General features: G+C 34.6%; 51 protein-coding genes and 3 pseudogenes (2 of these 54 cut by a window edge). 25 read left to right on the top strand and 29 right to left on the bottom strand.

Annotated elements, in window-relative coordinates:
• The 5 genes and pseudogenes from A9G47_RS05740 to A9G47_RS13585 all read left to right on the top strand — a co-directional run.
• A protein-coding gene (locus tag A9G47_RS05740) for a DNA adenine methylase (protein ID WP_065642402.1) crosses the window boundary here: on the top strand, positions 1 to 366 show its 3' portion. The gene continues 468 nt to the left of window position 1, outside the view; the window shows 366 of its 834 coding nt (coding positions 469-834); its start codon lies off the left edge, out of view; the stop codon is at positions 364 to 366.
• A gap of 166 nt (positions 367 to 532) precedes the next feature.
• Positions 533 to 700 carry a transposase gene (locus A9G47_RS13960; protein WP_141674820.1) on the top strand — a complete coding sequence of 56 codons (168 nt, stop codon included), beginning with the start codon at positions 533 to 535 and terminating at the stop codon, positions 698 to 700.
• A gap of 66 nt (positions 701 to 766) precedes the next feature.
• Positions 767 to 1,144, top strand: a complete 378-nt coding sequence (locus tag A9G47_RS13575) for an IS3 family transposase (RefSeq protein WP_081303547.1) — start codon at positions 767 to 769, stop codon at positions 1,142 to 1,144.
• A gap of 185 nt (positions 1,145 to 1,329) precedes the next feature.
• Positions 1,330 to 1,524 (top strand): annotated as a pseudogene (locus A9G47_RS13580) (integrase core domain-containing protein); the annotation flags it as partial.
• A 208-nt stretch (positions 1,525 to 1,732) separates the two neighbouring features.
• Positions 1,733 to 1,969, top strand: a pseudogene (locus A9G47_RS13585) (hemagglutinin repeat-containing protein); the annotation flags it as partial.
• Positions 1,970 to 2,141: 172 nt separating this feature from the next.
• Here the strand turns inward: A9G47_RS13585 and A9G47_RS05755 are convergent.
• The 6 genes from A9G47_RS05755 to A9G47_RS05780 all read right to left on the bottom strand — a co-directional run bounded on the left by A9G47_RS05755 (position 2,142) and on the right by A9G47_RS05780 (position 7,796).
• Entirely contained in the window at positions 2,142 to 3,377 is a 1,236-nt protein-coding gene (locus tag A9G47_RS05755; RefSeq protein WP_065568148.1) for an MFS transporter, read from the bottom strand.
• Between the two features lie 185 nt (positions 3,378 to 3,562).
• A complete protein-coding gene (locus tag A9G47_RS05760; RefSeq protein ID WP_065579979.1) occupies positions 3,563 to 4,675 on the bottom strand; it encodes a ribosomal protein uL16 3-hydroxylase in 1,113 nt (370 codons plus the stop codon).
• A complete protein-coding gene (locus A9G47_RS05765) occupies positions 4,665 to 5,450 on the bottom strand; it encodes a YchF/TatD family DNA exonuclease (protein ID WP_065642403.1) in 786 nt (261 codons plus the stop codon). The genes A9G47_RS05760 and A9G47_RS05765 overlap by 11 nt, the downstream gene beginning before the upstream one ends.
• A 12-nt stretch (positions 5,451 to 5,462) precedes the next feature.
• Positions 5,463 to 6,641 carry a lipopolysaccharide assembly protein LapB gene (gene lapB, locus A9G47_RS05770; protein ID WP_065642404.1) on the bottom strand — a complete coding sequence of 393 codons (1,179 nt, stop codon included), beginning with the start codon at positions 6,639 to 6,641 and terminating at the stop codon, positions 5,463 to 5,465.
• A 12-nt stretch (positions 6,642 to 6,653) separates the two neighbouring features.
• Positions 6,654 to 6,959, bottom strand: a complete 306-nt coding sequence (locus A9G47_RS05775) for a LapA family protein (protein ID WP_065568144.1) — start codon at positions 6,957 to 6,959, stop codon at positions 6,654 to 6,656.
• 117 nt (positions 6,960 to 7,076) lie between these two features.
• Positions 7,077 to 7,796: a phosphatase PAP2 family protein gene (locus A9G47_RS05780; protein WP_065568143.1), complete on the bottom strand. Its 720-nt coding sequence runs from the start codon at positions 7,794 to 7,796 to the stop codon at positions 7,077 to 7,079.
• Between the two features lie 102 nt (positions 7,797 to 7,898).
• On the opposite strand from A9G47_RS05780, the gene ribA reads away from it, so the two are divergent.
• Complete coding sequence (ribA, locus tag A9G47_RS05785; RefSeq protein WP_065568142.1) at positions 7,899 to 8,510, top strand: GTP cyclohydrolase II; 612 nt, start codon at positions 7,899 to 7,901, stop codon at positions 8,508 to 8,510.
• A 179-nt stretch (positions 8,511 to 8,689) separates the two neighbouring features.
• Here ribA and A9G47_RS05790 read toward each other — a convergent pair whose 3' ends face one another.
• The 4 genes from A9G47_RS05790 to zipA all read right to left on the bottom strand — a co-directional run bounded on the left by A9G47_RS05790 (position 8,690) and on the right by zipA (position 12,657).
• Complete coding sequence (locus tag A9G47_RS05790) at positions 8,690 to 8,878, bottom strand: 2-hydroxymuconate tautomerase (RefSeq protein WP_065568141.1); 189 nt, start codon at positions 8,876 to 8,878, stop codon at positions 8,690 to 8,692.
• A gap of 9 nt (positions 8,879 to 8,887) precedes the next feature.
• Positions 8,888 to 9,403, bottom strand: a complete 516-nt coding sequence (gene luxS / locus A9G47_RS05795) for an S-ribosylhomocysteine lyase (protein WP_065642405.1) — start codon at positions 9,401 to 9,403, stop codon at positions 8,888 to 8,890.
• A 71-nt stretch (positions 9,404 to 9,474) separates the two neighbouring features.
• Positions 9,475 to 11,505, bottom strand: coding sequence for an NAD-dependent DNA ligase LigA (gene ligA, locus A9G47_RS05800; RefSeq protein WP_065642427.1), 2,031 nt, complete (start codon positions 11,503 to 11,505; stop codon positions 9,475 to 9,477).
• A 225-nt stretch (positions 11,506 to 11,730) separates the two neighbouring features.
• Entirely contained in the window at positions 11,731 to 12,657 is a 927-nt protein-coding gene (gene zipA / locus A9G47_RS05805) for a cell division protein ZipA (RefSeq protein ID WP_176700662.1), read from the bottom strand.
• Between the two features lie 402 nt (positions 12,658 to 13,059).
• On the opposite strand from zipA, the gene A9G47_RS05810 reads away from it, so the two are divergent.
• Together A9G47_RS05810 and A9G47_RS05815 are read left to right on the top strand one after the other, a co-directional pair.
• Positions 13,060 to 14,259, top strand: coding sequence for an efflux RND transporter periplasmic adaptor subunit (locus A9G47_RS05810; protein WP_065568138.1), 1,200 nt, complete (start codon positions 13,060 to 13,062; stop codon positions 14,257 to 14,259).
• A gap of 14 nt (positions 14,260 to 14,273) precedes the next feature.
• Positions 14,274 to 17,483: an efflux RND transporter permease subunit gene (locus tag A9G47_RS05815; protein WP_065568137.1), complete on the top strand. Its 3,210-nt coding sequence runs from the start codon at positions 14,274 to 14,276 to the stop codon at positions 17,481 to 17,483.
• A 147-nt stretch (positions 17,484 to 17,630) separates the two neighbouring features.
• Here the strand turns inward: A9G47_RS05815 and ruvC are convergent, their stop codons facing one another.
• The 7 genes from ruvC to A9G47_RS14955 all read right to left on the bottom strand — a co-directional run bounded on the left by ruvC (position 17,631) and on the right by A9G47_RS14955 (position 22,940).
• Positions 17,631 to 18,119 (bottom strand): crossover junction endodeoxyribonuclease RuvC, encoded by a 489-nt coding sequence (gene ruvC / locus A9G47_RS05820; protein WP_065580330.1) that lies wholly within the window; start codon positions 18,117 to 18,119, stop codon positions 17,631 to 17,633.
• A complete protein-coding gene (locus tag A9G47_RS05825) occupies positions 18,119 to 18,862 on the bottom strand; it encodes a YebC/PmpR family DNA-binding transcriptional regulator (protein WP_065568135.1) in 744 nt (247 codons plus the stop codon). The genes ruvC and A9G47_RS05825 overlap by 1 nt, the downstream gene beginning before the upstream one ends.
• A 183-nt stretch (positions 18,863 to 19,045) precedes the next feature.
• Complete coding sequence (gene fis, locus A9G47_RS05830) at positions 19,046 to 19,342, bottom strand: DNA-binding transcriptional regulator Fis (RefSeq protein WP_034883623.1); 297 nt, start codon at positions 19,340 to 19,342, stop codon at positions 19,046 to 19,048.
• Positions 19,343 to 19,349: 7 nt separating this feature from the next.
• Entirely contained in the window at positions 19,350 to 20,357 is a 1,008-nt protein-coding gene (gene dusB / locus A9G47_RS05835) for a tRNA dihydrouridine synthase DusB (protein WP_065568134.1), read from the bottom strand.
• 37 nt (positions 20,358 to 20,394) lie between these two features.
• Positions 20,395 to 21,261: a 50S ribosomal protein L11 methyltransferase gene (gene prmA / locus A9G47_RS05840; protein ID WP_065568133.1), complete on the bottom strand. Its 867-nt coding sequence runs from the start codon at positions 21,259 to 21,261 to the stop codon at positions 20,395 to 20,397.
• Entirely contained in the window at positions 21,236 to 22,696 is a 1,461-nt protein-coding gene (gene panF / locus A9G47_RS05845; protein WP_065580332.1) for a sodium/pantothenate symporter, read from the bottom strand. The genes prmA and panF overlap by 26 nt, the downstream gene beginning before the upstream one ends.
• A 7-nt stretch (positions 22,697 to 22,703) precedes the next feature.
• Positions 22,704 to 22,940 carry a YhdT family protein gene (locus A9G47_RS14955; RefSeq protein ID WP_065580333.1) on the bottom strand — a complete coding sequence of 79 codons (237 nt, stop codon included), beginning with the start codon at positions 22,938 to 22,940 and terminating at the stop codon, positions 22,704 to 22,706.
• Between the two features lie 174 nt (positions 22,941 to 23,114).
• On the opposite strand from A9G47_RS14955, the gene ilvC reads away from it, so the two are divergent.
• Entirely contained in the window at positions 23,115 to 24,593 is a 1,479-nt protein-coding gene (gene ilvC, locus A9G47_RS05855) for a ketol-acid reductoisomerase (RefSeq protein ID WP_065642406.1), read from the top strand.
• 292 nt (positions 24,594 to 24,885) lie between these two features.
• A complete protein-coding gene (locus A9G47_RS05860) occupies positions 24,886 to 25,446 on the top strand; it encodes a cell division protein ZapC (RefSeq protein WP_065642407.1) in 561 nt (186 codons plus the stop codon).
• A gap of 960 nt (positions 25,447 to 26,406) precedes the next feature.
• On the opposite strand, the gene A9G47_RS05865 is transcribed toward A9G47_RS05860, so the two are convergent.
• Positions 26,407 to 27,498, bottom strand: coding sequence for a YcbX family protein (locus A9G47_RS05865; RefSeq protein WP_065642408.1), 1,092 nt, complete (start codon positions 27,496 to 27,498; stop codon positions 26,407 to 26,409).
• 125 nt (positions 27,499 to 27,623) lie between these two features.
• Positions 27,624 to 28,109: a transcription elongation factor GreB gene (gene greB, locus A9G47_RS05870; protein WP_065580337.1), complete on the bottom strand. Its 486-nt coding sequence runs from the start codon at positions 28,107 to 28,109 to the stop codon at positions 27,624 to 27,626.
• Between the two features lie 292 nt (positions 28,110 to 28,401).
• On the opposite strand from greB, the gene A9G47_RS05875 reads away from it, so the two are divergent.
• From A9G47_RS05875 to A9G47_RS05885, 3 genes and pseudogenes are all read left to right on the top strand, one after another.
• Positions 28,402 to 29,838: a hypothetical protein gene (locus A9G47_RS05875; protein ID WP_065642409.1), complete on the top strand. Its 1,437-nt coding sequence runs from the start codon at positions 28,402 to 28,404 to the stop codon at positions 29,836 to 29,838.
• A gap of 161 nt (positions 29,839 to 29,999) precedes the next feature.
• A pseudogene (locus tag A9G47_RS05880) lies at positions 30,000 to 32,169 on the top strand (Tex family protein); the annotation flags it as partial.
• Between the two features lie 346 nt (positions 32,170 to 32,515).
• Positions 32,516 to 34,060, top strand: a complete 1,545-nt coding sequence (locus A9G47_RS05885) for a hypothetical protein (protein ID WP_141674821.1) — start codon at positions 32,516 to 32,518, stop codon at positions 34,058 to 34,060.
• A gap of 199 nt (positions 34,061 to 34,259) precedes the next feature.
• Here A9G47_RS05885 and ushA read toward each other — a convergent pair whose 3' ends face one another.
• The 8 genes from ushA to A9G47_RS05925 form a co-directional block, all read right to left on the bottom strand.
• Entirely contained in the window at positions 34,260 to 35,942 is a 1,683-nt protein-coding gene (ushA, locus tag A9G47_RS05890) for a bifunctional UDP-sugar hydrolase/5'-nucleotidase UshA (RefSeq protein ID WP_065642412.1), read from the bottom strand.
• 28 nt (positions 35,943 to 35,970) lie between these two features.
• A complete protein-coding gene (locus tag A9G47_RS05895) occupies positions 35,971 to 37,272 on the bottom strand; it encodes a pyrimidine-nucleoside phosphorylase (RefSeq protein WP_065568120.1) in 1,302 nt (433 codons plus the stop codon).
• Between the two features lie 173 nt (positions 37,273 to 37,445).
• Positions 37,446 to 37,850, bottom strand: a complete 405-nt coding sequence (locus A9G47_RS05900; protein ID WP_442902724.1) for a cytidine deaminase — start codon at positions 37,848 to 37,850, stop codon at positions 37,446 to 37,448.
• Between the two features lie 23 nt (positions 37,851 to 37,873).
• Positions 37,874 to 39,847 carry a bifunctional 2',3'-cyclic-nucleotide 2'-phosphodiesterase/3'-nucleotidase gene (locus A9G47_RS05905; RefSeq protein WP_065642413.1) on the bottom strand — a complete coding sequence of 658 codons (1,974 nt, stop codon included), beginning with the start codon at positions 39,845 to 39,847 and terminating at the stop codon, positions 37,874 to 37,876.
• A gap of 25 nt (positions 39,848 to 39,872) precedes the next feature.
• Positions 39,873 to 41,042, bottom strand: a complete 1,170-nt coding sequence (gene add / locus A9G47_RS05910) for an adenosine deaminase (protein WP_065642414.1) — start codon at positions 41,040 to 41,042, stop codon at positions 39,873 to 39,875.
• 374 nt (positions 41,043 to 41,416) lie between these two features.
• Positions 41,417 to 42,658, bottom strand: coding sequence for a nucleoside permease (locus A9G47_RS05915; RefSeq protein ID WP_065642415.1), 1,242 nt, complete (start codon positions 42,656 to 42,658; stop codon positions 41,417 to 41,419).
• 197 nt (positions 42,659 to 42,855) lie between these two features.
• Positions 42,856 to 43,572, bottom strand: a complete 717-nt coding sequence (deoD, locus tag A9G47_RS05920) for a purine-nucleoside phosphorylase (RefSeq protein ID WP_065568115.1) — start codon at positions 43,570 to 43,572, stop codon at positions 42,856 to 42,858.
• Between the two features lie 52 nt (positions 43,573 to 43,624).
• Complete coding sequence (locus A9G47_RS05925; RefSeq protein WP_065568114.1) at positions 43,625 to 44,854, bottom strand: phosphopentomutase; 1,230 nt, start codon at positions 44,852 to 44,854, stop codon at positions 43,625 to 43,627.
• Between the two features lie 429 nt (positions 44,855 to 45,283).
• On the opposite strand from A9G47_RS05925, the gene murB reads away from it, so the two are divergent.
• Genes murB through birA form a run of 3 tightly spaced genes read left to right on the top strand, consistent with a single transcriptional unit; the run spans position 45,284 to position 48,422 of the window.
• Entirely contained in the window at positions 45,284 to 46,294 is a 1,011-nt protein-coding gene (murB, locus tag A9G47_RS05930; RefSeq protein ID WP_065568113.1) for a UDP-N-acetylmuramate dehydrogenase, read from the top strand.
• Between the two features lie 57 nt (positions 46,295 to 46,351).
• Positions 46,352 to 47,494 carry an MFS transporter gene (locus tag A9G47_RS05935; RefSeq protein WP_065642416.1) on the top strand — a complete coding sequence of 381 codons (1,143 nt, stop codon included), beginning with the start codon at positions 46,352 to 46,354 and terminating at the stop codon, positions 47,492 to 47,494.
• Entirely contained in the window at positions 47,469 to 48,422 is a 954-nt protein-coding gene (birA, locus tag A9G47_RS05940; RefSeq protein WP_065568111.1) for a bifunctional biotin--[acetyl-CoA-carboxylase] ligase/biotin operon repressor BirA, read from the top strand. The genes A9G47_RS05935 and birA overlap by 26 nt, the downstream gene beginning before the upstream one ends.
• A 68-nt stretch (positions 48,423 to 48,490) precedes the next feature.
• Here birA and A9G47_RS05945 read toward each other — a convergent pair whose 3' ends face one another.
• Complete coding sequence (locus A9G47_RS05945) at positions 48,491 to 50,797, bottom strand: zinc/cadmium/mercury/lead-transporting ATPase (protein ID WP_065642417.1); 2,307 nt, start codon at positions 50,795 to 50,797, stop codon at positions 48,491 to 48,493.
• A gap of 333 nt (positions 50,798 to 51,130) precedes the next feature.
• Between A9G47_RS05945 and A9G47_RS05950 the strand changes: the two genes are divergently transcribed.
• From A9G47_RS05950 to A9G47_RS05990, 9 genes are all read left to right on the top strand, one after another.
• A complete protein-coding gene (locus A9G47_RS05950; protein WP_065642418.1) occupies positions 51,131 to 51,481 on the top strand; it encodes a hypothetical protein in 351 nt (116 codons plus the stop codon).
• 199 nt (positions 51,482 to 51,680) lie between these two features.
• On the top strand, positions 51,681 to 52,178 hold the full coding sequence (locus A9G47_RS05955; protein ID WP_065580349.1) for a CPCC family cysteine-rich protein: 498 nt from the start codon (positions 51,681 to 51,683) through the stop codon (positions 52,176 to 52,178).
• 85 nt (positions 52,179 to 52,263) lie between these two features.
• Positions 52,264 to 52,701: a hypothetical protein gene (locus A9G47_RS05960; RefSeq protein WP_065642419.1), complete on the top strand. Its 438-nt coding sequence runs from the start codon at positions 52,264 to 52,266 to the stop codon at positions 52,699 to 52,701.
• Positions 52,702 to 52,824: 123 nt separating this feature from the next.
• Positions 52,825 to 53,307, top strand: coding sequence for a competence protein ComJ (gene comJ, locus A9G47_RS05965; protein ID WP_065568106.1), 483 nt, complete (start codon positions 52,825 to 52,827; stop codon positions 53,305 to 53,307).
• Positions 53,308 to 53,371: 64 nt separating this feature from the next.
• Complete coding sequence (locus A9G47_RS05970; protein ID WP_065642420.1) at positions 53,372 to 53,785, top strand: DUF6985 domain-containing protein; 414 nt, start codon at positions 53,372 to 53,374, stop codon at positions 53,783 to 53,785.
• A 273-nt stretch (positions 53,786 to 54,058) separates the two neighbouring features.
• Positions 54,059 to 54,445 (top strand): hypothetical protein, encoded by a 387-nt coding sequence (locus A9G47_RS05975; protein WP_065580353.1) that lies wholly within the window; start codon positions 54,059 to 54,061, stop codon positions 54,443 to 54,445.
• Between the two features lie 35 nt (positions 54,446 to 54,480).
• Positions 54,481 to 54,762 carry a hypothetical protein gene (locus A9G47_RS05980; protein WP_065588104.1) on the top strand — a complete coding sequence of 94 codons (282 nt, stop codon included), beginning with the start codon at positions 54,481 to 54,483 and terminating at the stop codon, positions 54,760 to 54,762.
• Positions 54,763 to 55,114: 352 nt separating this feature from the next.
• On the top strand, positions 55,115 to 55,498 hold the full coding sequence (locus tag A9G47_RS05985) for a hypothetical protein (RefSeq protein ID WP_065642421.1): 384 nt from the start codon (positions 55,115 to 55,117) through the stop codon (positions 55,496 to 55,498).
• Between the two features lie 301 nt (positions 55,499 to 55,799).
• Positions 55,800 to 57,011: an MFS transporter gene (locus A9G47_RS05990; RefSeq protein ID WP_065568101.1), complete on the top strand. Its 1,212-nt coding sequence runs from the start codon at positions 55,800 to 55,802 to the stop codon at positions 57,009 to 57,011.
• A 64-nt stretch (positions 57,012 to 57,075) separates the two neighbouring features.
• On the opposite strand, the gene ypfJ is transcribed toward A9G47_RS05990, so the two are convergent.
• Positions 57,076 to 57,671 carry the 3' portion of a KPN_02809 family neutral zinc metallopeptidase gene (ypfJ, locus tag A9G47_RS05995; protein WP_065568100.1) on the bottom strand. 259 nt of this gene lie beyond the right edge of the window, so the window shows 596 of its 855 coding nt (coding positions 260-855); the start codon falls outside the window, past its right edge; it ends in the stop codon at positions 57,076 to 57,078.

A 57,671-nucleotide genomic window follows, 5' to 3' on the forward strand; every position in this document is an offset into this window, starting at 1 on the left:
AAAATAAAAAAAATTGGTGATGTTTCCAATAGAATTCATATACATAATAAAGATGCAGCAGAATGGTTATTAGAAATAAACAATAATATCACATTTAAAGATATTGTTTATTTGGATCCCCCCTACTATGTTAAAGGACAAGGATTGTATCGAAATTTTTACCAACATGATGATCATATAAAAGTTAGAAATATTTTAGATTCTGTGGATTTTAACTGGATCGTTTCTTATGATAATAACGAAAACATCATAGAAATGTACAAAGGTTATGTACAACAAGAGTATGCTTTAAATTATAGTTTGCAGGATAAAAAAAAGGCAACAGAGATTATTATTTATAGCCCTTCACTGAGAATTCCTTTCTAAAGATGTAACTATCCCCTAAAATAGTACAGCAAAAAAGTAGAAAATTCTCTATGATAAAAGTAAAGAGGATTTAATTATGAAAAAAATGACTGAACATCAAATCGTCGCTATTTTAAAAGAAGCTGAAGCGGGTATTCCCGTTAAAGAACTGTGCCGTAAATAGAGCATGGATAATTCAACTTTCTATAAATGGCGAGAAAAATACGGCGGTATGGAAACGTCGGATATTAAATGCTTAAAGGAGCTGGAGGTTGAAAACCGCAAGCTTAAGCAGATGTTTGCCGAACTGAGCTTAAAATCCCAGCTTCAGGAAGAAATCATAAAAAAGCTTTAGTGCCCACCAAGGCACGTAAAACGTGAGCACAGCAACTACAAAAAAAATCATTCGGTTACTATTGCTATGAGTTGTGCCATTGTTGGCTTAAGCCGTTGTGCTTACTATTATCAAGCTAAGTTACAGGATGATTCGGTGATTGTTTCGGTGTTGAATGCTATCACAGACCGGCATTTACGCTGGGGCTTTCCTAAGTGTTTTAACCGAATCAGAAAACTGGGATATCGTTGGAATCATAAACGTGTTTATCGGGTGTATTGTGAGTTAAAACTGAATCTTAAAACAAAACGAAAACAACGAATTCCACCTCGGGAGCCAGAAAAGTTATTGGCTCCCAATAAACAAGGTGAATGTTGGTCAATGGATTTTATGAGTGACAGTAGTCGTAATCAACGTCGCTTTAGGACATTCAATGTCATCGATGACTTTATCGTGAGGCGTTAGGTATTGATATTGCAGTAAGCTTACCAGCAGGAAGGATTACCTGTTACTTAGATAAACTGGACGAATATCATGGGTATCCATTAAAAATACGGGTCGATAATGGGCCAGAATTTACAGGAAAAACCTTTACCAACTGGGCTAAATTACATGGTATAACCATTGATTATATCTAGCCCGGTAGCCCTTATCAAAATGGCTATATTGAACGATTTAACCGTACCTATCGTACTGAAGTGCTCGATTTATATCTATTTAATAATCTAGAACAAGCAAGAAAGGTAACCGAAGAATGGCTAACCATTTATAACACCGAAAGACTGCATGAGGCATTAAATAACATGACATCGATTGAATACAAAACACTAAAACAGGGTGCTTAATTTTCTACGTGAGTTGTGTACTAAGTTTGGGGGTATTTACACTATAATTCCAATAAAACAAAAATCTAATAAAACATTAACATCAAAACACTAAACAATAATCCAATATCAAATCTCAATCAAACAAAAACCAAAACCAAAACAAACGGTATAGACTCCTGAATTATTTTTACAAAATTGGTTGTAATTATCCTCTAACTTCCGCTTTAAAGGCAATGCCAACTTTAGCCGAGAGCGAGAAAATGCGGACGGTAGTGCTTGGACAGAAAGCGTGATTGATGCGAAAAACAAACTCACCATCAAAACGGGCAACGACACTAACATCATAGGCGGCCAATTAAAAGGCAACACAGTCAACATGGATGTGGGTAACAACTTAAACATCCAATCACTGCAAGATACGGATCACTATAAAACCAATTATAAGCGGGTTCGCCGACATTGAGCTGATGGCTGGATATCACTAGCGCAATACCCAAATCCGTATTACCTTAATAACGCATTTATAGCGGCGAGTATAGTCTCATATTTTGGCGAGGATTAGTTATTATTAGGTTAAGTTGATATAAACGCTGATATAAAAGACAGAACAAGCGCCCTGTCTTTTATTTATCTATTTATTCTAGCGCTTTACCTTTTGTTTCAGGTATTAAAAAGACAAATGCAGCTGCTGATAATAAGTAAGCCGCTGAAAGTAATGCAAGTGCATAGCTAGTTGAGTATATTTCGGCTAAATAAGCGATAAGCACTTGGGATATTCCCGCGATACCTCGCCCAACGTTGAAGATAATATTTTCGGCGCTTGAGCGTGCATCAGTTGGATAATGTTCAGCAAGCAATGCACCGTATCCGCCCATCATGCCATTGACAAAAAAGCCAATGACTGAGCCAAATATGATTAATATCAACATATCCGTTTGATGGAAATAGAACCAAATCGAAACAGCTGAAATGAATAAAAATAGGATATAAGAAGGGCGACGGCCAAATTTATCACATAACCAGCCAAAAATTAAGATCCCTAATGACATGCCAATGGTGGTTGAAATGGTCCAAAACATGGTGTTTTTAAACGGTAATTTGAGTTCTGTTGCAATCATATTTGGCATCCAAACCATCAGCCCATAAAAGCCGAAGTTTTGTACAGCACAAGCAATGGTTAATCCTAGTGTTGTTGCTGTAGTTCGTGGAGTTTTAAATAATTTACCTATAGCAATTTGGTTTTTGTTTTGGTTTTTTAGATTTTGCCATATTTCTGGCTCTTTTAATCCATTACGTGTCCATGCAACAAATAGAGCAGGTAGAACCCCCATGGCAAACGCCCAGCGCCAACCATAAACTTCACCAATAAAGTTTACCGTTAGTGCAGCCAAAATGATACCGACTTGAAAGCCTAATGCCACAATTGATGTGGCTCTTGAACGTTTATGTTTAGGCCAGCTTTCAGAAACTAAGGTCATACCAATGCCGAATTCGCCACCAAGTCCAAGCCCACTTAAAAAACGGAATATCAAAAAACATTCATAGTTAGGTGAAATTGCACATAACCCAGTAAAGAGGGAGAATATCAAAATTGTCCATGAAAAGACTTTTACTCGTCCATATTTATCTGCAAGCACCCCAAATAAAATACCACCCAATACTGCGCCAAGTAAGGTTACTGATGTTAAAGTTCCTAAATCTGTTTTTGTTAGGTTAAAACTGACTGAAATTAGGTTAAAGCAGACGGCTAAAATCATCATATCCATGCCATCCAGTGCATAACCTACTGTGGATGCAAAAAGTGTTTTCTTTTGATATGGGGTTGTGTGTTCACTTTCAGCTTGCGTGGCGAAGTCTACGTCAGGTTTCATGTTTACCTCTAGTTATTAAAATAGATAGTTACTTAAAATTTGTGTTTTATGGTGTTTAATTTGTGATTAAACGGCAGGTAAATTATAGCGGGGCAAGTATATACTTAAAACTTATAAAAAGCCAAGTTTAAAGCTTTTAAATTGTATTTTTATCCACCTATTTTATTATCGGTGGATAAGTTATGTTATTCTTCAGTAAAATACCAATAGCCTTTGTTGACAAAATCAAGCATTACTTGCAGTGTATTTTTGTCTTGTATCTGTTGGTAACATAGTGTGTCTGTTTTACAAAGCAGATCAATAATTGGCATAGGTAAATCAATTTTTTCACCATGAATGTAGCCAAAATCACCCACTTTAAGTATACGAATACTGGGAACCCGATGTAACTGTGCGCCATTTTTTAGTAGTGATTCAAATTCATAATAATCGTATGGCGTTTCAACTGGGATAATATTTAAATCGTGCATAGGTATTGTAATATGCTTACCAAACCAGTCGTTGAATAATTTGGGTGTTTTGATTAAGTCGATGAGTTGATCTTGTATTTTTGCAAGTTCATAAGGTTGGATTCGGTACGGATCGTCAGGTAGCTTCAAATCTTTATCTTGATAATAAATAGCTGTTGGTAAGTTATCAATGATATAATCGGCAAAGTTACTTAGCAATGTTTGCGATGTTTGCGTTATAAAGCCGACAGAATAACTTAATGATTCACCAATTGATACGCCATTATGTGGACAACCTAGGGGGATGTATAAAATATCGCCAGCGGTGATCTCTTCGTCAATGATTGGTTGATAGTCTTCAACATGCAGTAATGCTTTGTGTGCACTATATTGCTTATAATTTTGATTGCGATCACCTACTTGCCAACGTCTACGCCCCATACCTTGAATAATAAAGACATCATAATTATCAATGTGTGGTCCAACGCCAGCGCCTTGTGTTGCATAAGAAATCATTAAGTCATCAAATTGCCATTGTGGAAGGCATTTAAATGGCTCAATTAAGCGCGCTGCTTGCGTATGCCAATGATCAACGGCTTGAACTAGCAAGCTCCAATGATCTTCACCTAAGTCATCATATTGGGTAAATGGCCCAAATTGCGCGTCCCAGATACCATTTTTATTCGATACGATACGGCTATCTATCTCTTCTTCCATTGCTAGACCTGCTAGTTCATCAGGCGTAATAGGATCAATAAAATTAGCAAACGCTTTACGCAAGATTACAGGCTTTTTTTGCCAATAATTTGTTAAAAAATCATCCCAATCAATGGCTAATTTATAATTCATTTAATTTTCCTTGCAGATTGAATAATTGACAAAAATTATACGTGGTTTTTTGTGCGATCTGTTCCAATGAAACACCTTTTAACACAGATAAATATTGTGCAACTTCACGAACATAAGCGGGTTGATTTTCTTTTCCTCGGTATGGAACAGGGGCAAGATAAGGAGAGTCTGTTTCGACCAAAATACGATCAAGCGGTACATATTTAGCAACTTCTCGCAGATTTTCGGCATTTTTAAAGGTTATAATCCCTGAAAATGAAATATAAAAACCAATGTCTAATAGTTGTTTTGCGGTTTCGATGTCTTCTGTGAAGCAGTGTAGTACACCTGAATAGACATGCTCGTCTTTTAATATTTTTAAAGTGTCTTGTTTAGCATTACGGGTATGAACAATAATTGGTTTGCTGAACTTTCGACCTAGTCGAATATGTTCTTTAAATATAGTTTGTTGTAATTCTAGGTTGTCTTGTTGGTAATAGTAATCGAGCCCTGTTTCTCCAAGTGCTACAACGTTGTCTTCTTGTGCTAAGATTTCAAATCTTTCCGCATCGTACGTTTCATCATCAAGGTTAAGCGGATGAATTCCACATGAAAACGAGCATTGATTTTTGTAGGGCAAAAGTTGCTTTTTCATCGATTCATAGCCCGATAATGTTGTTGCCACGCTTAAGCAGTGTTTAACATCGTTGTTGTTTGCTTCTTGTAAAACATCTTCGATAGATTTAGTACTAAAATCCAAGCTATCCAAATGACAGTGGGAATCAATTAAAAACATAAAGATCTCTTTTTATTTATCAGAAAGTTGTTCAAAATCACGAACGGGTTTGATTGTGGACCAAGAACGGCAAGCTGGGCATAACCAATAAATGGAATTAACTGTAAATCCACACTTTTGGCATCGATAATTGGGCACTGCTTTTATTTGTTCTCCCACCATGTTGCGTAAAAGTAAAAGACTTTGTTTTGCTTTGCCTTGTTCCGCATCAGCAACATGATAATCCATTAATCGATAAAATCCTTTTAAGTTAGGATGTTTAAGTAATTCACGATACATGTAGTATTGTGCTGCATCTAGACCTTTTTGTTTTTCAATAAGATCGGCAAGCATTAATTCAGCTACACTGCCAGAGTCTTGATCGACACATAATTGTAAAAATTGCTGAAATTCATGTTGGTTATTTAATTTTAAATAGCACTCTTTTAATAAAGGTAACGCTTCGCCAATAAAGGCTTTATCTTGCTGTAATATTTGTTGAAAACAGTTGATAGCCTGCTCTGTTTTATCTTGGATCATAAAAATTCGCCCTTGCATGAGCGAAGTTCGAGCGCATTTTGTGTCAGCGTTTGCTGATTTTTGTAATAAACTATTTGCTTTGTCAAGCTCATCATTAGCAATAGCCTGTGATGCTAATTCGCAGTAAAATTGTGCAATGTCGGTTTTATATTTTTCATTACCAAGTTTGACCAGTTTTGACGCCATGTTAATGGCATTTATCCATTCGCTGGTTGATTGATAGATGATGATAAGTTGTTGCAATGCGTATTGTTGGAAATCCTCTTCATCAATTAATTGTAAAAACATCTCTTCGGCACGATCGTAAAGACCTGCAACCATATAATCACGACCAAGTTGTTGAATGGCTAATAGTCGTTGTTCAAACGTTAAAGACGAGCTTTCTAATAGCGCTTGGTGAATTCGTATTGCTCTGTCAACTTCTCCCCGTGAGCGAAATAAGTTACCTAATGTTAAATGAGCTTCAAGCGTGCCTTCGTCTTCTTTTAACATGTCTAAGAAAAGATCGACGGCTTTATCTTTTTGGTTAGACAAAAGAAAGTTCAACCCATCTACATATTCACGAGATAGGCGATTAGATTGGTTTAGATGTTTTTGTTTAGCATTTCTGTCACCCATATACCAACCGTATCCAGCCGCAATAGGAAGTAACAGAAATAACAGTTCAAACATAGTAATCTGTTCTTAATGGTTTTTAGTTAAGTTTAATTGTTGATGATTAGCCATGCTTTCATCATATTTTTTTTGTAGCTTGTTCAGTTTTCGTTTTGTTGATGAATGCTGTAATTTAGATTTTATAAAGAAAATACCAGTTAAGATCCAACCAACAAGGAAACCAGAACCAAATAAAATGGCTAATAACACCGATAAGCGGATTTCAGTTTTAGCAACCAAATAATTAAATGTGACAATTTGATCATTGGACGAGCCTATCGCAATTGAGATAGCAAAGATGATAATTATTAATAAAATTGAGATAACAAATTTCATAATGTTGACCTTTCTTTTTTATTTTTAGTTAAAACGTTTTTGTTTATTATACCTGTTTATTTATACAAATTGCTTTGGCCAGTTAATCTATCTATCAAATATAGTGACGTTCGAAAATTACCTTTCTACTATATGCCATTTTCTATTACAAAAACAGCAGATTAATGAAATTATCCATGCAATTAATACGCTTGCTATTATATCAATAGGGCTGTGCATTCCTAATAATAATCGGCTGATTTCAATTAATATCGACCAAATAATCATAACCGATGTTATCACATAATGCTGTTTGAATTTCAGTAATAGCAAAGCTAAAAAAGCCCAAGTTACAGCAAATAAAGTATGCCCAGACGGAAATGAAAAACTAGTTTCATTTTGCCAGTGGTAAGATAACCAACTTGGGATTGTAGATGAATTTTTAAATAATTGCTGGATAAACTCTTTTTTTTCTGATGTCGTTTGTGAATAAAATTGTTGTTTACTAATATTAAATTCTTTTTCCATCCAAAGTACATAAGGCCTTGGTTCAGTTGTTTGTAATTTTAAAAAGTGTTTAATTATTTGCCCACTTAATATTGCGCTAACAAGAAGCAACCATAATAATATAATTTTATTTTTGGTTTTACTGGACTGTAATAGGCAAAAAACTAAAAATAAAATTGTCGATGTAATTATTGCCCAAGGAAAGCTTGCTGTTTCAGTTATTAAGAATAAATATTTAGATGTATTATTTAATGATGCTGGTTGCCAATGCCAATTTATGGCTATAATAATTAAAGGTGCAATCAAGAAAATAGCTAGTATGGCTATTGTTTTTTTTATTACTAAACCCATTTATAAACTCAATTAAGTATAATCTTGCTTAATATTTTAGCATAGAAGATAAATTTATTTTTATAAAATATTTTTTATGTTTTACTTAAAACGGAGACAATAATGCAATTAAAACGTGTTGCACAAGCAAAACTGCCAACGCCATGGGGATGTTTTACTATTGTTGGATTTGAAGAAATTGCAACAAAAAAGGATCATGCTGCATTAGTATTCGGTGATATATCCGATGATACACCAGTTCTTACAAGAATTCATTCTGAATGCTTAACTGGCGATGCGCTTTTTAGTTTACGCTGTGATTGTGGTTTTCAGTTAGAGGCAGCTTTAAAACAAATTGCAAAAGAAGGCAAAGGTGTTTTAATTTACCATCGCCAAGAAGGACGTAATATAGGTTTACTAAATAAAATTAGGGCTTATGCGTTACAAGATCAAGGTTTAGATACTGTTGAAGCCAATGAAAAGTTGGGTTTTGCAGCCGATGAACGTGATTTTACTCTATGTGCTGATATGTTGACGTTATTAGGTGTATCTCAGATACGTTTATTAACCAACAATCCAGAAAAAATAAGAGTGCTTGAACAGTCTGGAATTAAAATTACGCAACGTGAGCCATTGGAAGTTGGCGAAAATCCTAATAATGAACACTATTTAGAAACAAAAGCAAGCAAGATGGGGCACTTACTTCATTTGCATCACTGTCATTGTAAACATTAAGCTATTTGGTTAAATAGCGGTCAATTCATTTATGATTGAATGTTTATAAAACAGTAAAAGTTGTTAGAATAAAAAATCTCAAATGTTTTATATTTGAGATTTTTTTACAAAATGTAATATAAGAGCGATTTTAACTTATTGATCTTGTCTGTTTTACCAATAATTTTTTAATGTTAATATCAATCTTTATCACTGCGCAGCACGCCACCATTAGCGATCTGATCTTTTGATATTTCGTGCATGATAATTTGTACGGCTTCTGGCTTGCAGTTGAGGGTTTCAACAATAGCATTAGTGACGCGTTTTGCCATTTCTCTTTTTTGCTCTATTGTACGACCTTCTAAAAAGTCAATAACGACATTTGGCATAGTTTGCTCCTAGTTATTTATTTTAGCTAGTTGTTCATCCGTCAATGCAATTTCATCATTATGACATATGCCAATATCCGATTTTATAATTTGTTCAGCAATGGCTTTGGCTTCATCTAATGAGTGCATTTTATAAGTACCACACTGATATTCGTTTAATTCAGGAATCTGGTCTTGTGATTTTACAGCTAATACTGCATGCATTGATTTTTGCCATGCATCAACAACTAATTCCTCGTTGGGTTTGCCAATTAAGCTCATGTAAAATCCTGTACGGCATCCCATTGGTGAGATATCGATGATTTCAATTTTATCACTGTTGAGATGCTCACGCATAAATCCTGCAAATAAATGCTCTAATGTATGAATCCCTTTTTCAGGTAAATTGTCTTTGTTTGGAATAGTAAAGCGAAGATCAAACACAGTAATGTCATCGCCTTTTGGGGTTATCATTGTTTTTGCAATTCGCACAAAAGGTGCTTTCATTTTTGTATGATCAACTTTAAAACTATCTAATAAAGGCATAATATCCTCCTTGTTTTTTTGATACTCGTTATTTTAATCAACCTATTAATTAGCAACAATAAAATTTATATTTATTGAGCAATTAAATTTAGCATTTCCTGCTCGTCAATCACTTTTATTCCCAGTTCTTGGGCTTTATTTAGTTTAGATCCAGCGGCTTCTCCAGCAATAACTAGATCGGTGTTTTTTGATACGCTACCTGTTACTTTGGCACCGAGTTGCTTTAATTTGTTTTTGGCTTCATCTCGTGTTAAAACCGATAAAGTACCAGTTAATACTATAGTTTTACCTGAAAAAGGTGAATTAGAGTCAGATTTTTGTTCTTGTAGATTAAGATCTTGCCAGTGAATGCCAATTTCATTGCTGGTTAATTGTTCAATAACATCGCGATTATGCGGTTCTTGGAAAAAGTCTATAATGCTTTCTGCAATAACGGCACCAATGTCATTTACTGTTTGTAGCTGTTCAAGTGAGGCATTTTCAATCGCCGGTAAACTGCCAAGCTGGTTAACCAGATTCTCGGCTGTAACTTCACCAACATTGGGAATGCCAAGCGCAAAGATGAAGCGGTTCAATGTTGTATTTTTAGATGCTTCTAGTGCATTTAGTAAATTATTAGCAGATTTTTCGCCAACTTTATCTAAGCTACATAGCATTGGCAGTGTTAGTTTATATAAATCTACAGGCGTTTTAACATAATCTTTATCAACTAATTGCTCGATAAGTTTATCACCCATCCCATCTACGTTCATTGCTCGGCGTGAAACAAAGTGCTTTAAGGCTTCTTTGCGTTGTGCTGGGCAAATTAGACCTCCTGCACAACGTGAAACGGCTTGACCTTCGTCTCGAACTATTTGTGAGCCACAAATTGGGCAGTGCGTTGGAAATATGATTTCTTTTGTGTTTTTGGGTCTTTTATCTAATATAACAGCAACAATTTTAGGAATAACATCACCTGCTCGACGTATTGTTACATAGTCACCTTCACGGATACCTAATCGAGCAATTTCATCACTATTATGTAATGTTGCATTGCTGACAATAACACCCGCCACTGAAACAGGTTTAAGTCTGGCTACGGGAGTAATTGCTCCTGTGCGTCCAACTTGAAAGTCTACTTTGTTTAATTGTGTCACTTCTTCTTGGGCGGGAAATTTAAATGCGGTAGCCCATCTTGGTGCACGAGCAACAAAGCCCAGTTTATTTTGTTGTTCAATGCTATTGACTTTGATGACCACTCCGTCGATATCAAAATCTAATGACATTCGTTGTTCACCAATTTGTTTAAAATAGTCTAAAGCAGCTTGTGCACCTTGACGTTTTTCTACTTTATCACTCACTGGTAATCCCCACGCTTTAAATTGCATTAAGCGATCATAATGAGTGTTAGGTAATGCAACACCTTCGACAATGCCTACACCGTAACAAAAAAAGGTCAGAGGCCGTTTAGCGGTGATTTTAGGATCCAATTGTCTTAATGAGCCAGCGGCTGCGTTACGTGGATTGGCAAATATTTTTTCATTGCGTTTTTCTGCGTCTGAATTGAGTTTTTCAAATCCTTTATGTGTCATAAATACTTCACCGCGCACTTCTAATCGAGTTGGGATATTGTCACCTTTTAAGATTAGCGGAATCATTTTTATGGTTTTTACATTTGCGGTGATGTCTTCGCCAGTTGTTCCATCGCCTCGTGTTGCGGCTTGTATAAAGTGCCCATTTTCATAAAGTAGGCTGACGGCAAGTCCATCAAGTTTGAGCTCACAACAATATTCAACATGTTCATTGTCATTAAAATGAAGACGATCTTTAACACGTTTGTTAAATGCAATAAAACCAGTATCATCAAAGACGTTATCAAGTGATAGCATAGGTATTTCATGCTTTATCGATGAAAATTGCTCTAATGGGGTGCCACCAACCCGTTGAGTTGGTGAATCGGGAGTAATAAGAGCTGGATATTGTTGTTCTAATGTTTGTAGCTGTTTTATTAATTTATCATATTCAACATCGGGAATTTCTGGGGTGTCAAGTACATAATAACAGTACTCATGATGCCTAATTAGGCTTCGTAGCGAGGTCAATTGTTCTGTTATATCTTCAATCGATTCAGTTAAATTTACTGGGTGTTCATTTTTATTCGATAGGGACATGATAATAGGCTCTTAAATTAAAACGTCGGGTTTGGGAATATTATTACAACTTTAATTGAAATAATGTATGACTAAATGAGATCATTTAAATAAACATTTTTCATCAATATTCATTCGCACTCACCAACCGTGGTTGGTGATTTGTGTTAAATTTACTGATAAATATTGATGTTGTGGTTAAATTTTGTTACAAGATTTTTTAATTCGCTCTTTGTAACTGTCGATTTTTTGTGGTGTCAGCATATGGTGTTCATCATCTAATACCACACCGTTGACATCATCCGCTATGCGTTGTGCTGTTTGTAACATTAATTTGAAGTTTTGCTGGTTGTTACCTTCAGTTGGAGCTATCATAAAAATAGATACCCCTGGAGTGGTAAATTCATGCATGGTTTCAGGATCCAGATATCCTGGTGTGACCATATTAGCTAAACTAAATAATATTGAGCCGTTACCTGCAGGATCTACATGGCGGTGAAAAATTCTCATATCACCAAATTGAAAACCTGATTGCATTATACTTGCAAGTAGTACATCACCTTGAAGTAATTTTCCATTAATACCGGTGACATTTAATACGATAATTTCGGTTGCAGGATCCTCTTCATTTATATCTAGTTTTTCAGGTTTGTTGTTATGGTTAATTTGATTATTGGTATCAATATTAACATCAACATCAACATGTTTTTCCTTAGTTGTTTGGATTAGATTAAGTTGTTGTTCATTTTCAAAAAGGTCATGATTTTCGTCGGTAGCGGGTTCTTTTGCTACGTCTGTATTAATTTTGGGCTGCTCATCCCGATCAGTAAATAAATCATCTTGCTGTGGTATATTTTCTTTTATAGATTCATTGATAATTACTTTATTTTCAACGATTTCATTATTTTTTGTTGTTTTTGGGGTGAGTAAAATGACCTCATCCTCTTTTTCTATATCATTTGTAGGAAAGTTTTGATCTTGTTGCGCGCTTTGTGAAAATTTTTCTTTTTTATCTGAACTAAAAAGTGAAGATCGTTCCTTTTTATTAATCCAAAATCCATGGATGAACAATGCAATAATGACTAAGGATGCAACAACAACTAGAACAATACGTAAATTATCCATAATAACCATCTCTGTATTAAATTAAATATAGACTTAAATTATTCAATCATATTTTGAAAAAAATGATTATGGAGTATAGCAATGTAAATATTAATTTCTTTAACAATCTAGATTAATCTTCATTAAAGCAACCCCACCTAGTTTTTAGTATAACATTTTCTTTGAAATACGTTATAGCACTAAAAATTAATTAATATATATTACTTGATTTCTGACAATATTCATAATTATCAATATATATTTTTAATATCATAACTTAGTTCTTCATTTTTTAGAACTCCGTGCTATTAACTTGTAAAGTTACTTACAATTTATGCATATTTTTTGTAAAATCGTCAATTACGTTTAAAGATAAGATCTATTTTTAATAAAATAATTATTAAGTGTACTGAGGTCATTTTTATGAGATTTAACAAGCTATTATTAGCCTTGCCTGTGGCGCTTGCCAGCCTACTTTTACTAACAAGTTGTGATAATGGTAAACCGCAGAGGGGTTTACCAAAGGTAACTGTATTTAAGGTTGAGCCATTAAGTTATACATTAAAAATTAATTTACCAGGTAGAGTTGTCGCATCTCAAATTGCCGAAATTAGACCTCAAGTGAGTGGTATTGTTTTAAAACGTGAGTTTGATGAAAGTTCAAATGTTAAGGCAGGTCAGTCTCTTTATCAGATAGATCCAGCTATTTATCAAGCTAACTATGATAGTGCGGTAGCTAGTGTTGCTAGTGCTAAAGCAAATGCAAATATTGCTCAACTTACTCTTAAGCGTTATGCTGGATTATTAAATAGTAAGTCGATTAGTCAACAAGATTACGATAAAGCTGCCGCTGATGCTAAGCGAGCCGAAGCTGCAGTATTAGTTGCACAAGCGGCAGAGCATACCGCTAAAGTCAATTTGGATTATACGAAAGTGTATTCGCCGATTGATGGCTATATTGGTAAATCAAGTATTACCGAAGGCGCTTTGGTTTCAGCAGGGCAACCTTCCCCATTAGCATTAGTTCAACAACTTGATCCTATTTATATTGATATGACTGAAGCAGCAACTCGTTACAATAAATATCTTCAAGATGAAAATGTAATTTATGAGCCAATTAAGAGCAATAATGTTGAACTCTTTTTCAGCGATGGTTCAAAATATCCCGAAGCTGGTACTATTAAATTCTCTGATATGACGGTTAACGAAACAACAGGTACTGTAACTTTACGTTCGCAATTTTCAAATAATGATGGAAAGATTTTACCAGGTATGTTTGTTAAACCTAGACTAACATTAGGCATAATAAAAAACGCTATACTTGTTCCACAAAAAGGAATTACGAGTAATCAATTTGGACAATATACTGCAAAAATTTTAAAACCAGATAATACAGTAGAATATCGCCAGGGTATCCAAGTATATGCAGGAATAGGTGGCTACTGGATTGTAACAAAAGGGATTAATGCAGGAGAAGAAGTCATTATCACTGGATTACTTAATTTAACCGCTGTCGAAAAGCCAATTAAAGATGCCCCTCCAATGAAAGTAACAAAAATAGGTGATCCTGATAAGCTTTCGCAGGAGCAATTAGATGGTATTCTCCAAAATAGTATGAAATAAGGGTAGATTGAATTATGGCTAAGTTTTTTATTGATAGACCAGTGTTTGCATGGGTAATTGCTATCATGATGATGCTAGGCGGTGCCTTATGTATAAAGTTGCTGGCTGTTGAACAGTACCCAGATATTGCTCCCCCTTCTGTAACTGTTAGTGCAACTTATCCGGGTGCTGATGCACAAACTATTGAAAATACAGTAACTCAGTTGATTGAACAAAATTTAACAGGGCTAGATAACCTCATTTATATGAAATCAACCAGTAGTGCACAAGGCTTTGTTCAAACAACATTGACTTTTGCGCCTGGTTCTAATCCTGATTTTGCTCAAGTGCAAGTTTTAAATAAGATAGAGAGTATTAAGTCTCGCTTACCTGAGAGTGTGCAAAAAAATGGCGTATCTGTTGCTAAAAACAATACCAGCTTTTTAAAAGTTGTTGGTTTTTATTCAACTAATCCGAAAAAAACACAGGCTGATATAGCTGACTTCGTCTATTCTACTGTGCAAGATCAAATTCGACGAGTTCAAGGGGTGGGTGATACTCAATTATTTGGTTCTGAATATGCTATGCGTATCTGGCTTGATCCCAATAAATTAACCTATTTTAATCTATCAATTGAAGAAATTATTGCAGCCATTCAAGCGCAAAATGCACAAGTAACCGCTGGACAGTTAGGCGCTTTACCTGTAAATGAAGGGCAAGAACTTAATGCAACCATTACCGCACAATCGCGTTTAAAAACACCTGAACAATTTCAAAATGTTCTTGTTCGAGTTAATACCGATGGTTCTAACATTTTATTAAAAGATGTGGCAATCGTTGAAATTGGCGCGTCGGATTATAACTTTATCTCTCATTATAATGGCAATGTATCAGCTGGTCTCGGGATATATTTAGCAACGGGCGCTAACCAATTAGATACTTCGGTAAAGGTAGATAAAAAATTAGAAGAGTTATCTCAAATTTTTCCAGAAGATATTAAATATTCTTTTCCATATGATACAACTCCATTTGTTAAGTTATCCATTAACAATGTAATTCATACATTAATTGAAGCAATCATTTTGGTTGTTATTGTCATGTATGTGTTTTTACAAAATCTTCGATCGACACTTATACCTACCATTACTGTACCTGTTGTATTATTAGGGACATTTGCGATCCTCTATATTTGTGGATTTACCATTAACACCTTATCCATGTTTGCTATGGTACTTGCGATTGGATTGTTGGTGGATGATGCAATCGTTGTTATTGAAAATGTTGAACGTATCATGCACGATGAGGGGTTATCGCCTTATGATGCAACGGTTAAATCAATGGAGCAAATCACTTCAGCATTAGTTGGGATTGCTGTTGTTTTATCTGCTGTATTTGTGCCGATGGCGTTTTATGGTGGTGCTGCTGGGGGAATCTATCGCCAGTTTTCAATTACCATAGTAACGGCAATGGGATTATCAGTATTGATGGCGATTATATTGACGCCGGCACTTTGTGTGCAGATTTTAAAAGCGCCGTCTAAAAATAAAGTTAAGAAAACTTCATTAGGTGAGAAATTAGAGTCGGTCCCTCCATTTAGTTGGTGCTCTATAGGCACTAAACGCTTTTTTAAGTGGTTTAACAACTTTTATGATAAAAGTTTACGTTCTTATGAGAAAAGCGTTATTAAGGTTATCCGTAAGCCTATAATTGCTTTTGTTTGTTATGCTTTAATACTGGTTGGATTGTTATTCGGTTTTAACCGTTTACCTACAGGTTTTTTACCAAACGAAGATCAGGGCGTGCTTTTGGTTTTAGTTGAATTACCACCGGGTTCCACATTAGAGCAAACCATGTCAGTTTTAAATAAAACCTCTCGTTTTTATACTGAAGAAAAAGTAAATTCTGTTGAGGAAATATTTACTGTTGCTGGTTTTAGCATGGTTGGTCGTGGGCAAAATATGGGGATGGGTTTTATCCGATTAAAAAATTGGGATGAGCGCAAACGTGCCGATCAAAAAGTTAACGCTTTAGTTGGAGACGGCATGAGATTTGCGTCAACCATAACCGAAGGTCGTGTAATTGTAACTAATTTACCAGCAGTGCCATCTTTAGGTATGGCTAATGGTTTCTCTTATATGCTTAAAGACACTGCGGGATTAGGGCATCAAGCATTAGTTGCTGCGTTTTTCCAAATGCTTGAGCAAGCCTCTCATCATCCTGATTTGCAACAAGTACGTCCGGCTAGTATGTTAGATGTTCCTCAATATAAAATTAATGTTGATTTTGAAACGGCTCAAGCCCTTGGTGTCTCAGTCAGTAGCGTCAATACTGTATTATCAACCGCTTTAGGTTCTGCATATATTGATGACTTTGTTTATAATAACCGTGTAAAAAAAGTTTACTTACAATCAGAAGCACCATACCGTATGTTGCCTGATGATTTTAGTTATTGGCATGTCAAAAATAAAAATGGGCAAATGGTACCTTATGATGCATTTGCGAGCACATCAAAAACTTATGGTTCACCCTCTTTAGAACGTTATGATGGTGTAGCAGCAATGGGTATAAGTGGTTTAGCTGCGCCAGGGATGAGTTCTGGTCAAGCAATGACTGTGATGGAAGAATTATCAAAACAGTTACCAAAAGGTTTTACATTTGATTGGACAGACATTTCGTATCAGGAACGTCAAACAGGCTCACAAACAACGACACTTTATATTATTTCAATCATTGTGGTATTCTTGTCACTAGCCGCATTATACGAAAGCTGGACAGTACCTATTTCGATTTTGTTCATTATTCCTCTTGGTATTTTGGGAACGGTTTATGCAACGATGTTTAGAGGACTTGATAATGATATTTACTTTATCGTTGGTTTATTGACCACTATGGGGCTGTCAGCTAAAAATGCTATTTTGATTGTTGAATTTGCCAAGGATGCGCTTGAAAAAGAAGGTAAATCGTTAATAGATGCAACACTTGAAGCTTGTCGTTTGCGTCTACGTCCAATTTTGATGACTTCATTTGCCTTTATTCTTGGTGTACTACCGCTAGCATTAAATAGTGGTGCTGGTTCTGCAAGTCAAAATGCAGTAGGTACTGGGGTAATTGGTGGTATGTTAACAGCAACATTTTTAACTATATTTTATGTGCCGTTATTCTTCTTATTTATAACTAAATTATTTACTAAACATAAAAATAAAGCTGTGTTACCAACCAACTGCTCAAAAGCAAAAACTGAATAGTTAGTTTTAATGCATGTACCGAATTGCATATTGGGCATGCATTTTCAATGCGATATTAAGATAAAAAATACGCCAATTTATTGGCGTATTTTTTTGTCTATATTTTTTGTTTATAGATGTGTACCATTACTTGATATTTAGTATATGTTACTTACGGGACTGTATTAACTGTTGGCTGGTATGCGCGTGGGTAATTGCTATAGCTAAAGCGTCAGCAGCATCGGCTTGCGGGCTAGCTGGTAATTTTAATAATAATTTTACCATATGCTGTACTTGTTTTTTATCTGCAGCACCAGTTCCTACTACACACTGTTTAACTAAACGAGCAGCATACTCAAAAACTGGTAAATTATTATTAACCGCAGCGACAATAGCAGCACCTCTGGCTTGACCTAATTTTAACGCAGAGTCGGCATTACGAGCCATAAATACTTGCTCAATAACAAATATATCGGGTTGAAATTGGAGTATAATTTCACTGACACCTGCATATACCCGTTTTAAACGAGTAGGCAGATCATCAACAGAAGTACGGATACATCCACTGCCAAGATAGGAAAGTTGACGCCCAGTTTGACGGATTACACCGTAACCCGTCAAACGAGAGCCAGGATCGATGCCAAGAATAATGGCCATTAGAGCGTTGCTGCGACCTCGTCAGAAACTTCACCGTTATGATAAACTTCTTGAACATCATCGCAATCTTCGAGCATATCAATCAGACGTAATAATTTTGGTGCAGATTCAATATCAAGATCGACTTTTGTTGCTGGGATCATTGATACTTCAGCGGCTTCAGCAACTAATCCTGCTGCATCAAGTGCATCTTTTACTTCACCAAATGTTTCAGGTGTGGTAAAAACATCAATAGCGCCATCATCGTAAGTAACAACATCATCAGCACCTGCTTCAAGCGCAGCATCCATCACTTGATCTTCATTGGTACCCGTCGGATATGAAATAACTCCTTTTTTGGTAAATAAATATGAAACTGAACCATCAGTACCTAAATTGCCACCTGTTTTAGTAAAGGCGTGGCGCACTTCTGATACGGTACGATTACGATTATCACTTAAGCATTCAACCATGACAGCAGTACCAGCAGGGCCATAGCCTTCATAAATGATTGTTTCCATATTGCTATCATCTTCACCACCAACACCACGAGCAACGGCTCGATTCATGGTATCGCGGGTCATATTATTTGATAATGCTTTGTCCATTGCTGCACGTAACCGTGGATTTGACGCTGGATCGCCGCCACCAAGTTTTGCTGCGGTTACCAACTCACGAATAATTTTGGTAAATATTTTACCGCGTTTTGCATCTTGCGCTGCTTTACGGTGTTTGGTATTGGCCCATTTACTATGACCTGCCATAAAATTCTCCAGATTAAATAATTTTAAAATCGCTGTATTTTAACAAACTTTTACTTAAAATTCATTATCAATATGTCTATTCATGTTTGATAGATTGATTATAGTGATTTTTTAGTTGTTAGCAAAAAAGCGCCTTATGTTAAGGCGCTTTTTTGTCATAGTATAATATAAAACAATAGGTGATTAACTCATTCCATACTGTTTTAGTTTTTTGCGTAGTGTACCGCGGTTGATACCAAGCATGTTAGCTGCTCTAGTTTGATTACCACGTGTATATTGCATAACCATATCAAGGAATGGATGTTCAACTTCAGCTAACACTAACTCATAGAGATCAGTAGGGTCTTCACCATTTAATTGAGATAAATAGTTTTTTAAAGCTTGCTTCACTGAATCCCGCAAAGGTTTTTGTGTTATTTGGTCTTGAGAATTTACAGTCGTAAATTTAAGTGCTGCAGCTGTAACGCGTTGTTCTGACATAGTATTCTTAACTCTTTGGGTTATTTCTAATTTGACTAAAAAATGCTTTTAGTGTGCTTACTTGCTCACTTGTATTGCTAAGTACACTAAAAAAGCGCCTGAATTGATCGCTGTCAGCATAATTCTTGGTATACCAATTTACATGCTTTCTGGCAATCCTTAATCCTTTGTATTCTCCATAGAATTGATAAAGCTCATCAAGATGCGATAACACAACTTGTTCTACCTCATCAATACTTTTATTTTTTTGTAACTGTCCATGTGTTAAATAGAATGCAATTTCTTCAAATATCCAAGGTCTCCCCTGTGCCGCTCGACCGATCATTATAGCATCGGCTTGCGTATATTGAAAAACATCTTTTGCCTGTTCGGGTGTACAAATATCTCCATTGGCAATTACAGGAATCGTAACATTTTCTTTAACTGCCTTAATCGAGTCATATTCAGCCACACCGTTGAATAAGCATGCACGTGTTCTTCCATGAATAGTAATTGCCTTTATGCCACAATCCTGTGCAATTTGTGCGATTTCAATGCAATTTCTATGATCTTTATTCCATCCAGTCCGCGTTTTTAATGTTACCGGCACATCGACTGCGCCGACAACTTTCTGCAAAATATTTTTAATAAGTTTAGGATACTGCATTAAGGCAGATCCAGCCAATTTTTTATTGACCTTTTTTGCAGGGCATCCCATGTTAATATCAATTAATTGGGCGCCATGTTTGACATTAAACTCAGCAGCCTTTGCCATTTCATCAGGATCTGAACCGACAATTTGTACTGCACGAATACCAATATCATCACTTGCTTTCATTCGCAAAGCTGATTTATCAGTATGCCAAACATCCGAATTTGCTAAAAACATTTCTGAAACTGTCATACCAGCACCAAATCGATAACATAAATTACGAAATGGTTTATCGCTGATTCCAGCCATTGGTGCTGCAATTAAATTATTCTTTAATTTTACTTCACCAATGCTAAGCAAATTAAGGTCGGCTATATTACGCATTTTTTTTCTAACTTAAAAGGGGGTAATGTTATTTTTTTTACTTTTTTTTGCCAGTGATACGGCACCACTCTTCTTGTTCAACTACAGGGTCTAGTTCAAAATGGGGTTGATAAGCCATACAAACACTAGATGATTGGCTAGACAAAATACCAGATAACCCTAGCTTACCTTGTGGTTTTACTAATTTGCTTATATGTGGCTCAAGCTCTTTTAATGGCCCAGCTAAAATGTTGGCAACAACAACATCTGCCTGTAAATCATTAGGGATATCTTTTGATAAATAGAGTTCTAGTTTTTCGCTAACATCGTTACGCTGTGCATTGTCTCGGCTAGCTTGGATGGCTTGAGGATCGATATCAATACCAATTACACGTTTTGCACCTAATTTTAGTGCTGCAATGGCTAAAATACCTGATCCGCAACCATAATCAATAACCAATTTATCTGTAAGATCTAAACTATCGAGCCAAGTTAAGCATAATGCAGTAGTTGGATGAGTACCTGTGCCAAATGCTAAGCCTGGATCCAACATAACATTAACTGCGTTTGAATCAGGTACCTTGCGCCAGCTTGGGCAAATCCAAAGGCGTTTACCAAATTGCATAGGATGAAAGTTATCCATCCATTCACGTTCCCAATTTTTATCTTCTAATTGCTCAATTTTGTAAGAATATTGCTCAATATTTAATATTGCTTTTAATTCATCAATGTTTGTTTGCGCATCATATAACCCAATAACATCGGTATCTCCCCAAAGCTTAGTTTCACCCGGTAAAGGTTCAAAAACAGGATTATCATAAGTATCTTGAAATGTGACCGATACTGCACCTGATTCTTCTAACTGTTCGCTGATTTGTTCAGCAAGTTTGTTAGTTGTGTTAATTTTGAGTTGAATCCAAGGCATAATTTTTCTCTCTATTACAAAATATACCGAATATATTGGCTATAATAAAAACAATTAATCCAATAGTTAAAGATGGTACAATTGGATGAAGTGATAGTAGTTTAATATTATAACCAGCTAATAATGTGTAACTCACTGCTCCAGCAAGCATTGAGTAAAGCGCACCAGTTGCATTGGCTTTTTTCCAATATAATCCAAGGACTAATGGCCATAAAAATACTGCTTCAAGCCCACCAAAAGCGAGTAAATTTAGCCAAATTATCATATCTGGTGGATTCCAAGCAGCCAAAATAAGTAATCCGCCAAAAATAAAGGTGATAATAACGGATAGGCGAGTTAGCGTTTTATCACTATAGCTTTTACTATGTCTTGTGCTTAAAAATAGGTCTTTAATTATTACCGATGAAACTTGTAATAATTGAGCATTAATTGTTGACATAATAGCAGCAAGTGGCGCAGCCAAAAAGATTCCAGCAGCAAAAGGGGGTAATACCTTGATGATCAATGTCGGCACTATTTGATCAGGAATTGTTAGATCATCAACAATAGCACGACCTAAAGCGCCAGATAGGTGCATTGTGAGCATGATAATGGTAACAACAATAGTACCAATAATAATCCCCTGATGTACAGCTTTGCTGTCTTTATAAGCCATACAGCGCACAGCGGTATGAGGTAAACCAACTACACCAAAACAGACTAATATCCAAAATGAAGCCATGAACGGAAAATCCATAAAATCATTTGGTCCTTGTGGTGTTAGCAGTGCGGGATCAATTTGTGCTAATCGAGTGATAATTGCCGTAATTCCACCACCATTATAAATGATAGCCCCAAGTAATAATATAGCACCAATGATCATTATTAAACCTTGAAATGCATCATTTAAAATGCTAGCTCTAAAGCCACCAAAAGCGGTGTAAATTACAGTGCCAATACCAAATATTAATAATCCAGTATGATAAGGAATACCAACTGAAGATTGAAGTAAGCGAGCACCACCGACAAATTGTACTGTCATTGCGCCAATAAAGGCAACGACAAGCGCTATGCTTGCAAACCAAACAATAAGTTTACTTCGGTAATGGGCATAGAGCATATCACTTAAGGTAATTGCATTATATTTACGTGCTAAAATCGCAAATTTTTTACCTAAAATACCAAGTGAAAGTAAAACGGTAGGGACTTGAATCATGGATAGCAATACCCATCCAAGGCCAAGTTTGTAGGCTGCACCAGGACCACCAATAAACGAGCTGGCACTAATATAAGTTGCAGCTAATGTCATGGCGAGTAGAAATCCACCCATAGTTCGATTACCAATAAAGTAATCAGTAAATTGATTTACTTTTTTGCGTTTAACATAAGCATAAATTGATAACGCAAATACAAAAATAAGGTAGATAACAAGCGGTAAAATAATATCAAAATGCATTGGTTAATCACTTAGTTTGTTCTAACGAGATATTTTTGAATTGAAATTTTACAACTACCCAACACAGCAATATAAAACCTAAAGGTACCATAATGCAAGATAGTTCAAACCACAATGGGAGTCCTAAAAAACCTAGTTTATTGCTAACGCAGTAAGCACAAACAACCCAGCTAAGAAGATAAATAAAAGTTAATAATAACGATAGGTTAGCTTCTTTATTTGCTTGCTTATATCGAGCATCCATATTGATTTATTGGTGAATTGAAGGTGGCTTAGATTAAAAGAAAGTGCTTAACTTAGCAAGTTTATTGCAATTTATGCAATATAATTTTTTAAATATATCAATTTCAGCAATAACAAAAGTAATATATAGTGCTTGATAAATTGATTATGAATAATTCAACTCATGGAGAGAATAATGTCAAATTATTTTAATACACTAAATTTACGTGAAAAATTAGAACAACTAGGTCAATGCCGTTTTATGGCTCGCAATGAATTTGCGTCGGAAGCTGATTTTCTAAAAGGTAAGAAAATTGTAATTGTTGGTTGTGGTGCTCAGGGACTGAACCAAGGTCTTAATATGCGTGACTCGGGTTTAGATATTGCTTATACATTACGTAAAGAGGCTATTGCTGAAAAGCGTGCATCATGGAAAAAAGCAACCGAGAATGGTTTTAAAGTTGGCAGTTACGAAGAGTTAATTCCTACAGCAGATCTTGTTATTAACTTGACACCAGACAAACAACATTCAGCTGTTGTACAAGCTATCCAACCATTGATGAAACAAGGTGCAACGCTAGGTTATTCACACGGTTTTAATATTGTTGAGGTTGGGGAAAAGATTCGATCCGATATTACTGTTGTAATGGTAGCACCTAAATGCCCAGGCACAGAAGTGCGTGAAGAGTATAAACGTGGCTTTGGAGTTCCTACACTTATTGCTGTTCACCCAGAAAACGATCCAAAAGGTGAGGGGTTAGCTATTGCTAAAGCATGGGCAGCAGCAACTGGTGGGCATCGAGCGGGTGTTTTACAGTCATCGTTTGTCGCTGAAGTTAAGTCAGATTTAATGGGAGAGCAAACCATTCTTTGCGGCATGTTACAAACAGGATCATTACTTTGTTTTGATAAATTAGTGTCAGATGGTGTTGATCCAGCTTATGCATGTAAATTACTCCAATTTGGTTGGGAAACGATCACTGAAGCCTTAAAACAAGGGGGTATTACTTTAATGATGGATCGTTTATCAAACCCAGCTAAATTAAGAGCAAATGCTTTAGCAAAAGAATTAAAAGTGATCATGACCGATCTTTATCGTAAACATATGGATGATATTATTTCTGGCGAGTTTTCATCAACGATGATGAAAGACTGGGCTAACGATGATGTTAACCTGCTTAAATGGCGTAAAGAAACTGGCGAAACCGCATTTGAAAAAGCCGCTGAATATCAAGGTAAAATTGACGAGCAAGCTTATTTTGATCAAGGCGTTGTTATGGTCGCGATGGTTAAAGCTGGTGTTGAACTTGCGTTCGAAACTATGCTTGAATCTGGTATTTTACCTGAATCAGCTTATTATGAATCATTACATGAATTACCACTTATTGCTAATACTATTGCGCGTAAGCGTTTGTATGAAATGAATGTCGTCATTTCAGATACAGCTGAGTATGGTAACTATCTGTTTGCTAATGCAGCGGTACCATTGCTAAGAGAGAAATTTATGCCAATGTTGCAATCTGGTGATCTTGGTAAAGCGATTCCAGAAGGTCGCGTTGATAATGCTTATTTACGTGATGTAAATGATGAAATTCGCAATCATCCAATCGAAATTATTGGGCGAAAACTGCGTAGCTATATGACAGATATGAAACGTATTAATGTTGCAAGCTAAACTATGTTATCACGGAATAGAAAGGTGCTCAAAAGCACCTTTTTTATTTAAAATTATGCTTTAAAGTTTATTGTAAAAACTATTCAGGAAATAGTGGATCTGAGTATAGAATAAATAGATTAAAAACGCTCAAAATTAGATCATCTTTATTTTAATGATTTAAATAGATATTTAAAGTTTTTAAAAATTATATAATTAAATAATTTTTATTTTAGCTTTTTATTTATTTTTTTTTTAAGTTATGTTATCTTTTTGAGTAAATTTAGTTCAATTATAAGAGGATAACATATTAATGAAATTGGCTTTTCGACCAACTGATTGTTGGCGATGGTATTTTGATAGTGAATATGATAGTTTGATGCTTGAAGTTTCATCTGAAATGTTATTCCGTTCTTGTTATCCAAGTAAGATATTAATTCCTGATGTTTTTTGTGAGTTTCCATTTTCAGTTAGTGATGCAACATTTTATTATCAATTTCATGATAGGTGTCAGTTGCTTAATTTGACTGATTCGCAAAAAATTGAATTATCAATTAATGCTATTGTGGCGGCTAATTTTTTAAAACCGCAGATGCCCAAAAGTTGGTATTTTTCTCAACAACCTATGTTTTATAAACCGAAAGTTGCTGATATTGTAGAAGTGAACTTACAAGAAACAAGCCAAAAAGTTTATTTATTAGTCGTTGAAGCCAGCGAAAATGCATCTCTTTGCATTATTGCTCAACCAACGTTTATCGCTATGAACAAAACTTTCTATTTTTCAGAAGCGATTAAAGTGATGAATGATAGATTAAAGCCTATACAACACGATACAGCACAGCATCCAGAATATTTGAAATTAGAAGCCATTTAATAAAATTAAAACCACGCTTTATCATTAAGCCGTAAAATCTCGCCGTTCAAGGCGAGGATTTAAATAATCTAGCATGAAAAACAAGGCATCCTAGGGCAATTCTTACTTATAATGTAAAGAATTGCAGCTTCTTCATGACCTTGAGCTGTAGCCTATTTAAGATAATGTAGTCCTATCTTCTCTAATTTCGATGGATCAACAAGTTTCCCTCCGTAAATTTTAATGAGTATCTTTTTTTAAGTCGTAATTTATATCTGGTTTTTTAATAATGCGGCTATTTTAAGTAATAACTCGGGATCTTTATCGATACAACATGAATAGTAATTGATTGCTTTAAATAGCTTATCTGAATCTTCATACCATTTTGTAATGGCTGTGGTGGCTTTAACATTAGGATTAGTTCTGCCAAATTGATGAAATAATGAATATATCTTATTTTTTTCTGGCTGTTTTAACTGTTGTTGCTACAAATTGCATGCACCAGATGATTTTATTGCACAAGCACGTTCAAAATACTCCATTGCTTTATTGAATCGTTCATCATCAGCATAATAAAAGCTAAGTTGTAATGTAGTTAAAACATCATTAGAAATTAGAGTTTTGCAACCAAATTTGTTATAATTACTCTCTGGATCGCTTTCTTCGCCATAACCTGATTGAGGATCATAATATAAAGTAAAATTTTTTCTTTCGTGATGACAAAACCGTAAAGTTTTTTAACTTGTTGCAGTTTTTAGATGAAAGTCTATTGGCCAACTTAGCATAAGCTGTTCTAATTTTCTAATACTAGTTAAATTATGCTGATCTGAATTTGATTCTATATTATTTTGTTTATTTTTATTTTTATTTTTATTTTTTTAAAATTTGTCACGATACTAAAATCATTAGTTGAAAATACAGCAGATCACAATATAAGCGCCAAAACAAACAGACTTATTTTTTGAATCATTAATACTAACTTTACTCGATTACGATATCACCCATTGGCACACAACTACAGGCTAAAATTCGATTATTCCGTTTTATCGCTGATTGTGTCAGTGATCTGACTTTCCCTTTTTTTAAAACCACTAAGCAACGTCCACAGATGCCAGTGCGGCAAGAATAAGGTAGAGCTATTCCATTTTGTTCTAACTGTTCTAAAATAGTCTGCTTATCATTCGCTTGAATAGTTTTATTTCCCAAAGTGATGGTACAAAGTTGTATTTCACTTTTTATTTCTGATGGAAAGGTTTTAATGTAATTTTTGGCAAGTTGTCGCTCTAATACTTCGACTTTATCGTGAACAGAGATGGTTCCGTGATTACGAGCAATCATATTCATTCCAAAATCGATTTGGCCTTGTTCATCAGATCTAAAATAACGTAATGTTTTAAGTGGTTCACCATTGTTTAATGGGTTTGCACAATTGATATCAATAGTTGTTAACGCACAGCGGGCACAAGGTTTTACAATATCAAAAATCACTTTGCCAATTTTGATTGTTTTCCAACCATCTTCTGCGAAAGGTAGCGCTCCTTGAATGATAATATTACTGCGAAATTGCCTAATATCTAATTTTTCTGGACATTGCTGTTGTAAATAATCAAATGAAGCTTTATTTAATAACAAGTAAGGATATCTATCAGCAAAACTAACAGGTACTTGAGGGTAACGTTTTGTTCGACGTGATAATTGATGCCCAAGCCAACGTAATTGGACGTCTTTTTGAAGAATTTGGCTGAAAAATTGATTCACTCTTATAGGGGCAATGTGCGAAGTGAAATGATTATCCCAAACTTCTGTCTTTTCCTGAGAGTTTGAAAATTCATCTAGGTTAAGTCTGATAGTTGTCATTGATGGATGAGAAATATGTACTTCGTTCCCTATGATAATGGCACTTGTTTTTAGCAGTTGTGGATATTCTCTTGCAGTAATAAAGGTTCCATCAGGTTCGCTAATCATCAAAATACGATCATGCTCAAAGCCACCTTCAGCAGTATTTACTTTAGTAAGTTTTATACCTTGAATTGATTTGATTGGATAGATATATAATTGATTGATGGATATCATAATGCCTTAGATAATATTATAAATATTGTTATGATTATATACTTTATTGCTTATACATTACAGACAATAGACTATCGAGTTATAGATTATAAAAAACGAATTGTTTTTTATTTAAAGCACGCTATTTAAGAGACCAATTCGGTATAACTAATCGTTACAATGTAATAAAATGCTTTGCCATTTGGTGTCATAACAGTGATTTCATCATCAATTTTATGCCCTATTAGCGCTCTTGCTACAGGGCTGTTAATCGATATCCAATTTTTTTTAGGATCAAATTCATCGGCTCCCACAATACGATAAATATGTAGATTTTCTTTTTCATCTTCTAATTTTACCCATGCACCAAAAAATACCCTGCCTTCTTGCTTTGGATTAGGATCGACAATTGTCAGTGATTCTAATCGTTTAGTTAGAAAACGAACCCGCCTATCGATTTCTCTCAACCTTCGTTTGCCATAGATATATTCGGCGTTTTCACTGCGATCGCCAAGGGCTGCTGCATCAGATACTGCTTGAGTAACTTTAGGTCTTTCTTCTTTCCACAAATATTTTAATTCGTGTTCGAGCGCTAAATAGCCTTCTCTTGTTATGTAATTTGCTATTCGCATAATTTAACGTCCTTTCGTTTTTATTTTGTGTGTTTTAGTGTTTAATTGAGTATTTAATACGCATTACAATTATTTTTATTGTTTTTCTTTTGTTATTTTTGATTTAAATTGTACCGCAAGGATAAAAATAAAGTTTTATCATGGTTTTTCGTTTTTTTCTTTCTGTTAATGATAAATGGTTTACCTAATAATTATATTAAGTTATGTGCACTACATAAATAGGTTTAATTCAACAATCATTGAAATTCAATAACAGATTTTATATAACTTGAAATTATTATTAGGTATTAATATGGCTACACGGTACCAATTAGCTTTTAACTTAGTTTTTTTTGTAAGTTTTTTCTCAACAGAGTCTTTAGCATTATCGGCTGTTACCACTAATGTTATTGAAGGACACAGCCCTCGCTTTATTACTTCGATTGAAAATAGTATTGAATCGAATGCTGAATTTGATTATTTTGGTGTTACCTATGATGGAAAAACTTATTTTAATACAAACGATTTGGATTCTGCACTAGGCATTAATATTGCGACTAAAACTCCAGTGAGTTTGAAATTATCCTCTGCAATCAAACAACCTCAAAATACAGATGTAATAGATGTTGATGGTGATGGTGATATTTCTTTATCAGAAGATACAGCCCATCCTCTTTCTCTAGTATGGTATTATGAAGATTCAGATAACAATGAGGTTAAATTAACAGCAGCTCAGACAACAACGACATTTAGTACATTATTGAAAAATGGTATTTACCCATATATTAAAGTAAGTGGCTCTGTTTCTTTGAATACAAAGTATGGTGTGCCAAACTCTCAGAATTACCCAGATAATAAGATAGCCATAACTAAGACTCCTTATCGAAGATTTCATATCAAAATAGGTGGCGAAGCAATTAAATATGCCAGCCCAAATATGTCTTATGCTGGTGGAGGCTATACCTATGGCGATAAAAGCATTTTTGACCCAACAACTAACAATGGTCATGTACCACAATCTGATTATTTAGATAATTTCCCATCAACAGGTGCAAATGGGCTTTATTTCTATTTAGTGACCAATGGGATAGATAATTCATTAGATACAACAACATGGGCGGTAAAAACATCAAATGTTGATGATAGTTCGCTTAATGCAATTACCGCAAGCATAGAAAAAACAGAAGCTCCAAGCTCAAAAGGATTCAAAGTTTATGATAACAAGAATATGGTGCTTGTCACGTTAAAAGGTCCTGACTCATCAAGTAAAGGTGAAGATAAAGCTACAGCACCAACAGCCAACTTACCTGTTGATATTGAATTAATTGGCACAACAAAACAGGGTGTAAAGCTCATTTATAAATTTAGAATAACGCAGTGGTTTATTAATCGAGGGGATTTTGTTGCTTGGCCTGCTCAGCAAAAAGAGTGGTGTGAAGGGTTAGGCAATTATCGACAAGCAAATGTTAGGGATTTGAGTAATGCTAGGTTAAATAGTTTAAGTGATAATTTTCATCCTCATCATAATTATAAAAGAGCTGTTCACCAAGGATTGCTTACGGAATGGGGAGCAATGGCGTATTTTTCAGGGGCTAATTTTTATAATCAAACTTATGGTTGGACGAGTGGAATTTCACCAAGTAATGGCAATGTTATTTATGTAAATATGAATACTGGAGCATTGTATGATAATAAAGTGACGACTAAGGAACCAAGTTATGATTATTATGGGATATGTGTTGCTAAATAAAATGGTGAGTTTAATTATCAGTTTTATTTAATATTCTTTTACGCAATAAAAATTAATGATAAGTCGTGCTATTTTTAGATAACTGATCAAATTCGTTAAATTGCAACAAAAACGAAGATAGGTATATAATTACCGCATGTTAAAAAATAGATAAAATAACCATGATTAATAAACAAATTAGCCATATTATAGCTAGTGAGCTGACGGTAAAACCAGAGCAAGTTTTAGCTGCAATCCAATTATTGGATGAAGGTAGTACCGTTCCATTTATTGCCCGTTATCGAAAAGAGGTGACAGGAGGCCTTGATGATACTCAATTACGCACTTTAGATAGCCGATTGAGCTATTTACGTGAACTTGAAGATCGCAAACAAACGATTTTAAAGTCAATTGAAGAACAAGGTAAATTAACACCAGAATTAAGCCAAAGTATCATACAAACGTTAAGTAAAACCGAACTTGAAGATCTTTATTTGCCTTATAAACCTAAGCGTCGTACTCGTGGTCAAATAGCTATTGAAGCGGGTCTTGAACCATTAGCTAATGACTTATGGCAAAACCCAATACTTGATCCTGAAATTGAAGCGGAAAAGTATATCAATTCGGACAAAGGTATTGCGGATACTAAATCTGCATTAGATGGCGCACGCTATATCTTAATGGAGCGATTTGCTGAAGATGCAGCATTACTGGCAAAAGTACGGCATTATCTTTGGAATAATGCGCATTTAGTTTCACAAGTGGTTAGAGGCAAAGAAGAAGAGGGCGCAAAATTTCGAGATTATTTTGCACAAAGTGAACTTATTTCAAAAGTGCCGTCTCATCGAGCTTTAGCGATGTTTCGCGGTCGAAATGAAGGCTTTTTACAACTTTCAATTAATGCTGATCCTCAATATGAAGAAGCACCAAAAGAAAGTTATTGTGAACAAATTATTACTGAGCATTTAGCGATACATTTCAATAATGATCCTGCTGACAAATGGCGTAAAGCTGTTATTAATTGGACATGGCGTATTAAAATTTTAATGCACATGGAAACCGAACTTATGACGACCCTACGTGAACGCGCTGAAGAAGAAGCGATTAACGTATTTGCCGCTAACTTGCATGACATGTTAATGGCTGCACCAGCGGGTATGAAAGTTACGATGGGGATGGATCCTGGATTAAGAACAGGGGTTAAAATTGCGGTTGTTGATGCGACAGGTAAATTAGTCGCAACTGAAACAATCTACCCACACACAGGGCAGGCCGATAAAGCCGCTATGCTAGTTGCAGCGCTTTGTATTAAATACCAAGTCGAATTAGTTGCTATTGGCAATGGTACTGCATCGCGCGAAACAGAACGCTTTTATCTTGATGTTCAAAAAAAATATCCAGAAGTTAAAGGGCAAAAGGTCATTGTTAGCGAAGCTGGAGCATCAGTTTATTCTGCATCTGAGCTTGCAGCACAAGAGTTCCCTGATCTTGATGTGTCGATCCGTGGTGCGGTATCAATTGCAAGGCGCTTACAAGATCCATTAGCCGAACTTGTTAAAATTGATCCTAAATCAATTGGCGTTGGTCAATACCAGCATGATGTCAGCCAAACGCAGCTTGCTAAAAAACTTGATGCCGTGGTTGAAGATGGTGTAAATGCGGTTGGTGTGAATTTGAATACTGCTTCGATGATGTTACTTGCGCGTATTGCTGGGCTTAATAAAGTTATTGCCAAAAATATTATTGATTGGCGTAATGAAAATGGTCAATTTACTGATCGTAAACAATTATTAAAAGTATCGCGTTTAGGCTCTAAAGCCTTTGAACAATGCGCTGGTTTTTTAAGAATTATGGATGGTAAAAACCCACTTGATGCATCAGCGGTTCATCCAGAGGCTTATCCTGTTGTTGAGCGAATTTTAGAAAAAAATCATAAATCTTTAAAAGAAATTTTAGGTGATACAAATTACTTAAAATCCCTTAAAGCGATAGATTATGTGGATGACCATTTTGGCGTTCCAACCGTCACAGATATTATTAAAGAGCTAGATAAACCAGGGCGAGATCCAAGACCTGAATTTAAAACAGCTCAGTTTGCAGATGATATCGAAACAATGGAAGATCTAAAACTGGGTATGATTATGGAAGGTACAGTAACCAATGTTACTAATTTTGGCGCATTTGTTGATATTGGCGTACACCAAGATGGCTTGGTACATATTTCAGCATTGTCAAACAAATTTGTTGATGATCCAAGAACTGTTGTAAAAGCTGGTGATATTGTTAAAGTGAAAGTGATTGAAGTAGATATTCCTCGCAAACGTATCGCTTTAACCATGCGTCTTGATGATCCTGCTTCATTAACTAAACAGGAAGATAATCGATCTTCTAAAAGTCGCTCACATACTAGCAAACAAAATAATACGCCATCATTAGGCAACAGCGCGATGGGGAACGCATTTGCTGCAGCGTTTAAAAACAATAAATAGGAAATATATTACAAATTAAGGGACGGTTGTCCCTATTTTTTTATCAAAGTTCTTCCCATATTATATAGCTATTTGAATATTGCTCTAGAGCAGATAAGCAAAATGAACAAACTTATCACTTTACCTAAATCATGTTACAATCAAAAATAGATTATTTCTTAAAAGATTTATCAGAAATAAAAGTAATAGGAAAAGGGCTATCAAAAACAATGAAAAAATATTTTAATGTTGTTCCACTGACATTATTAGTTATGCTGTCAGGATGTGATAAAAGCAAAGTAAAATTAACGGAAGAAATTAGAACAACACTGGAAGATCAAGACAAACCAATTTGTTTTTATCTAGGGAAAGTAACATTCCCTTATCTGAAAAAAAATCTCAGTTACCCAGCAAACACACGAGCGGAAGTGTGGGTAAACAACGAATTAAATCGGCGATTAGAAGTTTTTACAAGCTTAGGTTTGTTAAACCGTTCATTAGATGCTGACAACCAGACCACAGCCTATCAATTAGCTAAATTAAATAGTGATACAAAATTTAAAAAAGGTAGTTTTTGTTTTGGACAAGTGACTTTAGATAAACTATTTTTTTTAGATATTAGCAATAACGTAAATTTATTTGCAACAGTCACTTATAATATTGAACAAATTCCTTCTTGGGTTAATAGTGATATTTTTAAACAATATTTTTATGCCGGAGAGTTAGACGAAAATAAAAAAAATACGCATTTTACCTATAGCTACCCTGAACTCATCAATGGGCAATTTCCAAACCAAATATCGTCTAGTATAAAGTTAGCGAAACTGGTCAATGGTGAGTTTATCTTTGATAACGATGATTCGATAATGCAGTCATTTTTTTATAGTAAAGATGATAATAAATGGGATCAGGAACATTTCACTTATGCATATTACGACAAAGAAAAAGTAGCTAAAATAAGGAAATATTTTTTTTCATATAATCAAATTATTAACGATTGGGGTATAGAATCGGATCCCGTATTATTTGCAAAAACAAATCCTTCAGAAAATTTAGCCCGCTCAACTAACCAAGTTGTAATGTATTACTATTTTGATCATGCCATTACCGAAAATCGTATTAAGTCGGCAACAGGCAATATAAAAAATAAGTTATTGGGTCAATACCAAAATTTGCTAGGTAATGGCGACAGCTCTATTTTTGAAATGAATTTTGATGATAGAGGGTTAGTTACTTCTTTTATTGAGACAATTAAAAGTTATAATTATGGACTGGAGCGTAGTATTGTCGCTTCTGATGATTTAGAAACAGAAAGAACAAGCTGGAAATTTTATGATTATTTTACTATGTCTTTGCCTAGCCAGAATCAAAATTATCTTAATCCGTTTGCAACAGATAATTATAAGAAAACCGATTTATTTGATATTTTCCAAACAGACCACAGAACGAAATTTGTCCAAACAATGGAGGGGGTAGATAAACTTCGTTCAGTTTTTGTCGGCTACGATGATGAAGATAAGATACTATTTTTTGATAATAATATGACATTTCAATATAATAATAAAAATCAGTTGATTTCTAGAGTGATCGATAATGGCATATATACTATGGAGTATAATAAACAAGGTCAGCTGATCAATTTAAAAAAATATTTTGATATAAAAAAGAAAGCAATTCTTGAGTGTCAATTTTCTAAACATAATGAAAAAGGTGACTGGATAGTTAAAGAGTGTAATGATAACAAGATAACCACACGAACTATTGAATATTATTAATAAATTTAATGATATTCGATATAGAAATCATCCACATTATCAAACATCACAAAAAACTGTAGTGCCAACAATGAGGTATAAGCCTTGAACACAGGCACTACAGCTGCGTTAGCTTAATTACTATTACCGAATAATATAGTAATTATTTTCGAGCAATGTGTCCCTAATAAATGTTTACGTTTAAACTTTCCTAAATAATTTAGTTATTTATAAATTGTGTTGGTTCATAATCAGATGCCTTAATTGGCGAATGTTTTTCAAAATACTGTTTTACTACATCAGCATCACGATAACCCGTATCAACATAAGTTGGTGAAGTATTGGTTATTGGGTAACCATCACCACCAGCAGCTAAAAAGTCTAGCGTAACTATGCGATATGATTTTTGTAAATCGATAGGTTCATTTTTAATTTTTATATCTTCAATGTTATTGTTTGATCGTGTCAAGGTGATATTTTTCATATGCGCATATCCGCCAGAACCTGGTTTTTTGTTAAGCGCTACTTTAAGATAATCAATTAATTCACTACCAGTCAGATCAAAATAAACAACGTTATTACCAAAAGGCTCAACTTTTAAAATATCGCGATAAGTAATATTACCTTCAATTAATGAATCGCGAATCATACCACCTGACATAATCCCCATATCAGCACTGGTTTTTTCAATAAAAGCGCTAAGCAATAATTGTCCCATATTGCTTTGTTGATATCTTACAATATTACGATCACCTTCAAGTCGGCCGGATAACTCTCCGCTTTTAATTATTAAGTGTTGCTTTCCTTGTTCTTGATAAGGCTTTAGATTTTCGAGTAATTTTTTATCTTGTAATATCTCTTCACTGTAATATTCGAGGCGTTTTGTACCATCGCCATTATCAACTTCTTTTTTTAAATTGATAGGGATTAGTTGATAATTTTGCAAAGTTATTTTGCCGTTTAAAAAGGTAAAATCTGCACGCCCAACATATTTACCCCATTCATGCGCTTGAACAATCCAAGTCCCGTTTTGCTGATCGGGTGCACAAGGGGTTCCTGGGACATATTCGGTAATGCGCTTATTTGGACTTGCCATACAAACGGGATTTTGTGAATGACCACCCACAATCATATCTAATTCACCACTTTTTAACCCGCGGGCTAATTCAACATCTCCAGGCGCCATTGAACCATGTTCGCCATTTTCATAATGTCCCATATGCGTTAAAGCAATAATCATATCAGGATGTTCCATCTTTTTTATCTGAGCTATAATTTTTTGCGCCTCGGGTAAGGTTTTATGAAATTCAATGCCATCAGTATTTTTAGGTGAAGCTAAAAAAGTTGTATCATCCGTGGTTAATCCAAATACTGCCACTTTAATACCATTTAAATCAAATGTTGTGTAGGCATCAAAAACGCGATTATCGGTGCCTTTAAAGTAAGTATTTGCAGATAGAAAAGGAAAATTTGCCCATCTTTGTTGTTCACGAATAATCGTTAAAGGGTGATCAAATTCATGATTACCCACAGCCATCGCATTGTAGCCAATTTCATTCATACCTAAAAAATCAGGTTTTGCTTGAAGCACATCGGATTCAGGAACGCCAGTATTAATATCACCGCCAGATAGAAGCAACAATTTTCCGCCTTTAGCAGCTACCTCCTTTCTTATTTTATCAACGACTGTTTTTTGTGCAGCAAGTCCATATTCACCAATATCATTTTGCCAAAAACGACCGTGGTGATCGTTAGTATGTAAAATAGTAAATTGATAAATTGTGTTCTTTTCCCAAGTGGGTGTTGTTTGTTTTTTGTTCGAAACAGTCGCTATAACATTAGCTGAAAACATACTCAAAACAACAAGTAGTGATATTTTTTTATTTAATTTTGGCTGAAACATGGTTCCTCCTAAATCCTTATTATAATGACTACTCCGTAATCACTTTATAAATCAATTGTGGCTCGCTTGCACTATCACTAACAATAATATTGTCATACAATTTTTGTTTGATTGCATCAAGCTTATCAGTATTGGCATGAATCGTTAATAAAGCTTCACCCTCATCAACTTTATCGCCGACTTTTTTATGTAATACGATTCCAACCGCTGGATCGATGATATCATCTTTGGTTGCTCGCCCCGCGCCTAATTGCATTGCAACAATGCCAATTTGATCCGCAATAATCTTTGTAATGTAGCCTGATTTTTGCGCAGGTAGTGCGATTTGGTATGGCGCGCTTGCTAATTTTTCAGGATGATCAACAACCGAGCTATCACCACCTTGCGCTTCAATTAAGGTTTTAAATTTTTCAATTGCTTTACCATTTTTTATGACCTCTTGCAGTTTAGCTCTGGCTTCTTCTAATGTTTTCGCTTTGTTGGCAAGCACAACCATTTGGCTACCTAATGTTAAAACTAGCTCAGTTAAATCAGCAGGACCTTTACCTTTCAAAGTATCAATCGCTTCTTTTATTTCAAGTGCATTACCAATTGCAAAACCAAGTGGTTGTGACATATCTGAAATAATAGCCATGGTTCTGCGACCAATTTGGTTACCGATATTGACCATTTCGTGAGCTAAATTTTCTGAATCAGCCATATTTTTCATTAGTGCGCCATCACCGGTTTTAACATCAAGCACAATAGCATCAGCACCAGCAGCTAATTTTTTACTCATAATTGAGCTTGCAATAAGTGGAATAGAATTAACGGTGCCAGTTACGTCACGTAGTGAATAGAGCTTTTTATCGGCTGGTGTTAAATTACCTGACTGACCAATTACTGCTAAACCCTTGGTATTCACCTGATTAATAAAATCTTGTTTGCTTAATTCTATTTTGAATCCCGCAATCGACTCAAATTTATCGGTGGTGCCACCAGTATGCCCAAGTCCACGCCCTGACATTTTAGCGACCGGTACATCTAATGCTGCAACTAAAGGAGCAAGTACTAATGTTGTGGTATCACCCACACCACCAGTTGAATGTTTATCGACCTTAATTCCTTTTATTGATGATAGGTCAACAGTATCACCTGAATACATCATGGCACTGGTTAAATCCGCACATTCTTTTGATGTCATACCTTGATAATAAATTGCCATTAATAAAGCGCTAACTTGGTAATCAGGGATAGTACCATTAGTGTAATTAGTAATAAAAAATTGAATTTCGTCTGTGGTTAATGCATGTCCATCACGTTTTTTTTCAATAATATCTACAAATCTCATTATTCGTCTCTCTTAATATCAATAAATTAGGATTATATTCTTCTCATCCATAATTTGGCTTGATGAGAAGGCTAATCCTAGCTAACAATAAGTATCAATTTCTTTTTATTTTTAATTGCGTTCAATTTTAACTATTTTCAATATAGCTAAAATTACATTGCTCACAAGCAAAACTAATCTAAATCACTTGGCGAAAAAGACCAAGGTAACAATTCACCAACAGTGGTTTCTTGGATTTTACCTTGCATATTCGTTAAAATAACTGGCATATCTTTAGCACAAAACTCACTGATTACTTGACGGCAAGCTCCACAAGGTGAAATTGGACCGTCAGTATCACCAATTACCACTAATTTTTTAAATTTTCTTTTACCTTCTGAAACTGCTTTAAAAATAGCGGTGCGTTCTGCACAATTGGCTAGGCCATAAGAGGCATTTTCAACATTGCAACCTAAAATCGCCTCATCATCTTCAGTGATTAATACTGCACCAACCTGAAATTTGGAGTAAGGAACATAAGCTTTAGAGCGAGCAGTTTTAGCGAGTTCAATGAGTTTTTCAATTTTCATATTGAGAATCCTTTGTTTCGTAATAATATTAATTAAATTTTAGGTTGAGCGTTAGCTGATGACTGTAAATCTAATCGATAAACACCAAAACCTAATTTATCTTTTTCGATAAATTCAGTAGGGTATAGTGAATGTTTTTCAATATAAGTTTTAGCTTCATCTGTTGGAGATGATTCAAAACGAATATCTAATTTGGTATCACTCGATATTGGCGCAATTTGCCAGTTGTTATCAACAATAACATTGACCGATCCTTCTTGTTTAGTAACCTTAGTGATATAAGCTGACAGGATCACTCTTAAATCATCCGGTGAATTAAATTTAACATTTTTTTCACCAGTACCTGGGAATATGCCGCTATAAGCTCGATAATTATTTGTAGCAATTAAAAACATTTGATTAGGATCAAGTGGTTTGTGTTGGTAAGTCAGATTAGTTATTCTTTCAGATGTTGGATTGATTAACTGGCAGTTAGCATCATAACGTGGAGGCTTGGTGATATCAATTTGATAATTTACACCATCAATTGTATCAAAATTATAGGTTCTAAATTTATCCCAATTAATTAGGTATTGTGGATTTGCTGTATGAATATCTATTTGGTTATACATACCCGCAGAACATTCAAGCCATTCTTTTACATTTTTGCCTGTAATTTTAATCACAGATAAAATATTAGGATACAGATAGATATCTGCTGCATTTCTAAAGGTAAGATCACCCTTTTTTACATCAACAAAAGCGCTTGGATCGTTTTTTCTGCCACCAGCTTTAAATGGTGCAATAGCTGATAAAACTGGCAGGCCATCCAGATCTGGATCGCCTTGAATAAATTGCTTAACGTAATCGGTTTGTGCATCATTAATAATTTGTAAGGCAGATGTATCTTCGACTAGCGCTGAATAGCTAGTAATATCGGTTGAAACTTTACCAATAGGTTTACTTACAAATTTACGCGTACCTTGGTGGTCTGTTGTTAGAATATCAACGAGTTTTTGATCAGCTTCAACTAAGGCTTTTTTATTCGTTTGGTCATAAATCGGCCGTGCTTCAGATTTCCCTGAAATAGCTTGCCAATTGGATTTATCTCCCGTTAGAACTAAATCCACTACGCCTAAATGGCTTCCCCATTGTCCTGGCATGACCGCGGGAACATGATTGATATTTCCTGTTTTTATATCAGTATTAGGCAGTGATTTAAATTCTTCACTTGGGAAGACGCCATGTGAGTGACCAAACATAATTGCATTAATTCCCTCTACTTGGCTTAAGTAATAAACCGAATTTTCAGCTAACGCTTTATAAGGTTCAGCCGACACGCCAGAGTGTGGAATTGCAATAATGACATCAGCGCCTTGTTTTTTCATTTCCGGTACTAGTAATTTAGCGGTTTCGGTAATATCTTTGACAACAACTTTGCCATTAAGGTTAAGTTTGTCCCATTGCATAATTTGTGGCGGGACAAAACCGATATAACCAATTTTGATAGTATGCTTATTATCATCTCTATCAATAACAGGAGTATCTACAATAATATATTGCTTGAAATATGGCTTATTGGTTTTAGCATCATAAACATTGGCATTAATGTAAGGAAATTTAGCTCCAGAAAGGCTTTTTTTCAGAAATTCCAATCCAAAATTAAATTCGTGGTTACCAATATTACCAACAACATAATCAAGGGTATTGAGTGCTTTATATACTGGGTGTATCTCGCCCTCACTCAGGCCTTTATCAACTGCATAATCAGCCATTGGGCTACCTTGAATTAAATCGCCATTATCAACAAGAACACTATTTTTTACTTCGCTTCTTGCTTGATGAATTAAATTGGCAGTTTTAACTAACCCATATGAATCAATAGTTTGATCTTTAAAATAATCATAATTCATCATATTGCCGTGTAAATCAGTCGTTTCGATAACTCTTAAATCGACTGTTGCAGCATTAACAGCACCAGATATAAATAGGGGTAAAAAACTTAGGGCTAACTTATTTTTTTTCATGTAAATCTCCAAATATTCTGATGAGTTAATTAATGGGGATAGCTAATAATAATTTTTGATATGTTAAAAAACGCTCAATGATTGCTGGATGATATTTTTTATCATGAATAAATTTTTTCAGTAATTTTCTATCATCCGAGGTAAAGTATGAGAGTGCCAAATTCATTAAACGAACTCTAATAGGCTCATCAACAAAAGCTGCTTGGATACCACATAGTGTTATATCAAGCAATTCTAATCGCGAAAAAGAAAATATCGATTGAGCAATATGGTATTCTTTTTCAATGTCGGTACCAAAAATTCCGGCATCATCCGTGTTAAGAGTAATGCGAACACCTTGGTCATACAGTTGTCTAATTGGATGATTAAGTATATCACCCTGTAATTTATTCACTAAAATACGATTGCTGGTGAGAGCAATTTCTAAAGTGATTTTGTTATCAACTAATTGCTTAATCAATGTATCATCTTCAATAGCAGCAATACCGTGCCCAATTCGATTTGCGCCATGTTTTAGCGCTTGAATAATACTTTCCGCTGAGTCAATTTCACCAGCATGGTAAGATTTTTTTAAATTTAATTCAGAAGCAAGTTGATGAGCCTTTTTAAAATCATCAAAATGTCCTGCTTTCTCATTGCCAGCAATATTAAATCCAGTAATAAATGGATGATAATTATTTTCAATAAAACGCAGTGTATCATGCACCACATCGGCGCCAAGGTGTCGTACGCCAATTACATGGTACCTAACGGTAATATTATGCTCTTTTTGAACATCAATAATTGCTTTATCCATTTGATTAAGAGTTTGTTGAAATCTTTCTTTGTCCCAAACAACTTTTCCTTGTCTTTCTGTTGCGCAAATATGATAGGGCGACAAGAACAGTTCACAATAGATTAACCCTTGCTTGGCATTTCTGCTTAAAAAATCGTAAGTAATCAGGTAATAATCGTCAGGATGTTTAACAAAACTCGAAACAGTGTCATAAGTTTGAATAAATGAAACAAAGTCGGATTCATCATAGTTATATCGACCATTTTTATACTCGGTCGCATCATATTCGCCTTGTTGATAACATAATGAATCAGGGAAAGTTAAATGATTTTTATTGGCTAATTTTTTAGCCATAAAGGGAGTAATACTGCCTTCGACATGCTCATGAAGTATAACTTTGGGGTTTATGTGTTTATTCATCTTGTTCTAATCTGCTTAAATACGCTTATTAAGGTACTTGTAATAGTGATTATTAATCAACTGGCAAACGTATCAAATACCAGAATTGATACACTTATTATAAGCATTTTATGCTATTTTGATAAGATACTTGTTTTCCATACCTTTGTTTCCTATCAATTTATTTTCTATACATTTTGTGCAATTTATCGATTTTCTGTGAGGCCGATAACATTTTGTCGCAATCAGGAATTAGGCAACAATTAATCTGTTGCCTATTTATAGAACAAATTATTAGTAGAATAATCTAACTTATCTATCTATTTCAACATTAACTAGGTAGTTAATGTGAAACTCACATTATTGGACGTTAATGCCAATTCACCGCTTGATTTTTAGGCTAATTTTTTATCAGTGGCATCATTTTTGAAAATAAAAACAAAAACAATTGCAAGCACTAATGAATAGCCCGCAAATATAAGCCAAACAGAATGCCAATCTACAATTTTTTCTATTGTATAGTAATTAACCACAAAACCACTAGCCATGGTACCAATATAAGCACCAATACCATTTGTCATCATCATAAATAGCCCTTGTGCACTATTACGGATATCTGATGAAACAGTCTTATCTACATACATGGAGCCTGAAATATTATAGAAGTCAAAAGCACAACCATAAACAATCATTGAAAGCAGTAGCAATACAAAACCGACAGGAGATGGATCACCATAAGCAAATAATCCAAAACGAGCTACCCAAGCAAATATACTAATCAGCATGACATATTTGATACCTAGGCGTTTCATGAAGAAAGGCACAAATAAGATAAAGACGACTTCTGATATTTGCGAAATAGAAAGTAATACAGCAGGATATTGAATAACTAAACTATCTTTAAATTCAGCAGCATTATCAAAGCTATGTAAGAAACTATTACCAAACGTGTTGGTAATTTGTAAGATTCCGCCTAACAAAGCCGCAAACAGAAAAAAAACAAACATTTTAGGTTGTTTAAATAATACAAAGGCATCTAATCCTAAAGAGCTAATCAGTGATTTTTCTTTACTGCTATTTTGTGATGTAGGAATAAAAGGCAGTGTTAACGAGTAAAGGCTAAGTAAAATAGAACCTATTGCAGCAATGTAAAGTTGCATACTGCTTGATTCTAATTTTAAGAAACTAACTAGCCACATAGCGATAATAAAACCGACTGTACCATATATCCTAATTTTAGGGAATTGACCAATAACATCAAGGCCTTGAGAGTTTAAACATGAGTAAGCAATTGAATTGGAAATAGCGATAGTCGGCATGAAAGCTAAGCAGTGAATTAACATGACAATTGTCATCATCACCGGTGTTGTCATAAACGCGGCGATAGCTAATGTTATAGCACCAATCAAGTGGCAAATAATATAAAGGCGATTGGCCGGTATCCATCTATCAGCAATAATTCCCATTAAACTTGGCATAATTAATGAGGCTATCGCTATTGAGCTATATACTGAAGCGACTTCAATGCTAGTAAAATTTAATTGGTGCTCTAGATAATAATTTAAAGTTATTAACCAGCTCCCCCAGATGAAGAATTGCAAGAAAAATATAACTTTAAGCTGTAACTTAATATTCATTTATGGTTCCTTATTAAATGAGATCTTCTCTACTATTAGATAAAAATTAATGAATAAATAAAAATTTGTTATCGCTATTAAAAACTAGCTATAACGCTAAAAATATTCACGTTTAAAGCTGTTGGTTTACAGCTAATGCGACAATTAGTTGGTTTGTTTTTAACCTAAAAAAAATGGCAGAAATTCTGCCATTAATTTTAATTTGAATTAAGTAATACCGATTCTAACGCAACATTAATCATATTTTTAAAGCCTAATTGTCGCTCTTCTGCCGACATTGCTTCGCCTTTTCGTATGTGGTCAGATACTGTACAAATTGTTAATGCTTTAGCTCCATATTCACTAGCCACACCATAAATGCCCGCTGCTTCCATTTCAACGCCTAAAATATTGTACTTTTCCATAATATCAAACATATCAGGTTCAACACTATAAAACAGATCGGCAGAAAAAAGATTGCCAACTTTAACATTTACGCCTAAGTTTTTAGCAGCATTAACGGCATTGCAAGTCAAACCAAAATCGGCGATAGCGGCAAAATCGTGATCTTTAAAACGTAAACGATTGACTTTTGAATCGGTACAAGCACCTAAGCCAATAACAACATCACCAAGATTAACATCAGGACTGATTGCGCCACACGAACCGATACGAATGATATTTTTAACACCATAAAATTTGATCAATTCGGTTGTATATATAGAACAAGATGGAATCCCCATACCATGTCCCATAACAGAAACTTGCTTACCTTTATAGTGGCCTGTAAAACCAAGCATTCCTCTTACATTAGTCACTTCTTTTGCATTTTCTAAAAAAGTTTCGGCAATAAACTTAGCTCGCAATGGATCGCCAGGCATTAATACCGTTTGAGCAAAAGCATTATCGGTGGCGTTAATATGTGGGGTAGGCATTTAACTCTCCTCAATTTATTACTAAAAATGTACTACACTAACTAAAAAATCGTTATTTACGAATAAATGATTTGCCATAATCCATTGGTGACAAATCAAAGTAATCAGCAACACTTTGCCCAATATCTGCAAATGTCTCTCGATGCCCCAAAGATCCAACAGGCACGCTATCACCGTAAACGATGACGGGAATATGTTCACGAGTATGATCGGTTCCTGGCCAAGTTGGATCACAACCATGATCGGCACTGATAATAAGCAGATCACCAGGCTTAATAAGTGCTAACATTTCAGGAAGGCGACTATCAAAATATTCTAATGCGGCAGCATAACCCGATACATCTCGTCTGTGCCCGTAAGAGGAGTCAAAGTCAACAAAATTAGTAAATACAATCGTGTTATCTTTAGCTTGTTTTATTTCTTCAAGCGATGAATTAAATAGTGCTTCAAGACCAGTTGCTTTCACTTTTTTGGTAATACCAACTTGTGCATAAATATCAGCAATTTTACCGATTGACACAACGGTACCTTGTTTTTCATCGACTAGCTTCTTAATCATTGTTGGTGCTGGTGGCTCAACTGCTAAATCATGGCGATTACCTGTACGTACAAATTCGCCTGACTTATTGCCTAAAAATGGGCGAGCAATAACTCGACCGATATTATAATTGCCTTTGTTAAGCTCATCACGAGCAATTTCACAAACTTCATAAAGCTTATCTAAACCAAATGTTTCCTCATGACAGGCAATTTGGAATACAGAATCAGCAGAAGTATAAAAAATAGGTTTTCCTGAAGCCATATGTTCTTCACCAAGCTCATCAAGAATAATTGTGCCTGAAGAGTGACAATTACCAAGGTAGCCAGGGAGTTTTGCTCGAGAAATAATTTTATTTAAAAGATCTTGAGGAAAGCTGTTAGTTGTATTTGTAAAATAGCCCCAGTCAAAAAGTACGGGCACACCAGCTATTTCCCAATGCCCTGATGGTGTATCTTTACCAGAAGAAATTTCGCTAGCATAACCATATGCGCCAATAATTTCGCTTTCAGTTTTCATGTCTTTAGGATATTGACCAGTTGATTCATATGCCGCTTCTATTAAACCTAATTTGCTTAAATTAGGCAATTTTAATGGGCCGCTACGACCGTGCTCTGCTTTACCTAAAGCACAAGCTTCAGCAATATGACCTAAAGTATTAGCGCCTTCATCACCATATTTTTTTGCATCCTCAGCGCCACCGATCCCAAACGAATCTAGGATCATAATAAAAACTCTTTTCATAATTTCCTCTAACTCATAAGCAATGTAATCAATAATAGCTAGTTAAATAATAATCACTGCATTTTGTGCTGACTAAATAAGTTGATTATAATTTATAAAAACATTATTCAGCTAGTTATAATACACGATAACAAAAAACAAAAAAGATTTAAGCGCTACTTTAGGCGAATATTTGCTTAAATAGAGCAAGGAATTTGATCTTAGTCATACTTTTGAAATAAAAATGCGAATAAACCTGTTTTTATTGAACTGATTCAATAGCAAATTTATACAAATTCTGCGCAACCCACGCTTAAATAATTAATAAAATAAGATTACCCAATGTGGTAATATAGTTGCTAAATACGAAAAATTCCAAGCTATAAAAAAATAACACATAAAATAGGTTCATTTTTGGGCATATATACAAAAATAAAAAGGTAGTTATCAATGAAACAAAAAATTCCTAACACTTTTGGTCTTACTGTTTTTGCACTAAAAGTTATTACTGTAACCACCGTTGAGCAATTACAACAAGTTTGGCAAGATAACTCCCAAAATTTGCCCATTATGATTATTGGTGAAGGTAGTAATTCGCTTTTTACTTGTGACTTTGATGGTATTGTTATTGTTAATCGAATCAAAGGGATGACCATAACCGAAACTGAACAAGCATGGCATTTAAAAGTGGGGGCTGGTGAAATTTGGCACGATTTAGTGTCAACAACTATCGAACAAAATATATCAGGGCTAGAAAACCTTGCATTGATTCCTGGTTGTGTTGGATCAGCGCCCATTCAAAATATTGGCGCTTACGGTGTTGAATTTCAAAAAGTTGCTGATTATGTGGAACTGCTTGAGCTTGCTACAGGTAAAATTATCACTGTCACCGATGGTCAATATGGATATCGTGAAAGTATCTTCAAAAAAGCGTATTTGCAAGGCTATGCGGTTATTAATGTCGGAATCAAGTTACCAAAAGATTGGCAACCAGTTTTAACTTATGGAGAATTACAAAACTTTGACCCTAAAAGTGTTACGGCAAAAATAATATTTGATAAAGTGTGTGACATTCGGCGCAGTAAATTGCCCGATCCAAAAGTGCTTGGCAATGGAGGCAGTTTTTTTAAAAATCCTGTAGTCGATAAAATTGTGGCAGACAAGCTACTTGAAATTTATCCAAACATGCCAATATATCCACAAGATCATCATCAAACAAAATTAGCCGCTGGCTGGCTTATTGAGCAATGTGATCTAAAAGGATATCAAATAGGTGGTGCTGCTGTGCATCAACAACAAGCGTTGGTATTAGTTAATAAAAGTCACGCAACAGCGGAAGATGTGGTTGAATTAGCACGCTTTATTAAAAAAAGCGTTTTACAAAAGTTCTTGGTGAATTTATCGCCAGAAATCCGGTTTATCGGCAACACGGGCGAAATTGATGCAGACAATTATTTGTAATTAGCAAAAATTATAATTGATTGCAAATTTAGTCCATAAATTAAACTCAATAACACTATGAAACGTTCGTATTCATTTCCGATTTTATTAACTAGTTTACTCTTTGTGACAATCTCATTGTCAGCATTAAATACGCAAGTGCCGCTGTGGTTAGTGCGTAATGAGTTTTCGCTCGGGCAAATTGGTTTTGTGGGTTCAAGTTATTTTACTGGCAACTTGATTGGTACTATTTTTGCCAACTGGTTTATTAGTAAATTCAATGCTCGTTACACATACACTTATAGTTGCATTATTTTTGCAATAGCAACAATTGGCCTAGGTTTTTCAATGAATTTTTATAGCTGGATAGTGTGGCGGTTTTTTATTGGCATTGCTTGTGCTGTCACTTGGGTAGTCATTGAAAGTTGCATATTAGTTACTGGCAGTGTGCGTACTCGCGGTAAAATGCTGGCAGTTTATTTAACTACTTACTATTTAGGAACAGTTCTTGGGCAGGCTCTATTACAGTACTTTCCACAAGATGTATTGTATTTTGGATTGGTTATTACATTATTAATGGGATTAGCAATTTTATTTATTTTGCTCACTCATTATAAATTACCAAAAAGAAAGAGCAGCAGTTTTAATATCATGCCAATGATATTAAATAAACCTTCACGTATTGGGCTTATTGGTTGCGTTATTGCAGGTATGTTAATTGGATCGTTATATTCGCTCTTACCCGTTTATTATTCGCATCTAGGTTATAGTGATATTCAAGTTGCTAATTGGATGATTTTACTTATTCTATCTGGAGTGGCTGCGCAAATGCCTGCTAACTGGTGTGCTGATAAATTTGGGCGGCAAATTATATTGCTGGTTGAGTCATTGTTAATGCTAACCGCATGCGTAATGCTAATATTTAATTGGTTTGGTGTTTTTGCGATTATTTTATTAGGTGCAACCATTTACACTATTTATCCAATATCCATGGCTTGGGCCTGTTCGTGTGTAAAAAAACAAAATATTGTGGCGATGAATCAAGCTATGCTGTTGACCAATACCTTGGGTAGCTTGATTGCTCCTGCACTAATAGCACTTATTATGGATAAAACCAGTAATGCTTATTTATTTGTCAGTTTTGCTATAATTTCGTTATACTTCATAATCTTGTTAGCTAAAAAAAGAGGAACGGATGCGCAGTTACAAAAATCCACTTAAATTAATTGAAATACTCTCTGATGGACAGTTTCATTCAGGCGAAGAGTTGGCAGATGTATTTGGTATAACTCGCGCTGGTATTAATAAATATATTAAACAGCTGCGTGAATGGGGAATAGCGCTAACGTCAGTACAAGGCAAAGGTTATTGCCTTGCATCTCCTCTCGATTTACTCAATAAAGCTAAAATTGACCAGTATTACCAGTCAAATAGTCATTGCGAAATATTGCCAATTATTGATTCGACTAACCAATATCTGCTCGATCGCATTGATCAACTCACGTCTGGTAATTGCTGCGCAGCTGAATTTCAATCAAAAGCGAGAGGAAGACGAGGACGTAAATGGTTTTCTCCGTTTGGTAGTAATATTTACTTTTCGATGTATTGGCGGTTAGATCAAGGTATAGCGGCAGCAATGGGGCTAAGTTTAGTTGTTGGTATCGTTATTGCAGACACTTTACGTGCATTATCAGGTCAAGATATCAAAGTTAAATGGCCAAATGACCTTTATCTTAATGATCAAAAGCTAGCAGGTATTTTAGTTGAATTAGCAGGGAAAACGGGGGATTGTGCTCATGTTGTCATTGGTGTTGGTGTCAATTTAACTATGACTAATCCAGATATTAATATTGTTAACCAAAAATGGGCTAATTTAGGTAATATTAATCGTAATTTGTTAGTTGCACAGATTGCTAAGGCCTTAAAAAGTAAATTAACGGAATTTGAAAAATATGGTTTAACGCCATTTATTAACGATTGGAATAGATTAGACAACTTTACTAATCGTCCAATAAAACTATTAATTGGCGAAAACATCATTCGTGGGGTTGCTAAAGGCATCAATGAGCAAGGCGCCCTAATGTTAGAAAAAAATGGTAAAATCGACGCTTATATTGGTGGTGAAATATCTTTAAGAAGTGATGAATGATAATTTTCAAAAAACATGAGAAACCTATTCCACTTTTTTTAAGCGAAATAGGTTAAATAATAAAGTTGTTAACTTTTATTTTTAAATCTTAAAACTCGAAGAGCATTTGCCGTCACAATCGCAGTTGTGCCTGAGTCGGCTAACACAGCGAGCCATAGTCCAGTAAAGCCAAATAAGCTAGTAATTAAAAATACTAACTTAACCCCTAATGCAATCGTAATATTTTGTTTAATATTACGACGGGCAAAGCGTGTTAAATGAATTAATTTAGGTAAACTAGACAAGCTATTTTTAGTTAATGCGGCATCGGCAGCTTCTAATGCAACATCTGTGCCTCCTCCCATAGCAATGCTAACCGTTGCGGCTTTCATTGCTGGTGAATCGTTAATACCATCGCCCACCATAGCAATTGGCATGGTATTACGAATTCTTTCAATTTCAACCAATTTATCGGTTGGTAATAGCTCGGCGCGATAATCCATTCTTAATTGAGAGGCAATGGCTTTAGCTGCTCGTGCATTATCTCCTGTTAACATTAAAGATTTAAGTCCAAGCCGATCAAGTTCATTCATTGTCGTAATTGCATCTGAACGCAGTACATCTTGCAATGCAATAATGCCTATCAATTGCTGGCTTGTCACTGCAACTACCACTGTTTTACCTGCACTTTCAAGCTCCTCAATGATTTTGGCGTGTTCATTATTTAAAGGTAGTGAAACGGTTGCTATTTTGTTTGGTGAAACGATATAAAAAGTCTTGTGATCAACTTCGCCTTGAATACCAACTCCTGCAATAGCTTTACGATTATTAGCCTCATTAATGCTTAGTTGATTTTGTAATGCATAATCAACAATCGCCTTAGCAATGGGATGATGTGACCCACTTTCAATTGCAGCAACTAATGTTAATAACTGTTCTTTTGTTATACCTTGATTAATTACATCGGTTACTTGTGGTTGACCTTTGGTTAAGGTGCCTGTTTTATCAAACGCAATCAATTTAACAGAGCCAATATGCTCTAAAGCCGCACCACCTTTAATTAGCACGCCTTGTTTTGCGGCATTAGATAAAGCCGATGTTATTACCGCTGGTGTTGATATAACTAGTGCACAAGGGCATCCAATTAATAATAGTGTCAAGCCACGATAAAACCAAGTATACCAATCAGAATTAAGTAATAATGGTGGCACAATAATTACTAATAGTGCAAACAAAGCAATTGCTGGCGTGTAATAGCGGCTAAATTTATCAATAAAACGTTCAATAGGCGCTTTGCGCTCTTCGGCATCTTCAATGAGTTGTAAAATGCGATCAACCGCATTTTGTCCAACTTCTGAAACTACTTTAAGTTGAATCGTATTATCAACCACTAGCGATCCCGCCAAAATCTTATCACCAGAAAGATAATTAATCGGGATAGATTCCCCTGTTAATGCGCTTTCATCTATATTGGCTTGTTCGCTTATTAAAATGACATCGGCGGGTAAACGTCCACCCGATGAAATTTCAATAATATCATTGGGTTTTAAACTATGGCTAGCAACAGTTTTTCGTTCGCCATCAATAATTATCACAGTTTCTTCTGGCATTAATTTAGCAAGTGATGATATCCCCGTTTTGGCTTTATTTGTTGCTATGCTTTCCAGCATTTCACCAATCATAAATAAAAAAATGACCATGGTGGCTTCTTCTGCTGCACTAATAAATAATGCACCAATAGCCGACACACTCATCAACGACTCAATAGCAAATGGTGTACCATTACGTGTTAAAATCCATGCTTCTTTCAAAATAGGAATTAACCCTATTATTGCCGTTGCCATAAATGCATATTCGCCAACGGTTTGATTACATAATAACAGGATATAACTCATCACAATTAAAGTTCCTAATACAACTAAAGGGATTAGTGCCTTTTTGTCAAAATGATGATGATCGTGATGATGCGAATGGTTATTGGAAGGCTCGAAAATAGGTTTATAACCCAACTCGATAACTTTATTTTCAATTAATTGAATAATTTCCTGATTTTTTTTGGGAACAAAAACCATTAATTTTTCGGTAGAAAATATCATCTTTGTTTGGCTAACATTGGGTAAGGTTTTTAAACCATTTTCAATTTTTTGAGCGCAACTGGCACAATCCATACCGGCTATTTTCCATGTTAATTTAACATGTTGGCTTTGCCTATCAGGATCTTCTGGAGGATCGTCAAAGCGACTTTGGGATTTGGTAGTATGTGTATCTCCTCCGCAACAAGGCGTGGATTCTTGATGACAATTTATATCATCAGGTATCTGTATATGATTGTGCGCTATATTTTGACAATTACCATGACAACTATGATGGTGTATGTATTTGTTATTATATAACATAACATTACCTACGTGAGTGGATGATTTTGATTGTACGCTAAAAAATAAAAAAGGAAATTATTTTTATTTTCATTATGTGTTAAATAAGGAGGATCAATTAAAAATGAGTTGAGCAAGTATGTTGTAGTTGAGTTGGATGAGTTGTTTAATTTTTTTAGTCATTATAAATGGCTAGTTTACCAAACATTTAGCTAAATCTATAATCGTTATTTTTGTGATGTAATTACCCTATGTCTTATTGATGATAGGATATTAATTTTGTTTTATTATGTAGATTCCAACCCTAATCGTTTTTCAACTTACTATAAACAACGTGAGGACTTTCTATAAATTATGAAATTTATTTATAGCAATGATAAGGCAAGGGCTCTTCATTGGGCGCTTTGTGAGAAAAAGCGAGCTCCTTTTATAGAGTTAAGTAAGATTAATAATCAATACACTAATATTTTTTATGATATAACAAATTATCATATTTCTTTAGAAGAAATCTCTAATGATATAAAAAAATTATATTTAGCCTACCTTGAGTTTTTTATGCTTTCCGACCCTATGATTGATGAGTTGTATGATCAATATTATTTTTTTAATTTAATAGTAAAAAGTGAACATGCTAGTTTTTTTGCGGAAAAATTATATGACTATCTTTTGTTTAAATTAGATAATTTCAACCACAATAAAACTTAATACTATCAATGATGAAGGAAAATCACATTGAAGCTTTACAACATATTTAATGATATCAAAAGATTGGTTTTAAATAGATGAACCTAAATCAAAGTAACTTTAATTGTGACATATTAAATAACATTTAATTTTGCATAAAATCATGAAATAGATAGGTTAATTTATACGTGAGAAATGGAATAATGATAGGGCATTTGCAATGAAAACACTTAGCCGTAAACTTGCTTTAACACAATTAGCTATTAATATGATTATACAATATCCAACAAAAGAGATTGAGAATATTCTCTTTGCTGATTACCTTGATGAGCATGGTCAATCTTTAACATATACAAGTATTTTTGATGGTGCCGTTCAAACATTTTTATTGGACTATTTTATTGATATTAAGCTGAAAGGATATTCTAATCACTATTTAAAAAAATACATTAGTGATTTATATAATGAACCTATCACTATTATTGGAGATGAAGATATTTTGCATATATGCCCATGTTGTAGCTATTTAACCTTAGAACATCAAGGGCAATACGATGTTTGCCCATTATGTTCTTGGGAGGATGATGGCACTTTGTATCATGAGTTAGATAAATACAGTGTAGTTAATCATTCAACTTTAAAGCAATATAAAGGAAAATTTGAAAAACAAAAAGTTAACTTCATTAATATTCCATATAAATCAGGTAATGATAATTAATAACAATTGTATAAAACGAGTATTTCAGGGTACATACAACAAAATGCTTTTTGATATCTATTTATAAGTATTAAAGGATGATTAGATGACTAAAATATTGGCGTTATGGGATAGGCAAACACTACCGATAAAAGATGGCATTTATTTTGCCACTGGTGATTCAATTTCTTTTACAACCCAATTTTATCCCCAATTATTTATAAAAAAGGGGAAGCCATTTAATTTGAATCTTTTTTTGAGCGAAGATCCTGATAATATAACTAGTATTGATATCATCAAAAAAATAACCCTAAATGATGGTAATAACTGCTATTTAGGAGAGGGGAGTTATGGCTCTGAAGGTTTTATCGCCTACTTAACACCAGAAAATGCTTTAAAATGGGTGATCTATTTTGAAACATCAAATCCATTTATTAATGCAATTGAACTACCTAACAATTTCCTTATGGTACAATCCAGCGCTAATTTTAAAATAACTATCGAATTAAATAACCCAATTAACCCTGTTTTATCTAAGAATTAGCAATAACAATCCTAACATAGAATGTCATTCTACAATAAGCCAAATATTGATAATATATATTACTTATAATAAATATTATTTTTGATTTGATGATTTTATCAAATGTAAACGCGAGTATTATTTATGAGGCAAAATAACCAACAAATTGTGGATTTGTTAATATCAAATAGTCAAATTTTAGTCAGATCCAAACCGTATTGTGAAACGTTGTCGCAGTGGGGGCAGAAAAACATTGAGCAAGGTGCAGTGATTCATCGTGATTATGCCATTTTTGATCCGTTACCTGATGATACTTTCGGTGCAAATGTTTTTTTAACATTAGCAGATAGTTTTACAATAGATACCCAAACCTTACGATGTATTGCTATTCCTTTTTACACCCATCATGAATATAGCGTTGAAGTTGCCTCTGCTACAGAAAAGTTTACCATTGACTTACCATTAAGTGCGCCATTGTATTCGCTGTATTATGAAATTTGTGAAAGTGATGAAGTTTTTTATAAATTTACTTTTGTAGCTACCTCAACCCCAATCGTCGCACACTATATGATTGATGACGAATGGGGAGGAAAAAAACAAAAAATAATTCAATCAGGAGTACTATAATTCCACCTTTGCTATGATTGGTTCTAATTTATAGCCTGTTGTTAAAGCGAATAAAGAACAATAAATGAAAAAGAAAAATAGCCAAAACACCATAAGCTATGTTGTCGAAGACGAAGGCATCGCAGTAGATATTATTTTGCCCCGCTTTGGCCAGCAACCTATCCCAGTTATTTATTTGGAATCATTTGAGTATAACAAGCAAATGAAAGATGCTATTGATTTCATTACATCCCATCAAATTGAATTATACAACATCATCAATAATGAAATGACGACTTATATCTCTCAAGTTTATAATCAAGATGGTAATAAAGCGCTATCACAAATTTCATTAACTAAAATTTACATCTTGCTAGATGAAAAAGATGAGTACGGCTTAATGTTTGCGTGGTCAGGGGATAGTGAACATGGTATAGGTATTAAAATGAAAAACATGTCAATAGTAAAAATAGGTGTTGCTGAAATCGCATTTTTATAAAGAAAGTTTGCTATTAGGAATAGAACATGATCAAAAAGCAATCCCTTCTTTGTAAAATATCATGTGAAAAATTTGCAATGCTTTCAAATATTATTAAAATAATATTATTTAGCTAATTACTTGAATTAATATACTTTAATGCTCCGAATTGGAATTAAGTTAGCATAATGAAGTTGTAGTCAAAAAATATTGTGCTGAATCTTGGCTAATTAGCTTAATTATAAGTAACTTAATTATCAGCAACATAACCGTTAAAATCTAAAATTAAGCAAGATGTATGAACTAAAAAAACTATGTCATGATTTACATTTACCAAGTGGTGATAAATTCACTCAAGATTGGGCGTATGAATTGCCAGAGCAATACCGAACCGAAGAATGGTTAGATAGATATATTCGTGCTTATACTCATTCAACTTATTCAAAAACACAAAAACGTATATTAATGACTTTGATACTGGATGTCACGAATGATTTAGTTTCATCAGGTATTAGTGTATCCACCTTAACGATTAATCAAGCCCTAAAACTTTTATTGCAGGATTATAATTATCATATGGAACTAATTGAGTATTGGTCATTATCTGACGAACCATTAGCGGACTGTTTTGCGCTAACTCCTGAAATAAGAAAGCTAAAAATGCAATTAACTAAAAAATAATATCCACTATCATCAATTTGCCTGCGAGGTTGATTATGCAACGAACGACTAATCTATCTGATGATGAATTAAAACTGATACAAATGCGATGTGAGAAAGCAACGGCAGGACCTTGGATCTCTTATCTTGAAGGTCGCGATCATAACAGTGGCAGTAATTTTATTATGACAGGTGATAAAAATAACCGCGGTGAAGATATTGAACTTATTGGTGCAACTATTGCCGATCAAGAATTTATTGCTCATGCTCGACAAGATATACCAAAATTAATTAATGAAATTAGAAGATTAAAGAAGTTAATTGCAAGTTCTACATAATATTACCTAAACACATAAATGAAAGAACAACGCTTGATGAATTTACCATAGTGGGGGCTACTACTTATTACCTATATTCTTTTTCAACGCATTTATAGATTAATATAAATTGATAGAGAATCTTGGCAGATTAAAATGTTTTTAGTGAATGGATTAGCGATGGAAATATTTGTAAACCAACAGTAATGCAACAAAATCAATGAACACTATTTTCATGGTAAGATGCAGTATTCAATGTGACTATTTAAGCTTATTTTACGACTATTTTGTGTACTTTATTGCAATGAATAAAACCATTATAACGGCTTAATATATTATAATTGTTAATATCATAAAAAACACAAATAACCCAATGAAAAATTATTACGCATTTGAAAAGTTAAACCCAAAAGAATTTATATTAGGAGCAGAAAAACAGCATATATTTCTTAATATGTTAGATATCGTATGCAAGGGAAATTTAACTTTATTTACGCAATCTTTTTCAAATTTTGTTCATCTATTTCAAAGTGATAGCTTTTACATAGCACATAACCTAGTTTTCTATAAAGGTAAAAAAGCTATATGCAAAGGGCATGTTGTGAAAGCATTAAAAACTCAACTTATTGATTTTATAGAATATGCAATTAATCATGATGATCTTCGTTCATTTTTAATAACGCCTATTATAGCTAATCCAAATAACAAACAGGTTTTTTATCTTACGGAGGAAGGATTTTATTTATACGAAATATAAATAATTTAAGTGTTTTCTAAATTTTAGTATAACGATAAGTGGTGATCATTACTTCTTTAATTTTTACAATCTGGTGTGACTAAATTCTTAATGCCCCGCCATTTTTGCAAACAGAGTTATCATTACCATATAAACATAATAAATCCTATATTAATAAAAGTAGCAAAATCTAAAGGCATATTTGTCAGTAAAGTGAGGAAAAATACGTTGCCTTATTTATTTTTAATTTTATTACGTTTATATTAAATTTAAGTATATAATTGGTCAAAATCCCTTTAATCTAATTCTTCAGTGTATTTTTATGACTAATATCTCTTCGTTTCGCCAAAAGCAAAGCGTTATTTTTGTTGCTTTTTTAGTCACTACATTTGTTGTTGGAATTGCTGGTGCTTTACAAGCCCCCACATTAAGTCGGTTTTTAACTTTCGATGTTAATGTTAATTCACGTCTGGTTGGGCTTTTTTTCTCGGTTAATGCCTTAGCCAGTATTGTTGGGAGTTTTCTATTGGCTAAATATTCCGACACAAAAGGCGATAGGCGTTATATTGTTATCTTCTGCTGTTTAATGGGCGTAGCTAACAGTATCACTTTTGCGTTTACGCGCCATTATTTGATATTAATTACCTTGGGCGTTTTATTTGCGGCGTTATCGTCGGCTGCTATGCCACAAATTTTTGCATTAGCGCGTGAATATGCTGTTAAAACAGGGCGTAATGTTGTGGCATTTAATTCGCTTATTCGGGCTCAACTTTCATTGGCTTGGGTGTTTGGTCCACCAATCTCATTTGGTTTGGCTATTAATTTTGGTTTTACGGCAATGTATTTAGCTGCCATGGGTATGTTTATGGTGGCGATGCTATTTGTTGCTGTATTTTTACCTTCAGTTGAAAAAAATCCTACCTCATCAATAAATAACAACCTAGATCTAAAAGTAGCAAATCAACCACTTTGGCAGAACAGAAATGTGCTATGTTTACTGTTATCTACTGTATTTATGTGGGCTGCGAATATGATGTATATCATCGATATGCCACTTTATGTTGATGAAGTCTTACATTTGCCTGATTCTTTACCTGGCGTATTAATGGGGCTAGCTGCGGGTATTGAAATTCCAGTAATGCTCATCGCTGGATATTTAGTGCCTTATTTAGGTAAACGAAATCTGTTTTTTATTGCGATTACTTGTGGGCTAATTTTTTATACTGGTTTGATTCTTTGCACTGATAAATATGCTTTATTAATACTACAACTTTTTAATGCATTATTTATTGGGATTGTTGCAAATATTGGTATTATTTACTTTCAGGATCTATTGCCAACTCGAATGGGGGTCGCATCGACTTTATTTAATAATGGTGTCATTTTTGGCGTAATTATAGCTGGAATGTTGCAAGGGGTGTTATCTGATATTTATGGGCATAAGATTATTTATTGGGTTGCATTGATTATGGTGGCAATATCGTTGTTATTTTGCCTGTTGGTTAAAAAAGACACTGCTAGCCAAGTCAATTAAAGGCGAACGAGTAACCAAAGTTAATAAGTAATCATTAACGCATAGCCTATTCGCCTTTTATTATCTATTCCGTAAAGGTATTGCATTGGTTGATTGCACCACTATCAAACCCACGTTTAAACCACGTGTAACGTTGTTCAGATGTGCCATGTGTAAAACTATCGGGTACAATGCGCCCCTCGCTTTGCTGTTGTAAGCGGTCATCGCCAATGGCTTTTGCAGTGTTTAACGCTTGTTCAATATCGCCAACTTCAAGAATATTCTCTTTTTGCATGGCATTCCCCCACATCCCCGCGTAGCAGTCGGCTTGCAATTCTAACTTAACGGATAATTTATTATCGATATTTGCTTGGCCTTGCTTTAACCGCTCCACTTGGTCAAATGTTCCAAGCAAATTTTGCACATGATGACCAATTTCGTGAGCGATTACGTAACCCTGTGCAAAATCACCTCCACCGCCCAGCCGTAGTTTTAACTCTTGATAGAACGAAGTATCAAGGTAAACAGTTTTATCAATACTACAATAAAATGGTCCCATAAAAGCTTTACCCATACCGCAAGATGTTTGGGTTGCGCCATTATAAAGCACTAATTTAGGAGGAGTGTAGGTTTTACCTAAATGTTGAAATTCTTGATGCCAATAATCTTCAGTGCTTGCTA

The sequence above is a fragment of the Gilliamella sp. WF3-4 genome, from assembly GCF_001690275.1.
Taxonomy (GTDB): domain Bacteria; phylum Pseudomonadota; class Gammaproteobacteria; order Enterobacterales; family Orbaceae; genus Gilliamella; species Gilliamella apicola_C.

Coding starts and splice junctions, on each gene's coding strand:
- A9G47_RS05925 (WP_065568114.1), bottom strand. CDS start 44,854: ATGAAAAGAGTTTTTATTATGATCCTAGATTCGTTTGGGATCGGTGGC.
- A9G47_RS05905 (WP_065642413.1), bottom strand. CDS start 39,847: ATGAAAAAAAATAAGTTAGCCCTAAGTTTTTTACCCCTATTTATATCT.
- A9G47_RS05945 (WP_065642417.1), bottom strand. CDS start 50,797: ATGTTATATAATAACAAATACATACACCATCATAGTTGTCATGGTAAT.
- lapB (WP_065642404.1), bottom strand. CDS start 6,641: ATGTTTGAACTGTTATTTCTGTTACTTCCTATTGCGGCTGGATACGGT.
- A9G47_RS05955 (WP_065580349.1), top strand. CDS start 51,681: ATGAAAACACTTAGCCGTAAACTTGCTTTAACACAATTAGCTATTAAT.
- birA (WP_065568111.1), top strand. CDS start 47,469: ATGCGCAGTTACAAAAATCCACTTAAATTAATTGAAATACTCTCTGAT.
- A9G47_RS05895 (WP_065568120.1), bottom strand. CDS start 37,272: ATGAGATTTGTAGATATTATTGAAAAAAAACGTGATGGACATGCATTA.
- A9G47_RS05985 (WP_065642421.1), top strand. CDS start 55,115: ATGAAAAATTATTACGCATTTGAAAAGTTAAACCCAAAAGAATTTATA.
- A9G47_RS05810 (WP_065568138.1), top strand. CDS start 13,060: ATGAGATTTAACAAGCTATTATTAGCCTTGCCTGTGGCGCTTGCCAGC.
- ilvC (WP_065642406.1), top strand. CDS start 23,115: ATGTCAAATTATTTTAATACACTAAATTTACGTGAAAAATTAGAACAA.
- greB (WP_065580337.1), bottom strand. CDS start 28,109: ATGCGAATAGCAAATTACATAACAAGAGAAGGCTATTTAGCGCTCGAA.
- prmA (WP_065568133.1), bottom strand. CDS start 21,261: ATGCCTTGGATTCAACTCAAAATTAACACAACTAACAAACTTGCTGAA.
- zipA (WP_176700662.1), bottom strand. CDS start 12,657: ATGGATAATTTACGTATTGTTCTAGTTGTTGTTGCATCCTTAGTCATT.
- ushA (WP_065642412.1), bottom strand. CDS start 35,942: ATGTTTCAGCCAAAATTAAATAAAAAAATATCACTACTTGTTGTTTTG.
- A9G47_RS05875 (WP_065642409.1), top strand. CDS start 28,402: ATGGCTACACGGTACCAATTAGCTTTTAACTTAGTTTTTTTTGTAAGT.
- A9G47_RS05755 (WP_065568148.1), bottom strand. CDS start 3,377: ATGAAACCTGACGTAGACTTCGCCACGCAAGCTGAAAGTGAACACACA.
- A9G47_RS05885 (WP_141674821.1), top strand. CDS start 32,516: ATGAAAAAATATTTTAATGTTGTTCCACTGACATTATTAGTTATGCTG.
- A9G47_RS05815 (WP_065568137.1), top strand. CDS start 14,274: ATGGCTAAGTTTTTTATTGATAGACCAGTGTTTGCATGGGTAATTGCT.
- deoD (WP_065568115.1), bottom strand. CDS start 43,572: ATGCCTACCCCACATATTAACGCCACCGATAATGCTTTTGCTCAAACG.
- A9G47_RS05780 (WP_065568143.1), bottom strand. CDS start 7,796: ATGGGTTTAGTAATAAAAAAAACAATAGCCATACTAGCTATTTTCTTG.
- A9G47_RS05915 (WP_065642415.1), bottom strand. CDS start 42,658: ATGAATATTAAGTTACAGCTTAAAGTTATATTTTTCTTGCAATTCTTC.
- A9G47_RS05775 (WP_065568144.1), bottom strand. CDS start 6,959: ATGAAATTTGTTATCTCAATTTTATTAATAATTATCATCTTTGCTATC.
- panF (WP_065580332.1), bottom strand. CDS start 22,696: ATGCATTTTGATATTATTTTACCGCTTGTTATCTACCTTATTTTTGTA.
- A9G47_RS05760 (WP_065579979.1), bottom strand. CDS start 4,675: ATGAATTATAAATTAGCCATTGATTGGGATGATTTTTTAACAAATTAT.
- A9G47_RS05865 (WP_065642408.1), bottom strand. CDS start 27,498: ATGATATCCATCAATCAATTATATATCTATCCAATCAAATCAATTCAA.
- A9G47_RS05825 (WP_065568135.1), bottom strand. CDS start 18,862: ATGGCAGGTCATAGTAAATGGGCCAATACCAAACACCGTAAAGCAGCG.
- A9G47_RS05990 (WP_065568101.1), top strand. CDS start 55,800: ATGACTAATATCTCTTCGTTTCGCCAAAAGCAAAGCGTTATTTTTGTT.
- add (WP_065642414.1), bottom strand. CDS start 41,042: ATGAATAAACACATAAACCCCAAAGTTATACTTCATGAGCATGTCGAA.
- comJ (WP_065568106.1), top strand. CDS start 52,825: ATGAGGCAAAATAACCAACAAATTGTGGATTTGTTAATATCAAATAGT.
- A9G47_RS05765 (WP_065642403.1), bottom strand. CDS start 5,450: ATGTTTTTAATTGATTCCCACTGTCATTTGGATAGCTTGGATTTTAGT.
- murB (WP_065568113.1), top strand. CDS start 45,284: ATGAAACAAAAAATTCCTAACACTTTTGGTCTTACTGTTTTTGCACTA.
- fis (WP_034883623.1), bottom strand. CDS start 19,342: ATGTCAGAACAACGCGTTACAGCTGCAGCACTTAAATTTACGACTGTA.
- A9G47_RS13960 (WP_141674820.1), top strand. CDS start 533: ATGGATAATTCAACTTTCTATAAATGGCGAGAAAAATACGGCGGTATG.
- A9G47_RS14955 (WP_065580333.1), bottom strand. CDS start 22,940: ATGGATGCTCGATATAAGCAAGCAAATAAAGAAGCTAACCTATCGTTA.
- ruvC (WP_065580330.1), bottom strand. CDS start 18,119: ATGGCCATTATTCTTGGCATCGATCCTGGCTCTCGTTTGACGGGTTAC.
- dusB (WP_065568134.1), bottom strand. CDS start 20,357: ATGCGTAATATAGCCGACCTTAATTTGCTTAGCATTGGTGAAGTAAAA.
- A9G47_RS05950 (WP_065642418.1), top strand. CDS start 51,131: ATGAAATTTATTTATAGCAATGATAAGGCAAGGGCTCTTCATTGGGCG.
- A9G47_RS05860 (WP_065642407.1), top strand. CDS start 24,886: ATGAAATTGGCTTTTCGACCAACTGATTGTTGGCGATGGTATTTTGAT.
- A9G47_RS05790 (WP_065568141.1), bottom strand. CDS start 8,878: ATGCCAAATGTCGTTATTGACTTTTTAGAAGGTCGTACAATAGAGCAA.
- A9G47_RS05970 (WP_065642420.1), top strand. CDS start 53,372: ATGAAAAAGAAAAATAGCCAAAACACCATAAGCTATGTTGTCGAAGAC.
- A9G47_RS13575 (WP_081303547.1), top strand. CDS start 767: ATGAGTTGTGCCATTGTTGGCTTAAGCCGTTGTGCTTACTATTATCAA.
- A9G47_RS05980 (WP_065588104.1), top strand. CDS start 54,481: ATGCAACGAACGACTAATCTATCTGATGATGAATTAAAACTGATACAA.
- A9G47_RS05975 (WP_065580353.1), top strand. CDS start 54,059: ATGTATGAACTAAAAAAACTATGTCATGATTTACATTTACCAAGTGGT.
- A9G47_RS05960 (WP_065642419.1), top strand. CDS start 52,264: ATGACTAAAATATTGGCGTTATGGGATAGGCAAACACTACCGATAAAA.
- ribA (WP_065568142.1), top strand. CDS start 7,899: ATGCAATTAAAACGTGTTGCACAAGCAAAACTGCCAACGCCATGGGGA.
- luxS (WP_065642405.1), bottom strand. CDS start 9,403: ATGCCTTTATTAGATAGTTTTAAAGTTGATCATACAAAAATGAAAGCA.
- A9G47_RS05935 (WP_065642416.1), top strand. CDS start 46,352: ATGAAACGTTCGTATTCATTTCCGATTTTATTAACTAGTTTACTCTTT.